At 32.4% G+C, this 57,671-nt stretch carries 63 protein-coding genes and 3 tRNA genes (2 of these 66 cut by a window edge); 26 read left to right on the top strand and 40 right to left on the bottom strand.

The window, feature by feature from the left end; genetic code table 11:
* The 8 genes from EG242_RS04970 to EG242_RS04935 all read left to right on the top strand — a co-directional run.
* On the top strand, positions 1-245 hold the 3' end of the coding sequence (locus EG242_RS04970) for a T9SS type A sorting domain-containing protein (RefSeq protein WP_124898799.1). The gene continues 1,060 nt to the left of window position 1, outside the view; the window shows 245 of its 1,305 coding nt (coding positions 1,061-1,305); its start codon lies beyond the left edge, outside the window; its stop codon occupies positions 243-245.
* A gap of 97 nt (positions 246-342) precedes the next feature.
* Positions 343-870 (top strand): isopentenyl-diphosphate Delta-isomerase, encoded by a 528-nt coding sequence (gene idi / locus EG242_RS04965; protein WP_124898828.1) that lies wholly within the window; start codon positions 343-345, stop codon positions 868-870.
* Between the two features lie 3 nt (positions 871-873).
* Positions 874-1,284, top strand: coding sequence for a 6-pyruvoyl trahydropterin synthase family protein (locus tag EG242_RS04960; RefSeq protein WP_124898798.1), 411 nt, complete (start codon positions 874-876; stop codon positions 1,282-1,284).
* 69 nt (positions 1,285-1,353) lie between these two features.
* Positions 1,354-2,367, top strand: a complete 1,014-nt coding sequence (locus EG242_RS04955; RefSeq protein ID WP_235831870.1) for a type I phosphomannose isomerase catalytic subunit — start codon at positions 1,354-1,356, stop codon at positions 2,365-2,367.
* A gap of 10 nt (positions 2,368-2,377) precedes the next feature.
* Positions 2,378-2,644 (top strand): hypothetical protein, encoded by a 267-nt coding sequence (locus tag EG242_RS04950; protein WP_124898797.1) that lies wholly within the window; start codon positions 2,378-2,380, stop codon positions 2,642-2,644.
* Between the two features lie 80 nt (positions 2,645-2,724).
* Positions 2,725-2,798, top strand: a tRNA-Thr gene (locus EG242_RS04945).
* A gap of 33 nt (positions 2,799-2,831) precedes the next feature.
* Positions 2,832-2,905, top strand: a tRNA-Thr gene (locus EG242_RS04940).
* Between the two features lie 45 nt (positions 2,906-2,950).
* Positions 2,951-3,024, top strand: a tRNA-Thr gene (locus EG242_RS04935).
* Between the two features lie 47 nt (positions 3,025-3,071).
* On the opposite strand, the gene prfB is transcribed toward EG242_RS04935, so the two are convergent.
* Positions 3,072-4,170, bottom strand: a protein-coding gene (gene prfB, locus EG242_RS04930) for a peptide chain release factor 2 (protein ID WP_124898796.1) whose coding sequence is annotated in 2 segments (ribosomal slippage) — positions 3,072-4,106 and positions 4,108-4,170 — 1,098 coding nt in all. Because the reading frame shifts where the segments join, the coding sequence is not laid out codon by codon here.
* Positions 4,171-4,225: 55 nt separating this feature from the next.
* On the opposite strand from prfB, the gene EG242_RS04925 reads away from it, so the two are divergent.
* From EG242_RS04925 to EG242_RS04915, 3 genes are read left to right on the top strand one after another with little or no spacing between them, the layout of a single operon-like run.
* Entirely contained in the window at positions 4,226-4,630 is a 405-nt protein-coding gene (locus EG242_RS04925; RefSeq protein WP_124898795.1) for a DUF6146 family protein, read from the top strand.
* Between the two features lie 35 nt (positions 4,631-4,665).
* A complete protein-coding gene (locus EG242_RS04920; RefSeq protein WP_124898794.1) occupies positions 4,666-4,983 on the top strand; it encodes a DUF6787 family protein in 318 nt (105 codons plus the stop codon).
* 60 nt (positions 4,984-5,043) lie between these two features.
* A complete protein-coding gene (locus EG242_RS04915; protein WP_124898793.1) occupies positions 5,044-5,448 on the top strand; it encodes a DUF5004 domain-containing protein in 405 nt (134 codons plus the stop codon).
* Positions 5,449-5,511: 63 nt separating this feature from the next.
* Here EG242_RS04915 and EG242_RS04910 read toward each other — a convergent pair whose 3' ends face one another.
* The 4 genes from EG242_RS04910 to dnaA are packed head-to-tail and all read right to left on the bottom strand — an operon-like array spanning position 5,512 to position 8,821.
* Positions 5,512-6,228 carry an SAM-dependent methyltransferase gene (locus tag EG242_RS04910; RefSeq protein ID WP_124898792.1) on the bottom strand — a complete coding sequence of 239 codons (717 nt, stop codon included), beginning with the start codon at positions 6,226-6,228 and terminating at the stop codon, positions 5,512-5,514.
* Positions 6,229-6,237: 9 nt separating this feature from the next.
* Complete coding sequence (locus tag EG242_RS04905) at positions 6,238-6,879, bottom strand: hypothetical protein (protein WP_124898791.1); 642 nt, start codon at positions 6,877-6,879, stop codon at positions 6,238-6,240.
* A gap of 44 nt (positions 6,880-6,923) precedes the next feature.
* Positions 6,924-7,382 carry a low molecular weight protein-tyrosine-phosphatase gene (locus tag EG242_RS04900; protein WP_124898790.1) on the bottom strand — a complete coding sequence of 153 codons (459 nt, stop codon included), beginning with the start codon at positions 7,380-7,382 and terminating at the stop codon, positions 6,924-6,926.
* Positions 7,382-8,821 (bottom strand): chromosomal replication initiator protein DnaA, encoded by a 1,440-nt coding sequence (dnaA, locus tag EG242_RS04895; protein WP_124898789.1) that lies wholly within the window; start codon positions 8,819-8,821, stop codon positions 7,382-7,384. Before dnaA ends, EG242_RS04900 begins: the two co-directional genes overlap by 1 nt.
* 179 nt (positions 8,822-9,000) lie before the next feature.
* On the opposite strand from dnaA, the gene EG242_RS04890 reads away from it, so the two are divergent.
* Together EG242_RS04890 and EG242_RS04885 are read left to right on the top strand one after the other, a co-directional pair.
* Positions 9,001-9,399 (top strand): acyl-CoA thioesterase, encoded by a 399-nt coding sequence (locus tag EG242_RS04890; RefSeq protein ID WP_124898788.1) that lies wholly within the window; start codon positions 9,001-9,003, stop codon positions 9,397-9,399.
* Positions 9,400-9,470: 71 nt separating this feature from the next.
* On the top strand, positions 9,471-10,175 hold the full coding sequence (locus EG242_RS04885) for a hypothetical protein (RefSeq protein ID WP_124898787.1): 705 nt from the start codon (positions 9,471-9,473) through the stop codon (positions 10,173-10,175).
* A 109-nt stretch (positions 10,176-10,284) separates the two neighbouring features.
* On the opposite strand, the gene EG242_RS04880 is transcribed toward EG242_RS04885, so the two are convergent.
* Positions 10,285-10,893 (bottom strand): IMPACT family protein, encoded by a 609-nt coding sequence (locus EG242_RS04880; RefSeq protein ID WP_124898786.1) that lies wholly within the window; start codon positions 10,891-10,893, stop codon positions 10,285-10,287.
* Positions 10,893-11,936 (bottom strand): bifunctional diaminohydroxyphosphoribosylaminopyrimidine deaminase/5-amino-6-(5-phosphoribosylamino)uracil reductase RibD, encoded by a 1,044-nt coding sequence (ribD, locus tag EG242_RS04875; RefSeq protein ID WP_124898785.1) that lies wholly within the window; start codon positions 11,934-11,936, stop codon positions 10,893-10,895. The genes EG242_RS04880 and ribD overlap by 1 nt, the downstream gene beginning before the upstream one ends.
* A 28-nt stretch (positions 11,937-11,964) precedes the next feature.
* Here ribD and prmC point away from each other — a divergent pair, with 28 nt between their 5' ends.
* A complete protein-coding gene (gene prmC, locus EG242_RS04870; RefSeq protein ID WP_124898784.1) occupies positions 11,965-12,816 on the top strand; it encodes a peptide chain release factor N(5)-glutamine methyltransferase in 852 nt (283 codons plus the stop codon).
* A gap of 261 nt (positions 12,817-13,077) precedes the next feature.
* The gene (gene hisS, locus EG242_RS04865; protein ID WP_124898783.1) at positions 13,078-14,448 is read left to right on the top strand and encodes a histidine--tRNA ligase; all 1,371 of its coding nucleotides are present in this window, start codon (positions 13,078-13,080) and stop codon (positions 14,446-14,448) included.
* Positions 14,449-14,485: 37 nt separating this feature from the next.
* Here hisS and EG242_RS04860 read toward each other — a convergent pair whose 3' ends face one another.
* From EG242_RS04860 to recF, 5 genes are all read right to left on the bottom strand, one after another.
* Entirely contained in the window at positions 14,486-14,893 is a 408-nt protein-coding gene (locus EG242_RS04860) for a hypothetical protein (RefSeq protein ID WP_124898782.1), read from the bottom strand.
* A 129-nt stretch (positions 14,894-15,022) separates the two neighbouring features.
* Positions 15,023-15,592: an RNA polymerase sigma factor gene (locus EG242_RS04855; protein WP_235831869.1), complete on the bottom strand. Its 570-nt coding sequence runs from the start codon at positions 15,590-15,592 to the stop codon at positions 15,023-15,025.
* 1 nt (position 15,593) lies between these two features.
* Entirely contained in the window at positions 15,594-16,688 is a 1,095-nt protein-coding gene (locus EG242_RS04850; protein WP_124898781.1) for a glycosyltransferase, read from the bottom strand.
* A gap of 238 nt (positions 16,689-16,926) precedes the next feature.
* The gene (murB, locus tag EG242_RS04845; protein ID WP_124898780.1) at positions 16,927-17,937 is read right to left on the bottom strand and encodes a UDP-N-acetylmuramate dehydrogenase; all 1,011 of its coding nucleotides are present in this window, start codon (positions 17,935-17,937) and stop codon (positions 16,927-16,929) included.
* Positions 17,938-17,977: 40 nt separating this feature from the next.
* A complete protein-coding gene (gene recF, locus EG242_RS04840; RefSeq protein WP_124898779.1) occupies positions 17,978-19,063 on the bottom strand; it encodes a DNA replication/repair protein RecF in 1,086 nt (361 codons plus the stop codon).
* A 116-nt stretch (positions 19,064-19,179) separates the two neighbouring features.
* Here recF and EG242_RS04835 point away from each other — a divergent pair, with 116 nt between their 5' ends.
* The 7 genes from EG242_RS04835 (at position 19,180) to EG242_RS04805 (ending at position 26,262) form a co-directional block, all read left to right on the top strand.
* Positions 19,180-19,953, top strand: a complete 774-nt coding sequence (locus EG242_RS04835; protein WP_124898778.1) for a tetratricopeptide repeat protein — start codon at positions 19,180-19,182, stop codon at positions 19,951-19,953.
* 2 nt (positions 19,954-19,955) lie between these two features.
* Positions 19,956-20,438, top strand: a complete 483-nt coding sequence (gene ribH / locus EG242_RS04830; protein ID WP_124898777.1) for a 6,7-dimethyl-8-ribityllumazine synthase — start codon at positions 19,956-19,958, stop codon at positions 20,436-20,438.
* Between the two features lie 106 nt (positions 20,439-20,544).
* Entirely contained in the window at positions 20,545-21,510 is a 966-nt protein-coding gene (locus EG242_RS04825) for a hypothetical protein (RefSeq protein WP_124898776.1), read from the top strand.
* A 219-nt stretch (positions 21,511-21,729) separates the two neighbouring features.
* The gene (mutL, locus tag EG242_RS04820; protein WP_124898775.1) at positions 21,730-23,661 is read left to right on the top strand and encodes a DNA mismatch repair endonuclease MutL; all 1,932 of its coding nucleotides are present in this window, start codon (positions 21,730-21,732) and stop codon (positions 23,659-23,661) included.
* Complete coding sequence (locus EG242_RS04815) at positions 23,661-24,416, top strand: rhomboid family intramembrane serine protease (RefSeq protein WP_124898774.1); 756 nt, start codon at positions 23,661-23,663, stop codon at positions 24,414-24,416. The genes mutL and EG242_RS04815 overlap by 1 nt, the downstream gene beginning before the upstream one ends.
* Before the next feature lie 6 nt (positions 24,417-24,422).
* Complete coding sequence (locus EG242_RS04810; protein WP_124898773.1) at positions 24,423-25,214, top strand: rhomboid family protein; 792 nt, start codon at positions 24,423-24,425, stop codon at positions 25,212-25,214.
* 4 nt (positions 25,215-25,218) lie between these two features.
* Positions 25,219-26,262 (top strand): endonuclease/exonuclease/phosphatase family protein, encoded by a 1,044-nt coding sequence (locus EG242_RS04805; RefSeq protein WP_124898772.1) that lies wholly within the window; start codon positions 25,219-25,221, stop codon positions 26,260-26,262.
* 22 nt (positions 26,263-26,284) lie between these two features.
* Here EG242_RS04805 and EG242_RS04800 read toward each other — a convergent pair whose 3' ends face one another.
* From EG242_RS04800 to EG242_RS04760, 10 genes are all read right to left on the bottom strand, one after another.
* Positions 26,285-26,743 (bottom strand): lipocalin family protein, encoded by a 459-nt coding sequence (locus tag EG242_RS04800; protein ID WP_124898771.1) that lies wholly within the window; start codon positions 26,741-26,743, stop codon positions 26,285-26,287.
* A gap of 72 nt (positions 26,744-26,815) precedes the next feature.
* Positions 26,816-27,676: a tetratricopeptide repeat protein gene (locus tag EG242_RS04795; RefSeq protein ID WP_124898770.1), complete on the bottom strand. Its 861-nt coding sequence runs from the start codon at positions 27,674-27,676 to the stop codon at positions 26,816-26,818.
* A complete protein-coding gene (locus EG242_RS14815; protein WP_158608844.1) occupies positions 27,667-27,843 on the bottom strand; it encodes a hypothetical protein in 177 nt (58 codons plus the stop codon). The genes EG242_RS04795 and EG242_RS14815 overlap by 10 nt, the downstream gene beginning before the upstream one ends.
* Positions 27,844-28,195: 352 nt before the next feature.
* Positions 28,196-28,741 (bottom strand): hypothetical protein, encoded by a 546-nt coding sequence (locus EG242_RS04790; RefSeq protein WP_124898769.1) that lies wholly within the window; start codon positions 28,739-28,741, stop codon positions 28,196-28,198.
* A 122-nt stretch (positions 28,742-28,863) separates the two neighbouring features.
* Positions 28,864-29,478, bottom strand: a complete 615-nt coding sequence (locus EG242_RS04785) for a WbqC family protein (protein WP_124898768.1) — start codon at positions 29,476-29,478, stop codon at positions 28,864-28,866.
* Complete coding sequence (gene lepB / locus EG242_RS04780; protein WP_124898767.1) at positions 29,478-31,055, bottom strand: signal peptidase I; 1,578 nt, start codon at positions 31,053-31,055, stop codon at positions 29,478-29,480. Before lepB ends, EG242_RS04785 begins: the two co-directional genes overlap by 1 nt.
* Positions 31,056-31,269: 214 nt before the next feature.
* Positions 31,270-31,971, bottom strand: a complete 702-nt coding sequence (gene dapB / locus EG242_RS04775) for a 4-hydroxy-tetrahydrodipicolinate reductase (protein WP_124898766.1) — start codon at positions 31,969-31,971, stop codon at positions 31,270-31,272.
* A gap of 2 nt (positions 31,972-31,973) precedes the next feature.
* Positions 31,974-32,540: a DUF5683 domain-containing protein gene (locus EG242_RS04770; RefSeq protein ID WP_235831868.1), complete on the bottom strand. Its 567-nt coding sequence runs from the start codon at positions 32,538-32,540 to the stop codon at positions 31,974-31,976.
* The gene (locus tag EG242_RS04765) at positions 32,540-33,442 is read right to left on the bottom strand and encodes a ParB/RepB/Spo0J family partition protein (protein WP_124898765.1); all 903 of its coding nucleotides are present in this window, start codon (positions 33,440-33,442) and stop codon (positions 32,540-32,542) included. Before EG242_RS04765 ends, EG242_RS04770 begins: the two co-directional genes overlap by 1 nt.
* Positions 33,442-34,212, bottom strand: coding sequence for a ParA family protein (locus tag EG242_RS04760; RefSeq protein WP_124898764.1), 771 nt, complete (start codon positions 34,210-34,212; stop codon positions 33,442-33,444). Before EG242_RS04760 ends, EG242_RS04765 begins: the two co-directional genes overlap by 1 nt.
* A 241-nt stretch (positions 34,213-34,453) precedes the next feature.
* Between EG242_RS04760 and EG242_RS04755 the strand changes: the two genes are divergently transcribed.
* Complete coding sequence (locus EG242_RS04755; protein ID WP_124898763.1) at positions 34,454-35,368, top strand: phosphatase PAP2 family protein; 915 nt, start codon at positions 34,454-34,456, stop codon at positions 35,366-35,368.
* A gap of 32 nt (positions 35,369-35,400) precedes the next feature.
* Here EG242_RS04755 and EG242_RS04750 read toward each other — a convergent pair whose 3' ends face one another.
* From EG242_RS04750 to bshC, 4 genes are all read right to left on the bottom strand, one after another.
* Complete coding sequence (locus tag EG242_RS04750; protein WP_235831867.1) at positions 35,401-35,991, bottom strand: hypothetical protein; 591 nt, start codon at positions 35,989-35,991, stop codon at positions 35,401-35,403.
* A 23-nt stretch (positions 35,992-36,014) separates the two neighbouring features.
* Positions 36,015-36,896: an SDR family oxidoreductase gene (locus EG242_RS04745; RefSeq protein WP_162497622.1), complete on the bottom strand. Its 882-nt coding sequence runs from the start codon at positions 36,894-36,896 to the stop codon at positions 36,015-36,017.
* An 89-nt stretch (positions 36,897-36,985) separates the two neighbouring features.
* Entirely contained in the window at positions 36,986-37,795 is an 810-nt protein-coding gene (locus tag EG242_RS04740; RefSeq protein WP_124898762.1) for a hypothetical protein, read from the bottom strand.
* Positions 37,796-37,816: 21 nt separating this feature from the next.
* Positions 37,817-39,403 (bottom strand): bacillithiol biosynthesis cysteine-adding enzyme BshC, encoded by a 1,587-nt coding sequence (gene bshC / locus EG242_RS04735; RefSeq protein WP_124898761.1) that lies wholly within the window; start codon positions 39,401-39,403, stop codon positions 37,817-37,819.
* A 314-nt stretch (positions 39,404-39,717) separates the two neighbouring features.
* Between bshC and EG242_RS04730 the strand changes: the two genes are divergently transcribed.
* The gene (locus EG242_RS04730; RefSeq protein WP_124898760.1) at positions 39,718-41,916 is read left to right on the top strand and encodes a B12-binding domain-containing radical SAM protein; all 2,199 of its coding nucleotides are present in this window, start codon (positions 39,718-39,720) and stop codon (positions 41,914-41,916) included.
* 140 nt (positions 41,917-42,056) lie between these two features.
* Here EG242_RS04730 and EG242_RS04725 read toward each other — a convergent pair whose 3' ends face one another.
* The 9 genes from EG242_RS04725 to arsC all read right to left on the bottom strand — a co-directional run bounded on the left by EG242_RS04725 (position 42,057) and on the right by arsC (position 49,569).
* A complete protein-coding gene (locus tag EG242_RS04725) occupies positions 42,057-42,401 on the bottom strand; it encodes an SdpI family protein (RefSeq protein ID WP_124898759.1) in 345 nt (114 codons plus the stop codon).
* A 4-nt stretch (positions 42,402-42,405) separates the two neighbouring features.
* Positions 42,406-42,828: a DUF3784 domain-containing protein gene (locus tag EG242_RS04720; RefSeq protein ID WP_124898758.1), complete on the bottom strand. Its 423-nt coding sequence runs from the start codon at positions 42,826-42,828 to the stop codon at positions 42,406-42,408.
* Entirely contained in the window at positions 42,828-43,310 is a 483-nt protein-coding gene (locus EG242_RS04715) for a hypothetical protein (protein WP_124898757.1), read from the bottom strand. The genes EG242_RS04720 and EG242_RS04715 overlap by 1 nt, the downstream gene beginning before the upstream one ends.
* Positions 43,307-44,542 (bottom strand): alpha/beta hydrolase family protein, encoded by a 1,236-nt coding sequence (locus EG242_RS04710; protein ID WP_124898756.1) that lies wholly within the window; start codon positions 44,540-44,542, stop codon positions 43,307-43,309. The genes EG242_RS04715 and EG242_RS04710 overlap by 4 nt, the downstream gene beginning before the upstream one ends.
* A gap of 12 nt (positions 44,543-44,554) precedes the next feature.
* The gene (locus EG242_RS04705) at positions 44,555-45,130 is read right to left on the bottom strand and encodes a hypothetical protein (RefSeq protein WP_124898755.1); all 576 of its coding nucleotides are present in this window, start codon (positions 45,128-45,130) and stop codon (positions 44,555-44,557) included.
* A 3-nt stretch (positions 45,131-45,133) separates the two neighbouring features.
* Complete coding sequence (locus EG242_RS04700) at positions 45,134-45,406, bottom strand: DUF2089 family protein (protein ID WP_124898754.1); 273 nt, start codon at positions 45,404-45,406, stop codon at positions 45,134-45,136.
* 276 nt (positions 45,407-45,682) lie between these two features.
* Complete coding sequence (locus EG242_RS04695) at positions 45,683-46,609, bottom strand: EamA family transporter (protein WP_397257961.1); 927 nt, start codon at positions 46,607-46,609, stop codon at positions 45,683-45,685.
* A gap of 66 nt (positions 46,610-46,675) precedes the next feature.
* Positions 46,676-49,138: an outer membrane beta-barrel family protein gene (locus EG242_RS04690; protein WP_124898752.1), complete on the bottom strand. Its 2,463-nt coding sequence runs from the start codon at positions 49,136-49,138 to the stop codon at positions 46,676-46,678.
* A gap of 89 nt (positions 49,139-49,227) precedes the next feature.
* Positions 49,228-49,569: an arsenate reductase (glutaredoxin) gene (gene arsC, locus EG242_RS04685; RefSeq protein WP_124898751.1), complete on the bottom strand. Its 342-nt coding sequence runs from the start codon at positions 49,567-49,569 to the stop codon at positions 49,228-49,230.
* Between the two features lie 61 nt (positions 49,570-49,630).
* Between arsC and EG242_RS04680 the strand changes: the two genes are divergently transcribed.
* Together EG242_RS04680 and EG242_RS04675 are read left to right on the top strand one after the other, a co-directional pair.
* Complete coding sequence (locus tag EG242_RS04680) at positions 49,631-50,515, top strand: CPBP family intramembrane glutamic endopeptidase (RefSeq protein ID WP_124898750.1); 885 nt, start codon at positions 49,631-49,633, stop codon at positions 50,513-50,515.
* A 2-nt stretch (positions 50,516-50,517) separates the two neighbouring features.
* Positions 50,518-51,567, top strand: a complete 1,050-nt coding sequence (locus EG242_RS04675; protein ID WP_124898749.1) for an AMP-binding protein — start codon at positions 50,518-50,520, stop codon at positions 51,565-51,567.
* A 118-nt stretch (positions 51,568-51,685) separates the two neighbouring features.
* On the opposite strand, the gene EG242_RS04670 is transcribed toward EG242_RS04675, so the two are convergent.
* From EG242_RS04670 to EG242_RS04650, 5 genes are all read right to left on the bottom strand, one after another.
* Positions 51,686-54,238: a M56 family metallopeptidase gene (locus EG242_RS04670; protein WP_124898748.1), complete on the bottom strand. Its 2,553-nt coding sequence runs from the start codon at positions 54,236-54,238 to the stop codon at positions 51,686-51,688.
* A 3-nt stretch (positions 54,239-54,241) separates the two neighbouring features.
* Complete coding sequence (locus EG242_RS04665; protein ID WP_124898747.1) at positions 54,242-54,607, bottom strand: BlaI/MecI/CopY family transcriptional regulator; 366 nt, start codon at positions 54,605-54,607, stop codon at positions 54,242-54,244.
* Positions 54,608-54,739: 132 nt separating this feature from the next.
* Positions 54,740-56,758, bottom strand: coding sequence for a M43 family zinc metalloprotease (locus EG242_RS04660; protein WP_124898746.1), 2,019 nt, complete (start codon positions 56,756-56,758; stop codon positions 54,740-54,742).
* A gap of 141 nt (positions 56,759-56,899) precedes the next feature.
* Positions 56,900-57,577 (bottom strand): response regulator transcription factor, encoded by a 678-nt coding sequence (locus EG242_RS04655; protein WP_124898745.1) that lies wholly within the window; start codon positions 57,575-57,577, stop codon positions 56,900-56,902.
* Positions 57,578-57,580: 3 nt separating this feature from the next.
* On the bottom strand, positions 57,581-57,671 hold the 3' end of the coding sequence (locus tag EG242_RS04650) for a sensor histidine kinase (RefSeq protein ID WP_124898744.1). It continues 1,166 nt past the right edge of the window; only the last 91 of its 1,257 coding nucleotides appear in the window; its start codon lies beyond the right edge, outside the window; it ends in the stop codon at positions 57,581-57,583.

Raw genomic sequence — 57,671 nt, 5'->3', positions numbered from 1 at the left:
CTAAAGTCAATGCGTATCCAAACCCAGCAAACCTAAACGAAACAGTGAATGTGGCGTATACCTTTGATAAACCTACAAATTTAAACATCCATGTATTTACGTTAGAAGGTAGATTAATAGAAAAGCAAGAAGTTAACAACACAAACAGTTATATGTTTAATACAAAATTTGCTACAACAGGTGTATATTTAATAGTTTCAACTTATGGTGGCGAAGTTAACACAAGTCGTATTATAGTAAAATAACATAAAATTTCATAAAGCTAAAGCACCCTTTACACAAAGGGTGTTTTTTATTCGTATTAATTGTAGTAAATTTGATATTTGCTTATAATACGATATGATAACCGAAGAACAAGTAATTTTAGTAAACCAAAACGACGAACAAATTGGTTTAATGCCCAAATTACAAGCCCATAAAGAAGCTTTGTTACACCGGGCTTTTTCTGTTTTTATTTTAAACGATAAAAATGAAGTGATGTTACAACAACGTGCGGCAGATAAATACCATTCGCCTTTATTGTGGACAAACACTTGTTGCAGTCACCAGCGTAACGGCGAAAATAACATCAGTGCAGGGAAACGTCGTTTACAAGAAGAAATGGGTTTTGTAGTTGAATTAAAAGAACTGTTTTCGTTTATTTATAAAGCTCCGTTTGATAATGGTTTAACAGAACATGAATTTGATCATGTTATGGTTGGTTATTTTAACGATGATCCTGCAATAAACAAAGAAGAAGTTGAAAGCTGGAAATGGATGAGTATTGAAGCCATAAAAACCGATATGCAGAAACAACCCGAAGTATATACCGAATGGTTTAAAATTATTTTCGATAAGTTTTATCATCATCTAGAAGCACAGAAAATTTAGTTTATGAGAGTTACCGTTTGTAGAAAAGCACATTTTAATGCCGCACATCGCTTATATCGAAAAGATTGGTCTGATGAAAAAAACCAAAAGATTTTTGGTAAATGCAACAACCCAAATTTTCACGGTCATAACTACGAATTAATTGTAGAAGTTACTGGAACGGTAAATCCAGAAACAGGTTATGTAATTGATATAAAAGATTTAAGCGATATAATTTACGAAGAAGTAGAAGTGCCTTTTGATCATAAAAATTTAAATTTAGATGTGCCCGAATTTAAAGAATTGAACCCAACTGCAGAACATATTGCGTATGTAATTTGGAACAAACTACGTAAACGCCTTCCGTTAAAATTAGATCTGGATATTACTTTGTACGAAACGCCAAGAAATTTCGTTAAGTATGGTGGTTTATGATAATTTTAGAAAAATCATTTTAATAAAATTTGTACCTTGCCAACTTAATTTAAGTGAACGCATTTAAAATTGAATCCTATTAAAGAACATATAAATAATCAGTCAAATACTACCGCTTTTAAAAGTTATCCAATTCATTTTAAGCCTATTTTAAAAGAGCGAATTTGGGGTGGTAACAAATTGCAGTCGTTAGGAAAAGAACTTTCTAAAGATAATATTGGTGAAAGCTGGGAGATTTCTATGATTGATACCGATATAAATATTGTTACTAACGGTATTTATAAAGAAAAATCGTTAGCAGAATTGATTGATTTGTATCCAAACGAAATATTGGGAACAAAAGTTTATCAAAAATACGGTAAACAATTTCCCTTATTATTTAAATTTTTAGATGCAAAAACAGATTTGTCTATTCAATTACATCCTAACGATGAATTAGCAAAAAAACGTCACAATTCTTTTGGAAAAACCGAAATGTGGTATGTAATGCAAGCCGATGATAATGCTCGAATTATTTTAGGATTTAAAAAAGATAGTTCTCCCGAAGAATATTTAGACCATTTAAAGAATAAAACCTTACCAAGCGTTTTACAAGAATATTATGTAAAAAAAGGAGATGTGTTTTTTATAGAAACCGGAACCATTCATGCAATTGGTGGCGGAATTTTACTTGCAGAAATTCAACAAACATCAGATATTACTTATCGTGTGTACGATTGGGATAGGGTAGACGACAACGGGAACGAACGTGAGCTTCACGTAGATTTAGCGTTAGATGCAATAGATTACAATAAAAAAGATCCAAAAATAGAATATGTAAAGCAAGAAAATCAATCTGTTAAATTAGTAGATTGTCCCTATTTTACAACAAATATTATTTCGTTAGCATCCACTTATCAAATATCTAAAAACAGTGATTGTTTTTTGGTGTATATTTGCACAGAAGGAAATGCACAGTTAATTGTAGATAGTACAAGTTTTGAAATAAAACAAGGCGAAACAATTTTAATACCCGCACAATTAACCACATTTACATTAAGTGGAAATGCAACCTTATTAGAAGTATTTATTAATAAATTATAATTATTACATTATGGCAAACGTTAGAACTTTAAAAAAAGATATCAATTTTGTATTAGGAGATATAATTGAAGCAGTTTACATTTGGGAGCTTTCTACAGCAGGAAAACCAACAGATGAGTCGCAAGCAATTATTGATGAGGCAATTAAGCAATTTGATACTTTAATTGAGCGTGTAAACGATAAAAAAGCAGAAAATAAAAAAGCACACTTCAAAGCAATCTATACAGATTTAGAAGGAACTGCAAATCAGCTGGTTGAAAAAATCAACAATTTATAGTCAAAAAAAACTGACAAAAAAGTTACGGTAGCCCTTGCAGAATCAAAAAACAGCTGTATATTTGCAACCGTAAATGAGTCGCCTCTGTAGCTCAGCTGGCTAGAGCAGCTGATTTGTAATCAGCAGGTCGTGGGTTCGAGTCCCTCCAGAGGCTCAAGTTCTTAATCAAATTGAAAATTATTATTTTGCCTCTGTAGCTCAGCTGGCTAGAGCAGCTGATTTGTAATCAGCAGGTCGTGGGTTCGAGTCCCTCTAGAGGCTCAAAATTTTCAATTTGATTTTTTACTGAATTTACAATATTATTTTGCCTCTGTAGCTCAGCTGGCTAGAGCAGCTGATTTGTAATCAGCAGGTCGTGGGTTCGAGTCCCTCTAGAGGCTCAATAAAACAAAAACTCCTAAAGAAATTTAGGAGTTTTTTATTGGATCTAATTTTCTTCTTTCTGCCCCATCATCATTAAATAAGCCTTAAGAAACGGATCAATACCGCCGTTCATTACACTGTCAACATCGCTGGTTTCAAATTGCGTGCGAACGTCTTTTACTAATTTGTAAGGATGCATTACATAATTTCTAATTTGCGATCCCCATTCAATTTTCATTTTGTTGGCTTCAATTTCATCGCGTTTAGCCTGACGTTTCTTTAACTCAATTTCGTACAATTGCGATTTAAGCAACTGCATGGCTTTGGTTTTATTATCGAGCTGTGAACGTGTTTCAGAGTTTTCAATGATAATTCCGGTAGGGTGGTGGCGTAAACGCACGGCAGTTTCCACTTTATTTACGTTTTGCCCACCTGCACCCGATGATCGCATGGTTTCCCACGAAATATCAGACGGGTTGATTTCAATCTCAATGGTGTCATCTGCCAACGGATAAACATATACCGACGCAAATGAGGTATGACGTTTTGCATTGCTATCAAACGGAGAAATTCGAACCAAACGATGCACACCGTTTTCGCCTTTTAAATATCCGAACGAAAATTCGCCTTCAAACTCTAAAGTAACCGTTTTTATTCCGGCAACATCTCCCGCCTGAAAGTTCAATTCTTTAATTTTGTAGCCGTTTTTTTCGCCCCACATTAAATACATACGCATTAACATGGCAGCCCAATCGCAACTTTCTGTTCCGCCGGCACCGGCTGTAATTTGTACAACAGCGCTTAAACTGTCGCCTTCGTCCGAAAGCATGTTTCTAAACTCTAAATCTTCAACAATTTCTACTGTTGCGTCATATTGGTTTTGAACTTCTTCTTCCGATGCGTCTCCTTCTGCAAAAAACTCCATTAAAACCTGCAGTTCTTCGGCATTGCTTTGCGCACTTTGGTAACCTTCTACCCATTTCTTTTTAGAACGAATGTTTCGAACCAAAATTTCGGCTTCTTTGGCATTGTTCCAAAAATCGGGAGCAAATGTTTTTTCTTCATCGTTTTGTATTTCAATTAATTTCTGATCGATGTCAAAGATACCTCCTTAACGCACCAAGGCGATCCATAAGACCCTTTATTTGATCTGTAGTAACCATTTTTGTATGATTTTTGTTAGATAACAAATGTACATTTATCTTAAAGAATAAAAAAATGAAAACAGTGAATCTATTTTTAGGAATTTTAGGATTGAGTTTTATGAGTTGTGTTGCACAGACCAAAACCGATGCTGTTGATAAAGGAACCACTAAAATTGAAAACGGAAAAGTAACACTATCAAACCCCGATTTGGAATATGAAGTTATTATTATGGATAATGGTTTTGAGCGTTGGTTTAGCACAAACAGAAAACCAAAAGATCATTATTCTATTACTTTTTTAGAGAATAAAAACCGAAGATGGGTTCAGGAATGGAATGCACGTGCCGGTAGAATGAATAGTGTTATTGAATACAGAATAGATTATAATTCGCAAACCCATTACGGATACGAAGTTAATTACATGTTGTATCACTATTTATTGTATTTTCAGCAAGTTAATAATTTACGATTAGATTAAATTATTTGTAAATTTGCATCGACAAAAAATGAAATATGGCTTCGTTAAAACAAAAGTGGGGAATTACATCTAATTTTCAGTTTATCGTAATTTTAGTGGTGTTTGCTATTACTGGCAGTACATCGGCGTATATTACACGTCCGGTTTTAGAATTGATCGGTATCACAAAAGAGAGTATGCATCCGTTGATTTACTGGCCATTGTCGTTAATTTTAATTTTGCCTGTTTACAAGGTTTTACTGATTATTATAGGTACGATATTTTTACAGCACACATTTTTCTGGAATTTTGTTAAGAAGATGCTGATCCGAATGCGATTAGGATTTTTATATGGAATAAAAGTAGGTAAATAATTTGTGTTTTAATTAAGGTTATTGGAGAAATAATAGCTAAGATTGGTAAAACTTATTAATATGAAAAAACTTATTACATTAATATTCCTAACATTAATTTGCAACGCTGTAAATGCTCAAGAAATTAATATGGTAGGACAATGGAAGGTAAAAGAGATTATTAGTCCTAAAGCCGTAGAAAATGATAATATCCGTAACATGATGAACGGATTAAGCGAAAGTACCTTCCATTTAGAACAAGATAATTCAATTAAAATAACGTCTTTAAATCCAACAGAAGGTTTTAGGTATTTCACAATGATGGCAAATGATGCTATTTGGAATTTTAAAGACAATAAACTTACTTTGGCTGACAAAAAATCTAAAAGACTAATTATGAAAGTCTCTGTTTCAATAAAAGATGGAAAAACAATTTTTACTTTTGATGAAACTAATTTAGTTGTTGAAGTTGCCAAAACGGAATAGATTATTTGCACCACAATTTCCACAGATAGTATCGATCTTTTTGTAGGCAGTACAAAAATGAACTTATTTTTTATGAATAATAAAGATACACGGACGTTTATGTAAATCTATTTTATGTTTTTTCCAGAAACTTACGGGTTTTGTCAGCATAATTTCGGTAGGTAAGGTTAAATCGCAGGCAACGCATAATAACGTATTTGGCTGTAACACCTGAACCATTTCGTCTATCAGCTGATTGTTTCTGTATGGTGTTTCAATAAAAATCTGAGATTGATTGCGTTCAAAAGACCATTTTTCCAGATTCTTCAACATGGTCTTTTTTTCTGATTTATCAATAGGAAGGTATCCGTTAAAAGTAAACGATTGTCCGTTCATGCCAGATCCCATCAAAGAAAGTAAAATAGATGACGGACCGGTAAGAGGAATAACTTTAATTCCTTTTTCGTGCGCCATTGCTACAATTACCGCACCCGGATCTGCAACGCCAGGACAACCGGCATCACTCATTAATCCCATGTTTTTACCTTCTAATAAAGGTTGAATAAACGTTTTTAATTCTTTGGCATCGGTATGTTTATTCAATTCGAACAAATTTAAAGTAGCCTGAACTTTAGTCGGATCAATAGCTTTAATAAACTTGCGGGCAACTTTGCTGTTTTCCACAACATAATCGTTAATAAGCGAAACCGTGCGCATTACACTTGCAGGTAAAACATCTGGAGCAGGAGTTTCGTCTCCTAACATTACCGGAATTAAATATAAGGTGCCTAATGTTGTCATAAAATATAATTAAGGAAGTATAAATTTTCCAAATAAAATCAACCAGAAATAAAAACCTAAAATTCCTCCGATTAGTCCTGAAAGAATAAATGTAAATCTTTGGTTGTATGGAATGTATTTAAAAATAATATAAAACGCTACTAATAATCCGATGAATGCAGTTGGTATTAAAATACTAAAATCATGTATATCTAAATTACGAGCAAGTTTTATCTCGTCCATTTGTTTTGAGTAGCGTCCTTTTATGAAGTACTTTGTTATTAAAGTAATAAAGTTAAATGTTTGTCTTAACCAAAATAAAGAAAGAAAAATATAAAACCAGTGAATAATTTTCAGTTTTTTTAAGGATATAATTTTTTTTCGATTGTAAAGTAAAAGTAATAATCCAAGCGTTCCTGTAAAAATAGTTTGTAAAGGACCACCTAAAGTGACTAAAAGAAGCTCTGATTTGGTAATGATATCATCAAAATCATCAGGAATAATTATGCTTGTTGAACCATAATGTACAATGGCGTCTAAGCCTACAATTTTTGCTACTAAGTAATGACCAGTTTCGTGTGAAACTGTTCCTATAATTGTGAATAAAACAAAGGTTATTATTAGGGAAAATAATAATTTAAAATCTATTGTAAAAGAAAAATATTTTTTCATAATAAATAACCATGAATTGTCATAGAAATATAAAAAAAACGCCTTTAAGCGTTTTCTAATTTTATCTTTATCTTTTCGCAAGCTTCGTTCAACATATTGTAAACATCATCAAAACCATTGTCGCCACCGTAATAAGGATCGGGAACTTCCATGTTTTTATCCGGATGATACTCGTTTAAAATCAGCTGTACTTTTTTCTTCGCTTCATCGTTTGGTGCCAGTCTGCAAACGTTTTCGTAATTGCTTTTATCCATAACATAAATATAGTCAAAAGCAGAAAAATCGTCTAAACAAAACTGTCTTGCGCGTTGGGTTGTTAAATCAATACCGTACTTTTTTGCAACAGCAATAGATCTTTTATCGGGTAATTCGCCAGCGTGCCAAGCACCGGTTCCGGCAGAATCTACAAAAAACACTTCAGATTTTAATTTAGATTTTAAAATGCCTTCTGCCAACGGCGATCTGCAAATATTACCCAAACAAACCATTAATATTTTTGCCATTACATAGATAGTTTTTTATTGATGTCTTCGAAATGCGCTTTAAACTCCTTGTCGGTTTCCAATAAATTGTCAACCGTTTTGCAAGCGTGTAAAACCGTAGCGTGATCGCGATCGCCAATTTGTGAACCAATATTTGCTAACGACGATTTGGTATATTTCTTTGCGAAAAACATAGCTAATTGGCGGGCTTGCACAATGTTTCGTTTACGCGATTTTGAGCAAAGCGTTTCAATATCCAACTCAAAATAATCAGAAACTATTTTTTGAATGTAATCTATAGAAATGTCTTTACGAATGTTCTTTACGAATTTTTCAATGACGTTTTTAGCTAAATCAACCGTAATTTCTTTTTTGTTGAAAGACGATTGTGCAATTAACGAAATAATAGCTCCTTCCAATTCGCGAACGTTAGTTTTTACGTGCTTTGCAACGTATTCAATAACATCGTTAGACATTTCAACACCATCGCGATACAAAATATTCTTTACGATATTTACTCTGGTTTCAAAATCAGGGTGCATGATTTCAGCCGAAAGTCCCCATTTAAAACGAGATAACAAACGCTGTTCAATATCCTGCATATCAACCGGAGCTTTATCTGAAGTTAAAATAACCTGTTTTCCGTTCTGGTGCAGATAGTTGAAAATATGGAAGAATACATCTTGCGTACCCGATTTTCCTGATAAAAACTGAATATCATCAACAATTAATACATCGATCAACTGATAGAAATAAATAAAATCGTTACGGGTTTGTTTTCTAACAGAATCAACATATTGCTGTGTAAAAACTTCTGCCGAAATATATAATACGGTTTTCTCCGGATGTTTATCTTTAATTTCCACACCAATAGCGTGTGCCAAATGCGTTTTTCCCAAACCAACGCCACCGTAAATTAATAACGGATTAAAAGCGGTTCCGCCCGGTTTGTTGGCAACTGCCATACCGGCACTACGAGCCAAACGGTTCGATTCGCCTTCCAGGAAATTATCAAAACTGTAATTAGAATTTAACTGTGATTCTATCTTAACATTTCTGATTCCGGGAATTACAAACGGGTTTTTTAATTCGGGATTTTTTGTTTGTACAGGAACATCTAATTCCTGGGTTTTAACAGGTTCTCTCTGGGTACTAGGTAATTGTTCGGTAAACGGCTGTTTTGCTCCCGAAGTATTTTCCATTTTAATTTTATACAGTAACTTTGCTTTAGGACCAAGTTCCTTTTGTAATGCAGATTTTAATACCTTTACATAATGCTCTTCTAGCCATTCGTAGAAGAATTTACTAGGAACCTGAATATACAAAGCGTTTTCTGTTAACTCAATAGCCTCAATTGGTTCAAACCAAGTTTTGAACGCCTGATCGCCAATGTTGTCTTTTATGAATTGCAGACAACGATTCCAAACAGATATTGCGGTTTCTTGTGTATAATCAAGCATTTTTATTAGAGATAATAGTGTTTAATAATGGTGTTTTAGAGAGTTACATAAAACACGTTTACATTTACAAATATGTGAATAAAAATCATCAAAAAAAATGATTTTACTATTTGATTTTTAGAAATAATATTGTAAGTACTTTTTTATTTGAATTATAAAATTTTTGAAACTTATTTTTTATGCAGGAACATAAAATTAGCATACGTGTGCGATACGCAGAGACCGACCAAATGGGTGTGGTGTACCATGGGAATTATGCCCAATATTTTGAGATGGGGCGCGTGGAATGGCTTAGAAACAAAGGGGTTTCGTACAAAGAACTCGAAAATAGCGGTGTAATGCTTCCTGTTGTTTCTTTAAGTATGAACTACAAGAAACCTGCGTATTATGACGATGAATTAACAGTAATTACACGTATGTATTATTTAGGTGGTGTTAAGATAGAATTTACCTATGAAATTGTTAACCAAAAGGGCGACTTATTAACAACTGCGCATACAACTTTGGTGTTTGTTGACATGAAAACTAAAAGACAAATTTCGGTACCTGATTATCTTGAAAAATTTATTAACGGCTAAATAGTGTTAAAAGAAAAAAAACGTTTTTAAGGACAAACAAAAAATCGTAAATTCTAAAAAAAATTACTACTATGAAAAAGTTTATTTTAATACTATTTTTGTTTTGTTCGGGTTTTTTAATGGCGCAAACTCCAATTGTTTTAAAAGCACGTGTGTATAAACCTACGAACGATTTAAAAATTTCGGTAAAACATAATGATAATGCTGTTGTAGAAATAGGTCAAAATATTTATAAGACCATTTCGTTAAACGTTAACGACAAATTATCGTTCTATATAAATGAAACGCTTGTTGAAACTATTGATGTTACGCAAAAGATAATAGATAGAAAAAAATTAGATGTTCTTTTGACCGATTCTACTGTTCTTGATGAATTGGAAATTGAATATACCAACATGAACAGTAAATTAGGCTTGGAAACTGCGCCAAACCTGACTAAAGCAGAGCGTGCTGTAAAAAAAGATAATCAAATAACCTATAAAGATAATTATTCTGCTACAGGAAATATTAAGTTAGATGGTTTTGTGAACAAACTTACCGGAAAGGCAAAAATGAATAAAAAAGCTCTTTCGGTAGAGCGTGAAATACAGGTTATGGAACGATTTTTAAAGGTTTATTCTGCTGATTTTCTGTATGAAAATTATAAGCTTCCAAAAGTGAAAGCACCTTATTTTGCTTTACACATGATGGATTTTATTAACGATGGAACTAAATTAGAATCCGACGGATTTAGAATGTTGGTTGAAGAACAACTATTGAATTTTAAATATGATTAAAATTGAATTGCCACAGATTCACAGATGACAAATCACACAATTTATTAGATTAAAATTTTTATTGTTGATATAACTTAATAAATCCGTGCATCTGTGGTAAATGGAAAAATTAATCTTCTTTTTCTGTAATAGAAACTTCAAAAATATGATTGAAAGTATTAAAGATTTCTTCTTTTTGAGTTAGTCTGCATGATATTTCAATCAAACAATCTAATTCTAAAACCTGATTTACAACATTCAGATTTTTTTCTTTAATAACGCGCATTACTTTATTCATGTTTTTATAATCAAACCGAATAAGATAGTGCGTGTTTATTGTTTTTTCTATAATTTCAACCGTTTCCAAAGCCATTTGCGCAGTAGTTCTGTAAGCTGTAACCAAACCGCCAACGCCTAATTTTACACCGCCAAAATATCGAACTACAATTACTAAAACGTTTGTCACATCAAACGATTGTATTTGTCCGTAAATAGGCATTCCCGCACTGTTGTTAGGTTCGCCGTCGTCATTAGCGCGATAAATTTTTGTTTTTGTACCAATTTGATATGCATAACACCAATGTCTACCTGTGTAATGTTGCTTTTTAATCTGATCTAAAATTTCTTTCACTTCATTTTCTGACTGAACTGGAAAAGCATAGCCGAAAAACTTGCTGTTTTTTTCTTTAAACAACACTTCATCGCTTGGTTTTTCTATTGTTTTGTAAGTATCAGTCATTATTTTTGATTTTTATAATACGTTAAAATGTTGTTCTGAATTTTTTGTGAGGAAAACTGAACAGCATTTTTTAGTTCAACCGCTTTTATACCTTCTTTTAAAATTGCATCGCTTTTAAAAACTCGTGCTTCATCCCACAATTCAGTATCCATAAACTGCTGTAAAGTTTGTGATCCACCTTCAATAATTATCGATTGAATATTTTCTTCCACACAAATTCTATTTACTTCGGCAGGTAAATCATTAAAATCAATCTTTTTATAAATGATTTGATCAATTGGATTCAGAGGAAATTCCGCACACAAACAAATGGTTTTACTTTCTGAATTTGTAATTGCAAACGATGTGTCAATTTTATGATTCGCATCCAAATAAATTCTAACCGGATTTTTTCCAACAAAATCTCGAGTTGTTAGGGAAGGATTATCGTCTAAAACGGTTTTTGTTCCAACCAAAATACCCATTTCTTCACTTCTCCATTTGTGCGTCAATTGTCGGGAATAGTTGTTCGAAATCCAAACGGGTTTTTGATCATTTTTTTCTGTCGGAGCAATAAATCCATCTGCCGATTCTGCCCATTTTAAAATAATATAAGGTCTTTTTTTCTGGATAAACGTAAAAAATCGTTTGTTACTGTTGATACATTCCTTCTCTAAAATTCCGACAATCACATTTACACCTGCATTTTTCAGTTTCTCAATTCCTTTTCCAGCAACTTCGGCATAAGAATCCACACAGCCAATCACGACATTCGGAATCTGCATTTTCACGATTAAATCGGCACAAGGCGGCGTTTTTCCGTAGTGGCTGCAAGGTTCCAGTGTAACATAAATAGTACTTTCTTTTAGCAGTTCTTTGTTTTTTACCGAATTTATTGCGTTTATTTCGGCATGCGATCCGCCAAAAGCACTCGTTGAACCTTCGCCAATAATTGTATCTTTGTGAAAAATTACCGCACCAACCGACGGATTTGGCATGGCAGCGGGCAAACCTTTCTGTGCAATAAACAAAGCGCGGTACATAAATTGTTCGTGTGTGTGCATAGCGAATTTTTTACAAAATTAAAAAAAGATGACGGTAAACGATTATAAAAAACGATTTCTAAACCAACTTCCTGCTTTTTATGATGAAACAGAGCGTTTAAATTTGTTTTATATGGCAATGGAATTTGTGTTGAATTACAGTAAAGCCGATGTTGTTTTGAATGGAAATGAGTCGGTTTTAGTTGAAAATCAGCAGGAAATAGACGAAGTTTTCAATCGTTTACAAGATAATGAACCTATACAATATATTACGCAACAGGCTAATTTTTTTGGATATGATTTTAAGGTTTCGCCTGCAACATTGATTCCGCGACCAGAAACCGAAGAATTGGTAGATTGGGTTTTAAACGAAATGAAAAAACAGCCGCAAAAAAACTGGCGTGTGCTGGATATTGGCACAGGAACGGGCTGTATTCCTATAACAATTAAAAAGGAATTTCCGTTGGCAGAAGTTTTTGCGATGGATATTTCAACCGAAGCTTTGAATATCGCCAAGCAAAATGCAGAAAACCTAAACGCTTCGGTTACTTTTATCGAACAAAATATTTTATCGACCAAACAATTAGATTCGTACGATATTATTATTTCCAATCCGCCTTATGTGCGAAATTTAGAAAAAGCAGAAATAAGCGAAAACGTTTTGCAGCACGAACCACATTTGGCGTTGTTTGTAGATGATAACGACCCGTTGATTTTCTACCGAAAAATCACACAATTAGCTCAGAAAAGTTTAACTGAAAACGGACTGTTGTTTTTTGAAATCAATCAATATCTAGGAAACGAAATGCATGAAATGGTTTCGGAATATTTTAAAACCATCGAACTAAAAAAAGATTTTATACAAAACGACCGAATGATGAAGTGTTCGGTAATTAGGTAACAGTAATCAGTTTTTGACTTTAAAACTTTACAACTTTCAAACTATAAACTATTATCTTTGCAAAGAAAAATTGTCTTGCAAAGTCTTTTAGACCTTGTAGGTATATAATTTTAAGAACATATTTTTCACACAAATTTGCTTTTAAACTGCGTCACTTCGAGTATTTTTTTGGAGAGAATCGGAAAAAAATGTATCGAGAAGTTCTCGACAAGCTCGAACTGACGAAATCTTAAAAAGCTGATTCTTAAACAATAAATTAAAATGGCACAAAAACCAAGTATTCCTAAAGGAACCCGCGATTTTTCTCCGCTTGAAGTAGCCAAGCGTCAATATATTATTTCTGTTATAAAAAAGCATTTTGAACGCAGCGGTTTTCAACCAATTGAAACACCATCGTTTGAAAACTCTGAAACCTTAATGGGAAAATATGGCGAAGAAGGCGATCGTTTAATTTTTAAGATTTTAAATTCGGGCGATTTTTTAGCGAAAACGAAGGAGGAATTTTTGCAAACTAAAAACAGTTTAAAAATTACTCCACAAATATCCGAAAAAGCGTTGCGTTACGATTTAACTGTTCCGTTTGCGCGTTTCGTGGTACAACATCAAAACGAGTTAGAGTTTCCATTTAAGCGTTATCAGATTCAGCCGGTTTGGCGTGCCGATCGTCCGCAAAAAGGTCGTTTCCGCGAGTTTTACCAATGTGATGCCGATGTAGTTGGATCTACATCTTTGTGGCAAGAAGTGGAATTAGTACAATTATACGATGCTGTTTTTAGCGATTTAAAAGTAGAAGGAGTTACTATTAAAATCAACAACAGAAAAATATTATCGGGAATTGCCGAAGTTATTGGCGCAAGCGATAAACTGATTGATTTTACTGTTGCTTTAGACAAATTAGATAAAATTGGTGAAGACGGCGTTAAAACAGAAATGTTGGCTAAAGGAATTTCAGAAGAAGCAATAGATAAAGTACAAGTATTATTTAATTTTTCAGGTTCATTGTCGGATAAATTACAGCAATTACGTGAGTTATTGGCAACATCAGAAGAAGGAACAAAAGGAATAGAGGAGCTGACGTTTATCTGCGAAACCGTGGAAGAGTTAGGCTTAAAATCGGCACAACTGAATTTAGATGTTACGTTGGCGCGTGGATTAAACTATTACACCGGAGCTATTTTTGAAGTTGCCGCACCCGAAACCGTTAAGTTGGGATCAATAGGTGGTGGTGGTCGTTACGATGATTTAACTGGAATTTTTGGTTTGAAAAATATGAGCGGCGTTGGTATTTCGTTTGGTTTAGACAGAATTTATCTGGTTATTGAAGAATTGAATCTTTTCCCAGAAACGGTTTCAAACGCCTCTGATATTTTGTTTTTCAATTATGGAAATACCGAGGCGAAATATGCTTTAAAAGCAATTCAAAAGTTACGCGAAACCGGCATCAAAGCAGAATTGTATCCTGATAAGGTGAAAATGGATAAACAATTCAAGTATGCCGATAAAAAAGGAATTAAATATGCGGTGATTGTTGGGGAAACCGAAATGCAACAAAATATTTTTGGTTTGAAAAATCTTCATTCAGGCGAACAGCAAAATGTTACCTTACAAGAATTAATGAGTAAATTCCTATAAAGCAAAAAGAGTCGCTAATTTTAATTAGCGACTTTTTTTATTCTATGTAAATGTCTTGTATTTTTAAATCTTCTAAATTAATGATGTAAGATTTTTTTTCAACGGTATCAAGTAAGGTAATGTCGTAGTTTTTTGACCATATTGATATTTCAGTAATCTTTAATTGATCATTAAATGATGTATTGTCATCAATTTTAAAAATTTGTAACGCTTTAGTGATTTCTTTTTTTAAAGATTCTTCGTTTGCAAGAACATCCAAAAATATCTTTTTTAGTTCAGGATTTAATTTTTTTGCACCGCCTTGTATATATACTATTATAGGGCTATCAAAGAGTGTTGCTGTAAAAGACCACAAAATTCGGTCTTTGTTAGAGATGTGGTAAGTTAAATCTCCAAAATCTGGGTCGTTTATCTGTTTTTCATAAACCATTTTTTGTGTAGTCATGAATTATTTATAGTACTAATGAAATAATATAACGCCCAATAGGTTTCAAATTTAAACATTTTAAATAGAGTAGTCTAACAATATTTGCTTTTTTTAAGTAGGTTTTTAATAGCCTTTTCAATAAATTATTTATTGATTTTGCTTTTTAATTAATTCCGTAAGTAGCTTTTTAGCACGTAAAATCTTAATTTTCACATTGTTTAAAGGCTCGTTGATTATTTCGGCAATTTCGTTATAGGTTCGTTCCTGAAAGTAGCGCAACTGAATAATCTGCTGATAATGTGGTTTTAACTGTTTAATGCAAAGTTTTAATGTTGCCAAATTTTGTTCGTAAATCAGCTGATCTTCCAACGTATCTTCATCTGCAAGCGTATCAAAAAGATATTCCTCGTTTTCGTTTAAATTGACAATATCATTGGTTTTTCGTCTTCTTATTAAATCAATATGAACATTTTTTGCAATAGCAATCAGCCACGTGTTAAACGCAAATTCGGTTTTATATTGCGAAAGTTTATCAAACGCTTTGGCAAAAGTTTCAATGGTAATATCTTCGGCATCGGTTTCATTTTCTGTTCTTTTCAATATAAAATGATACACTTCTGTCCAATAAATATCTAACAGGGCAGTGTAAGCAGTCTGACTTCCAGTTTTTGCATTTTCTATTAATATTGCAATTTCATTTGCAGGTGTTTGTGCCACGTTACGTTGTTCGTTTTTTGAAAAGATTTCCTAGAAATAGTTGAATTTGCATAAAGATATAAAACAAATCGAACACAGGAAAGTATAAAGCAAGATCGTTATAACGGAATTTTTTGGCTGCCTTGGCAAATAATATCCAGATAATAAGGTAACGTAAAAACACAATTGCAAGTGTTACATACCAATATTCAAGAGTTATAAAAGATGCTATTGCTGTTACAAAAAACAAAAACTGAAATAAATTAAAAAGTTTGATTTTAAACGCTGCCGATCCTTTAAGGTTTGATAATAATTGAATTTGTTGATTTTTGAATATCTTGAAATCTGTTTTATTTAAAGCTTTGGTTTCAATCATGGCATCAGCATGTTCACAAATAGTTGTGTTTTTTGATGTTGAAGCATCGTTCACAAAATATTCGTCCATAAACAAAGGCTTCTGCATATGATTGATAAAACCATTTACGTTGTAAAAATCTTCTTTTTTAAAGGCGATTTGCTGTAGATTTAAACTGTAAGGCTGACTGATTTTTGTCCAGGCAACTGACTGAATTTGCTGCATGGTATGAAAAAATCGTTGATATTTGTTGAAGAAACCTTTTTGTTTGCTGTAAAAAAACGATCCTAAAATAATGGTTTTGTTTAATGTAAAATGCGATGTTAACTGAACCAACCAATTGTTTGAATGTATTTTTTTATCGGCATCAATACAAACCAAATATTCATATTTGCTGGCTTTAATTGCCAAGGTTACCGCGTATTTTTTGTTGCCCCAGAAAGTTTCATTGTTTACTACATCGACAATTCTAATGTTTGGGTACATTAACGCATATTCTTTAATTAAATGTAGGGTATCATCGGTCGAGGCATTATTAACCAGAACCAATTCAAACTGATGGTAATTCTGATTCAGTAGAACAGGTAATAAACTTCGCAATTCATCACTGTTGTTTTTAGCGTATACAATAACCGAAACGGGGATGCGCTTGGCGTTGGTTTCGTGCGGTTTGCTGAATATTGATCCTGCAAAAATGCCTAAATAATATATCAGTAAAACAATAAATAAGCCTGCTAAAATATAAAGTAGTGTTAATGCCATAGGGTGTTTTAAATAACTGCAAAAATACTTTAAATGTTAACGAACTACAACTTTAAAAATTAAATAAATTGTTTATTTTGATAATCTGAATTAATATAGATTAAACAATTATCTATACATAAGTCGTCGCTTCGAGTAACGTAACGAAGTGAAGTGTATCGAGAAGTTTAAAGAATTATTTTTCAACAAGCTCGAACTGACGGAATCTAAAAATATACTAAATTTTCATATAATTTTTTTAAATAATGTTTACTTCGGGGTTAATTTCAATTCCGAATTTCTGCAAAACAGTTGCTTGCACGTATTTAGCCAGATTAATTAGTTCTTCGCCGGTTGCGTTGCCATAATTAACCAATACCAATGCTTGTTTTGTGTGTACACCGGCATCGCCTTTGCGATAACCTTTTAAACCAGCTTGTTCAATTAACCAGCCCGCCGGAACTTTTACTTGAGAATTGTTCACAGGATAATGCGGAATATCTGGATTTTTTTCTAATAAAGATTGATAAAAGTTTTTATCGATTACCGGGTTTTTAAAGAAACTGCCGCTGTTACCAATTTCTTTTGGATCGGGTAATTTTGATTGACGGATTGCGATTACCGCATTGCTCACATCTTTAATTGTTGGGTTTGATACATTCATAGCATCCAATTCCTGTTGAATGGCTCCGTAAGATGTATGCAAAGTATGTGGTACTTTTTTCAGTTTAAAAGTAACCGATGTGATAATGTATTTGTTTTTTAGTTTGTTTTTAAAAACACTTTCGCGGTAACCGAATTCGCATTCGGTATTTGAAAACGTTTCCATTTGCAAGTTTTCTAAATTTAAAGCAGTTAGACTGTGAAAAGTGTCTTTAATTTCTACGCCATAAGCACCGATGTTTTGAATAGGAGAGGACCCTACTTTCCCGGGAATAAGCGATAAATTTTCCAACCCGCCTAAATTTCTATTAACCGTGTTCAAAACAAAGTCGTGCCAAATTTCGCCTGCTTGTGCTTGTATCCAAACAAAATCATCTTCTTCGTTTACAACTTCAATTCCTTTGGTATTTAAATGTAAAACCAATGCATCAACATCTTTTGTAAGCAACATATTGCTTCCGCCACTTAAAATAAACAAAGGTAATTTGTTATTTTTTTGCTGAATAACCTGTTTTAGCTGATCTACCGAAGTAATATCAACAAAAGCGGTGGCATTTACACTGATCCCAAACGTATTGTAATTTTTTAATGACTGATTGAACTGCATAGCTGAAAATTTGTACAAATAAACGAAAAACCCTTTTTGTTTAGTTAGATATTTTAAAAATTTCGTAATCTAAATTGGTTTGCTTTACAATAAGCTCTGTGCGGTCTTCGTGCGTATCGGTTATAAACAATTGACCAAAAGTAGCGTTGTTTACCATTTCGATTATCTGCTGCACCCTATCGGCATCTAACTTATCAAAAATATCATCGAACAATAAAATAGGCAGCACGCCGCTTTGTTTCTTTATAAAATCGAACTGCGCCAGTTTTAAAGCGATCAATAAAGATTTTTGCTGACCTTGCGATCCGTATTTTTTAATGGAATGTCCGTTAATTTCAAACAATAAATCGTCTTTATGAATTCCTACCGATGTATATTGCAGCACGCGGTCTTTCTGTAAAAAATCAGTAAAAAGATCCAACAAAAGTTTTTCATGCAGCTGACTTTCGTACTTTATTTCTACCGATTCGCTGTTGCCGGTAATCTGTTGGTGGTATTTTTGAAAGATCGGATTAAATTCTTCGATAAATTCGCTGCGTTTCTTATGAATTTCAGTTCCTAAATTATGCAGTTGTTCGTTGTAAATTGTTAAAGTGTCGGTATCGAAAACTCGATTTAAAGCAAAATATTTCAGTAAAGCGTTGCGTTGCAACAATACTTTTTGGTATTGAATAAGATGCTGTAAATACTGACTATTTTGCTGTGAAATTACCAGATCAATAAACTTTCTTCGGGTTTCACTTCCTTCCGAAATCAAATCCTGATCGCTTGGTGAAATCATTACCAACGGAATCAAACCCACATGATCGGCAAACTTATCGTATATTTTTCCGTTGCGTTTTAAAACCTTTTTTTGTCCTTTCTTTAAACTGCACACAATTTGTTCGCGCTTGTCGGCTTTGTTAAAAACACCTTCAATCACAAAAAAATCTTCGTTGTGTTTAATATTTTGCAAAGCCACCGGATTAAAATAACTTTTGCCGAATGCCAGATAATAAATAGCATCGAGCAGGTTGGTTTTTCCCTGACCGTTTTTTCCTACAAAACAGTTGATTTTCTTGGTGAAATGCAGTGTTTTTTCGGGAATGTTTTTAAAATTAAGGATATGTATTTGCTCTAAATTCACAAAAGCAGTTTTATTAATTGAATTAAAAAGCAAATTTCTGAAAAATATATAACAAATAGACTTTTAAATTTGGATAAAAATCCTATTTTTGCCCAGATTAAAATTATTACATCGTTATGGCAACATATAATAAAAGAGGTTATAAACCAGAAAAACCAGAGGTAGAAAAAGAAGAAAACGTACACCAAGCGGTATTAAACGACAAAAGTGATACAGCAGAAGTGTTCAATACTTTAGATTCGTCTGCAAATAAAATAGGAAATTGGTTTACATTAAACCAGTCAAAAGTATTTTATGCAATTGGCGCATTGGCTGTTGTAGCAGTTGGTTATTTGGGATATAATAATTTTATTATGGAACCAAAAGAAGACGAAGCGGCTAACGAAATGTTTCAGGCACAGCAATTTTATGATCAAGCAATTAATGGTGAAGCTACAGATTCTTTATACAATTTGGCTTTAAATGGTGGTGAAGGTAAAATGGGCTTTTTAGGAATTGCCGATACATACAGCGGAACAAATGCAGCTAATTTGGCACATTACTACGCAGGAACATCATACCTTAATATGGGTAAATTTAAAGAAGCAATTACGCATTTAGAGCAGTTTAACTCTAAAGATTTGTTCTTAAAAGCAATGTCGTTAGGTGCAATTGGTGATGCTTTTTCTGAATTAAACCAACCAAACGAAGCTTTTGAATTTTACAAAAAAGCATCAGAACATACTCCAAACGAATTTTCTACGCCACGTTATGCTTACAAAGCAGGTTTAATGGCTATTGAATTAGGTAAGAAAGACGAAGCTTTGAAATTGTTTACCAATATTAAAGACAATTACAAAAGCTCGGTAGAAGCGGCAAATATTGATGTTTATTTAGGAATGGCTCAATAATTATGGCTACAGCTAATAAAAATTTATCAGAATACAACAAAGCCGATTTAATTGATGCAACAGAGTTGAAAATTGGTTTGGTTGTTTCGGAATGGAACGATAAAGTTACCAACGGTTTGTTTCAAGGTGCTTACGATGTATTGATTGATTGCGGAGCGAAACCTGAAAACATTGTACGTTGGAATGTTCCCGGAAGTTTTGAATTGATTTTTGGAAGCAAAAAAATGCACCAGTTAGAAGAGTTTGATGCTGTAATAGCCATTGGTTGTGTGATACAAGGCGAAACAAAACATTTTGATTTTGTTTGCGAAGGTGTTACCCAAGGCATTAAAGATTTAAACTTAATTTACGATGTACCAACTATTTTTTGTGTACTCACCGATAACAACGAACAACAATCGATTGACAGAAGTGGAGGAATCCACGGAAACAAAGGCACCGAAGCTGCGGTTGCCGCATTAAAAATGATCGCATTAAATAAATAATACTAAAGCTCTGAATTTTCAGAGCTTTTTTTATGCAGTTTCCTTTTATAGTTTGATTTGTTAAAAAAATAATTATATTTAATAAAATTTAGAAATTTATATAATTATGAAAAAAAATGTTTATTTATTATTTTTGATTATTGGTATAGTATCTTGTGATAAAGAGTGTTTTCAAAAACTTACTTTTAAAGAGGTTTCTGAAATAATGCCTAATAATTATATGTTTTTTACTAATAAGTTTAGTTCCTTCGTTAGTGGAAGTTATGGATTGTCTCCCTATATCTCAATGAAGATTCAAAAGAAGGAAGAAAAAACATCTGAACCCATAATTAATTATTTCTTTGATCCTGTACATAACAATGAAACCTATTCGTTTGTTACTAGTACCTTTTTAAAACAAGGAGATTATTTGGAAAAGTTTGTTGTCACTATTGAAGATGGGGAAAGAAAGGTTGGGTATTTAAGGTATTATCCTACAGTCGATTTTTCTTCTGAATTTTTTTCTGGAAAAGTAGAATTACTAAGTCTAAATGGAAAACAGATTTATGAAGCTTACATTGAAAAGGATGTAGTTATAAAAGATTCAATAATATATAGTCAATTGGATTGTGTTTTGAAGTTTTGGTCTGGATCTAAAACTTGTATTGGTAGAGATAAGCATAGACATGAAATAAATTGTAATGACTTCGAAGTTGTAAATAATTTGAAGAAATATTTTAATTTTAATTTATTTTGTAAGGATTTAATAATTAATACCCAAGAGATTTCTACACCGTTTCCTACAATTCTCATAGATTATAATCCTACAATAAAAAATCTAAAAAAAGTAAATAAATTTCACAGTAAAGAGATTCTCTTTATTGATTCTTTAACCGATAATTGTAAATTTTTTTTGGATCAGAATAAGAATATAAAAGGTTTTATATTAGCTTATTTGTGTAGTAGTAAATATTCAAGCGATAGTGTAACTACCGCAAAAAAGTTGATTGATTTTATAGTAAATGATGAAGTATTAGGTACACCAGATAATTTATTAACAGAATTCATTATTAAACAAACATTATTTCAATAATTATTATTTATATGGGTATTCTTTTTTCATTTTTGCTCTAAACAATGATAAATGAGAAAAGATTTATGAGGATGTTAATATTGTTTTTTAATCTAATACAAAAGCTCTGAAATTTTCAGGGCTTTTTTGTTTTCTTTAACTTTCTGCAAAGGGCATTGGTAAGTATAATCCCACATAAAATTGTATTTTTGTAAATCATTAAAAAAAGTACAACAATACATGTCAAGCGTTATACGTTTATTGCCCGATCACGTTGCCAACCAGATTGCCGCCGGCGAAGTGGTGCAAAGACCCGCATCGGTAGTTAAAGAATTACTCGAAAATGCCGTAGATGCAGGTGCAACAGCCATTAAACTGGTAATTAAAGATGCAGGTAAAACGCTGATTCAGGTAATTGATGACGGTAAAGGAATGAACGAAATTGATGCGCGTATGTGTTTTGAACGTCATGCAACATCAAAAATATCAATAGCCGAAGATTTATTCCAATTACAAACAAAAGGTTTTCGTGGCGAAGCATTGGCTTCTATTGCCGCAATTGCCCACGTTGAACTAAAATCTAAAGAACATATTTCCGAATTAGGAACGCATGTAATTATTGAAGGTAGTAAAATTGTATCTCAAGAAATTGCTGTTGTACCTAGCGGAACATCGTTTTCAGTTAAAAATCTATTTTTTAATATTCCTGCTCGACGAAATTTCTTGAAATCAGATCAGGTAGAATTACGCCACGTGATTGATGAGTTTGAGCGTGTTGCTTTGGCACATAACAACATTCAGTTTACTTTTATAAACAACGGTGCAGAACTATTCAATTTGCCGTCATCTAATTTCCGTCAGCGTATTGTTAATGTTTTTGGCGGAAAAACCAATGAAAAATTAGTTCCAGTTCAGGAAACCACAGAGATTGTAGAAGTTCATGGTTTTGTTGCAAAACCCGAATTTGCTAAAAAGAGCAGGGGAGAGCAATTCTTTTTTGTGAACGATCGATTTATAAAAAGTGGATATCTGCACCATGCCGTTACAGCTGCTTTTGAAGGTTTGTTGAAAGACGGAACGCACCCGAGTTACTTTTTGTATTTATCGTTGCCGCCAAACAGTATCGATATAAACATTCACCCAACAAAAACAGAAATTAAGTTTGACGACGAACAAGCTTTGTACGCTATTTTACGTGCAACAATAAAACACAGTTTGGGTCAGTTTAATGTTTCGCCGGTTTTGGATTTTCAGAAAGATGGTGATTTAGAAGTTCCTTATAGTTATGAAGGAACAAAATCTAACGAACCAACGGTTGCCATTGACACCTTTTTCAATCCGTTTGAAAGCATGAAATCGGCGAGTAACCTTGCAGGACAAATGGGTTCTAGCTTTAATCCGTTCGAAAGTGTCAAGCCAAAGACGTCGGGAAGTTCCTTTCAAAGCAATGCATCGTTTCAAGATCGTAAACATAAATCGGGCGGTTGGGAAACGTTGTACGAAGGTATTTCAGACGCAAAAGAAATCATTCTAACATCGGCAAATCATCAGTTTGATGAAGAAGTAATCACCGGATCGTTGTTTGATGACGATGCTTCGCAGCCAACCAATCATCAGCAATCGTATCAGTTTCAAAAAAAATACATCATTAGTCCGATAAAATCGGGCATGATTATTATAGACCAACGCAGGGCACATCAGCGAATTTTGTACGAACATTACATGCGTTCGTTCACGGTAAAGCAAAATGCAAGTCAGCAGCTATTGTTTCCTTTGTCTTTGTATTACGGTGTTTATGAAATGGAACTGCTTAAAAATCTACAGGACGAATTAATTCAAATGGGATTTTTATTCGATGAAATTTCTAACGAAAAAATTGTAATTTTAGGTATTCCGGTTTCGATTACTGAAAGCGAGGTTTCTATTGTTTTAGAAGATCTTTTAAACGATTTACAAGACGATACACCAACAAATGTTGATGTTTTACACGATAGAATTGCAAAATCGCTGGCACAGAGTTTGGCGGTAAAAACCGGCACGTATTTAAGCGATAAAGAACAAGAAAATATTGTAAACAGTTTGTTTGGATGCGAAGATCCGCAAACATCGCCCTTTGGCAAAACTACTTTTATTACCATGAAGGTAGAAGATATTGATAAAAAATTTATGTAATGAATCAGATTACTCCAGTAGTAAAACAATTATTAATTGTAAACGCAATATTATTTATAGCGGCTAATTTTTTTATGCCGATATTGAATGATTATTTCCCACTATACTATTTCCAAAATCCTGCATTTCAATTCTGGCAACCAATAACGCACATGTTTATGCATGGCGGTTTTTCGCATATTTTATTTAATATGTTTGCCTTATATTCATTTGGTTCGGTTTTGGAACAAATATGGGGTGGTAAAAAGTTTATACTTTTCTATATTTTATGTGGGTTAGGAGCAGCCGTTTTACATACAGCCGTTAATTTTTGGCAAATACATGATGTTGTAAGTACATTAACCTTAAATGGTTTTAATGAAAACGAAATATTTGCATTATTAAATAGCGGACAAATTGATACGCGTTGGCAAGAATATGTTACGCAAGATGGTATTCAAGCTTTAGGATCATCGTATTTATCAGTAGCGGTAGGCGCTTCGGGAGCTATTTACGGTTTATTAGTAGCGTTTGCTTTTATGTTTCCAAATGCAGGTTTAGGTTTACTTTTTATACCTGTACCAATTAAAGCTAAATATTTTGTACCAGGAGTTTTACTTTTAGATTTAGTTTTAGGATTTAAAGGTGCAGCTATTTTTGGATCAGGTGGAACAGGAATTGCTCATTTTGCACACATTGGTGGCGCTGTAGTAGGCTTTTTATTGATGTGGTTTTGGAAGAAAAAACAGTTCGATCAATTCCGTTGGGATAAATAATAAATTATGCAAAAGTTCGATATTAAGAATCTATCGGTTGAAGTAAAACTTATTATTGTAGTAAGCATAATAAGCGTTATTGTTATGCTTATGAAATTTGCCGATGCAGGTTTTTACAAAACAATTATCGAACAATTGGCGTTGTTTAGCAACTTTAAAATATTTAATTACCGTATTTGGCAGTTTGTTAGCTACAGTTTTTTGCATGCCGATGTTATGCATTTGCTGTTTAATATGTTAATGCTGTATCTTTTCAGCATGCTGTTTTTTACGTTTTTTAATAACAAGCAATTTCTTAAAGCCTATTTTTTAGGCGGTATTGCAGCCGGATTTTTCTATTTTTTAGTAGCGAATATTATAGGTCTGCAAAGTTATGTTGTAGGAGCATCGGGTGCTGTAATGGCTGTTTTTTTTACGGTTGTTGGATATAAACCTGATATGCGTGTAAATGTTATTATAACAACCATTCCAATATATTATATCGCTCTGTTATCTTTAGGATTAGATCTGTTTCAACTATTTTTTGATAATGCAGGCGGACATCTAGCTCACATTGGCGGAAGCATTTTTGGATTTTGCTACGGCAAATACTTGGGTGGATTTTCTGTAAGCAGTCTTAAAAAATCAAAAGTAAAAACCAATTTACGAACGGTTCATAATAAAATCAATCAAACTAAAAATAATTCTGCCGATAATAGCGTTCAAAAACAAATAGATGTTATCTTAGACAAAATTAGCAAATCGGGGTACGACAGTCTTACCAAAGAAGAAAAAGAATTTTTGTTTAAGCAAAAATAAGTTCATGAAACAATTAAAATGGTTTAATAAAATAGCTTATGCTTTAAACATAATGTTGGTGGTACTAACATTAATGGGTTATTTATTGCCATCAATGGCGCCTAAATTATTTCCGTTTTTATCTGTTCTTACCTTAATATTACCAACACTTTTAATACTAAATTTAGTATTTGTGGTGTATTGGGCAATTCAATTTAAAAAACAAGTTTTTTTATCAGTTGTTGTTTTTTTAATAGGATATACTTTCTTTACCAAATTCTATAAGTTCACATCGAAAAACGAAGAAGTAATAGAATCAGATTTTACCGTTTTAAGTTATAATGTTCGGTTGTTTAATTTGTTTAATTGGATGCCGAACGAAAACGTTGCCGAAAACATTAAACGTTTTATTGAAGAACAAAATCCGGATATCATTTGTTTTCAAGAATATTCCAAATCGGCAGATTATGAATTAGACGATTATAAGTTCCGACATATTATTATGCACGGAAACAAAATTAAAACGGGTCAGGCAATTTTTTCTAAATTCCGAATTATTGATGAAGGTGAAATTGCTTTACCAAATTCAGACAACAATGTAGTTTATGCCGATATCGTAAAAAATAAGGATACCATTCGCGTGTACAGTATTCATTTGCAATCGGTAAATATCAGTCCGGATATCAATGAGATTAACGAAAGTAAATCAAAACGAATTTTTAATCGATTAAGCGAAGCGTTTAAAGTTCAGCAATTACAGTCGGAATTGATCCAAGCACACATGGAAGATTTTAAAGGACATAAAATTATCTGTGGCGATATGAACAATACGGCGTTTTCATACGTTTATAAAAACATTATCGGCGATATGAATGATGCGTTTGTTGAAGCGGGCAAAGGTTTCGGAAAAACCTATAACTACAAATATTATCCTGCCCGAATTGATTATATTCTGGTTGATGAGGTGTTTGAAGTGAAAGAATTTAAAACTTTTAAAGATTTTAAAAATTCTGATCATTTTCCAATAATGGCACGATTGAATATGAAAGATAAAAAAAAGGATAACTAAAATGTTATCCTTTTTTATTGAATTATTTTTTTAAGTAAGTGAATACTTCTATACCTTCAGGTAATGGTTCGCCTTCTTCACTAATTAATTTAATTTTTAAATCACTAGCAGTTACAGAAATTACCTCTACTACCATAGTATAACCATCTTCTTCATCGACTAAAGTAACTTGTTTTGCAGCTGAATTGTACGCCCAAGTTCCATTATAATTGTATTGTGCACAATCAGTATCTTCATCATGATAAACTTCGTCCTTTACTCCACCAGTTTTTAATTCATAAAAATCATAATTGCAATCACCAGGTTTTAAATATTCTTCCAGAACTAAATTACCATTTTGATAAAATTCTCCTTTAACCATATTCCATTTACCAACTAAAGGGTCTTGAACAATTGGAGTTTGATCTTGTGGTTTGTCGTCATCACCACAACTAACTAAAGATAAAGACAATAATGCTGAGAAAAATACTATTTTTTTCATAAGTAAATATTATTAAATTTTCAGCAAAGATAGTTTTATAAATGAATAAAAAAAACATTTCCTGTTTTATAACTATAATTTACTGATTTCTAAATTAATATCATTCATGAAAATTTCATCGAAACGTTCAATATAAGGTTCGTTCATCTTATCGTTTTGCAGATATAATTCCTTTGCCTTTAAAAAATGTTGTTTTGCTTTTTCGGTATCATTTTTTAAAATATAAATCTGTCCGGCATAAAAGTTCAATTCGGCTTTTACACTATAGGGCATACTTAATTGTTCTTGTAAATAAAAAAGCGATTTGTCTAAATCATTCAATTTAAAATAACTCCGCGCCATATAGAAATTCGCTAGAAAGTCATCTTTTGGATTTACACCTTGCTCTTTAAGAAGGGTAAATAAATAATCAAACGTTTCAATGGCTTTTTTATATTCACCTAATTGATAGTACGCTTGCGCCTTTAAAAGCAAACACGATTCTCCATGACAGCTTTTATTAGGAATTTTACTTATTTCAATAATTTTGTCCACATCTTTAATGGTACTTTTGTAATCATGGTAAAAATACAACATGCTCCATGCTTTATATTCCAATGCAGCTGTTTTTCCGTTAGTAGTATCTATTGCTACAGCTTTATTTAGCATTTCCATAGCTTTTATGTGTTCGCCCGCTTTTTTATAGGAGTAAGATGCCCGCTGCATATATTCCACATGATCAGGAACAGCCAGTAAAGCACTGTCTTTATAAATTCGATGTAATTTTCCCGTTTGAAACCATGGATTAAATTTCATAGATTCTTCATGATAATAATCTGCCAATTTTGCGCGTTCTTCGGTTGAAAGATGTGCAAATGGATTTTCGCTTTTTGTTGATTTACAAGAAATAAAAATAATTGCGAGAAATATAAGTGTTAGGTTTTTTATGGACATAAATCTACAATTTTACCATCTTTAATTTTAAACATTAAAAACGCGTGAATATCATATTGATGGGAATTTATTACAAAATCGGGCCAGTCTTTTAAAAGAGCGATCTCATTTATTAAATGTTTTATAAGATCAGGGTTATAATTTGCAGGCTGATAAGATGTATCCATTTGTTTAACACCAAAACGCCCAATTTCTTTATTACAATTAATGGTAAAATGTATGGTTATGTATCCATTTCCTTTAGCTGAAGGTGCATTTTTGCCAATTTTTGATAAAATATAATTATTGCCTTTTGTGTAGGTGTAATCTCCGTTATAATACTCTTTGGGATGGGTATCTAAACAAACACTAAACTCTTTTTTGGCAATATGTTTCGAAGTTGATTTTTTAAATGTTTCGGTAATTTTTTCTAGTTGGTCGTAATGAACTAATGTAATAGTGTTTTTGTTTAATTTGATAATTTGATATAGTCTTTTGGTATCATTTTCTTTTGAGTGTCTAATTTCAAAAAAATGAAGGTTATTTTTTTTCTATCAATTTGTATGGAACACGCTCTTTTTCTACATACATTAATTTATTCTGTAAAAAATAATTATGTACAATTAAAAGTGAATCTTTTGAAAAGGTATATGATTTTTTTATTTTTAAATCGCTATTAGGACTGCTGAATGTTTTGTCTATTTGTGTTTCAAAGGTATTGTTTGATAGTGTTTCCAATATATCTTTAGAAATAGAAACATCTTTTACGGTTTTAAAAAAAGTGTAGTCTAAAACGGAACCATCATCATATATAAAATTAAGAATTAGCGATTCTCTATTTTTCTTAATGACTATATTTCCAATAGAATCTTTTGAAACTTTATTGTCTCTTAAAACTACATGTATTTCTTTTTTAGAATTAATCAGATAAATTGAATCATTTTTAAACTCAAGAAAGAAATTGGTAGGATAATTAATATTTTCAATAGCATATCCAGATACATACAAATCAGTTTCAGTCTTGTTTTGTGCCCAGCAAAAAGTAGCTGAAAAAAGAGAGAAAAATAGTACTAGTGTTTTTGTCATTTTGTTTTTATAAGTGTTTTCACGAAAATAGGAAGTAAATTTTTATAACAACTGCTTTTAACAAATATATAAGTGTTTTGTATATAAGTAAAAAGGAGATTTCAATCTGAAATCTCCTTTTCTTATTTTATTAAAGTTTGTTTTTTTAGATAGTCAACAGCGTGTCTGCCTTCGTTAAAAAGCAAATCTAAAATGCTTAAATTATTTAAAAAACCGTGCTTGTCGTTAAAAACCTGAATGTACTCATCAAAAACGTTTTCGTCTTTTTTACCGTTTGCAAGGTATCTGAAATCGGTTTGAGAAGGTTCTTTAAAATATTCGTCGGTTTTGGTGTACGGAATTTTTATACCTAAACAATCTGTTACAATTTCATGGGTTTCTAAATTTAGATCCATTAAAAAAGAGTGTTTTTTTTCAAAAAGCGGACGAATATCATCCTCAAAAAATTCAAAATAAGGTGATGTCCTGTAACCGGCTTCCAACGATTTAAAGTGTTGTTTTTGCCAGTTAAAATCGTTCTCTATTTTAACGTCGCGGTATTTTTGATTCGGTTCTGTACTGTGTTTAACCGGTATGTTTAACAATTGCAAACCGTTTGCACTGTAAATGTACATACGGTTGCGGTTTGTTTGTTTCTGGAAATTATCATCTGCCTCAAATACCACAGCATCAGCTTGAAGCATCGCTACAAAATGACTGACCGATGGAAAATAGGTGGGATGTACTAAAATACTCATTAATATTTATACTTTTTTGCCTTGCGTTTTTTAATGAAGCTGTAACCTGTCCAACCCACTAAAATAATTACGAAATAGATGAAGAAAGAGTGTGGTTTGCCTGTGCCGTGAACGGTTGTAAATAAACGCTCCCAACGAATTTTATCGAACAATTTACCCATTGGAACGTTAGGATCCATGCTCATCCAGATGAAAACCGGTTTTCCTACTATATGATCGGCAGGAACAAAGCCCCAATAACGGCTGTCTTCAGAATTATGACGGTTGTCTCCCATCATATAGTAATAATCTTGCTGAATGGTGTAGGTTGTTGCAGGTTGATCGTTAATAAAAATCGATCCGTTTTTAACTTCTAACTTGTTGTGTTCGTAATCGGTAATAATTCCTTTATATAAAGGCAATGTTTCGGTTGTTAACTGAACAACTTCACCTTTTGCAGGAATATGTATCGGACCTAAATTGTCGCGTGTCCAAGGTTTGTTATGAGGGAAAATAGCTAAAGTACTTGTTTTAAAAGGATGAAATTCAGATCCTTTCTCTACATTTCTTTTTACTTCGGTTATAGATGAAAGTTGTTTTAAACGTTCGGCGCCTTCTTCAGATAAAGCAAAAATTCTATAAGTATTTGTTGATAACTGCATTGCACCATCGGTAACTTTTAAATCATTAATTAAAAAATTAACATCTAAAGGAGCACCATTTGTTGTTACATCATAAGAATACTGAATCTTCGCACGATCGCCTAATTCCAATACTTTATTGTTTATGTATAAAACCCCGTCTTTAATCTCTAAATTATCACCAGGTAAACCAACGGTTCTTTTAACGTAGTTCGATTTTTTATCCATCGGCTTGTCAAAACGCTCCGATCCTCTGTATCCAAAATAAGGAATAGTATCAACAGGCCAGTTAAAAACCATAATGTCGTTGTGCTCTGGTTTTTCAAAACCAGGGAAACGCATTTCAGGTATCTGTGGAAATTTACTGTACGATTTTACTTTTGCCAACGGAATGGTATCATGTACCATTGGAAAAGCAATGGCTGTTTGCGGCACGCGTGCACCATAGTTCACTTTACTTACAAATAAGAAATCGCCTACAAGCAAGGTTTTTTCTAACGATGAAGTCGGAATAGTAAACGGCTGTATAAAAAACGTATGAATAATGGTTGCTACTATTACTGCAAATAATACAGAACTTACGGTTTCGCCAGCTTCGGTTTTTGGTTTTATACTTCGATTTTGTATGTAGGTAACGTTTTCAAAATAGTTAACATAATACACGTAAAAACCTAACGTTACTACGGCTAAAATGGTGTCTACAGTAGAGTTTTTACCAAAACTGCGTAAGGTTTCAACCCAAACAACCGGAAACATGATTAAGTTTACAATAGGAATAAACAGTAAAACAACCCACCATTTTGGTCGGTTAATTATCTGCATTAAAACAACTGCATTGTAAACAGGTACTGCTGCTTCCCATGCTTTTCTGCCTGCTTTTACATATAATTTCCAAGTGCCCAGAAAATGAATTACCTGAACTGCAAGGAAAAATAAAAACCATTCTGTAAATGTCATAACCTAAATATTTTTAACGAATATACTTTTTTTTATAAAATTACTTTTGCTCTGCAACAAAAATAACGAATGTTTTTTTACCACATAGTTTTTTATTGCTATTAGCTTTATTAATAAGGATACATAGATTTGTCTTTGACAAAATAAAACATAGTATTGATTAAGTTATTTTTTGTTTAGAAATTTCAATAATCTATGTGTTATATTTTTTGTCTTAACCTAAATTCAAAACATCTTTCATGGTAAAGATCCCTTTTTTGCCTAAAATCCATTCGGCTGCAATCACAGCGCCTAAGGCAAAGCCCTGACGTGAAAATGCGGTATGTTTTATTTCTATTTCATCAACGGCTGATTTATAAAAAACACTATGTGTTCCCGGGACATCTTCAATACGTTTGGCATCGATGTAGATTTCGTTGTCGTTTGCGTTATCCATTGTCCACTGCTTATAATCTGTTTCGGCAATGATTCCTTGCGCTAATGTAATGGCTGTTCCACTTGGGGCATCTAATTTTTGGGTATGATGAATTTCTTCCATCGATACATTATATTCTTTAATATTCGCCATTAGTTTTGCCAAATACGAATTCAGTTCAAAAAACAAATTGACACCTACGCTAAAGTTCGATCCGTATAAAAAAGCGCCGTTTTTTTCTTGACATAAATCCGTCATATCATTATAATGTTCCAACCAACCTGTTGTGCCCGAAACTACCGGAATATTGTGGTTAAAACACGTGCTGATATTTTCTGTTGCAGCTGTTGGAATACTGAAATCAATCGCCACATCGGCATATTCCAATCCGCTATAATCGTTTTCTTCTGTTTTTCTTAAAACTATTTCGTGTCCACGTTCTAAGGCAATTTTTTCAATTTCTTTGCCCATTCTTCCGTAGCCTAATAATGCTATTTTCATAATTAAAATCTGTAACTTACATTAACGTTAAAATGGTGTTGGTTAATTACGGGATTGTATTCTAAGTTTGGCTTAAAACTTAAATCTTCATCTACGTTAAACTGTTGTAAATGCGCATCTACATTGGCATCAACAATATTTAAAATATAAATTCCAATGGTAATAAATAGTGATAAATCGCGGTTTCGTTGTGCGTTTCGCTGAACAGTAGCTAATTGATCTTGTGTGTACGAACCTACTTTTGGATTGTCTGTTCTGTCAATACCGCGCAAGCGTAATTTGTATTCGTCGCGGGCACGTGTATATTTTTTTTGGTTATCAATATAAAAATACGTGCTTGCACCCATTCCGCCGTAAACCAAAGGAATTTTCCAATAACTTTTGTTGTAATACTGACCCAAACCCGGTAAAATTGCCGAATAAAAAGCCGCTTTAGCTGGCGCCAAAGGGTTTAACGCCTGTGCAGTTAATTTAGGTAATTGGGGCTGAACCACTTTTAAGGTGTCATTTTGTGCCCAAACAGTTCCAAAAAACAAACCGAAAGCAATTATATAGAACTTAGAAAACACTATTTGTTTAAAAGTTTAATGATACGTTCTAAATCTTCTGCTGAATGAAAAGGTACATTGATGGCACCTTTACCGTTTGCTGCAATTTTTACATCTACTTTAGCTCCGAAAAACTCTGTAAATATTTTACGTTGCGAATCTGAAATTGTGTATGTGATTTTTTTCTTTACAGGAACACTTCCATTATTCAGCAAACCTTCCTGATAAGCTTTTACCAAGGCTTCGGTTTCGCGAACAGATAAATTTTCTTTGATGATTTTGTGGTAGATATCTGTCTGTGCATCGTGATCTTCAATATTGATAATTGCTCTACCGTGCCCCATAGAGATAAATCCGTCGCGGATACCGCTTTGAATAATCGGATCTAAACGCAACAAACGTAGATAATTGGTAATAGTCGATCTTTTTTTACCAACACGGTCGCTCATTTGTTCCTGTGTTAGCTGAATTTCGTCGATCAATCGTTGGTACGACATTGCAATTTCAATAGGATCCAAATCATGGCGCTGAATATTTTCAACCAATGCCATTACAAGCGATTCGTTATCATTTGCAATACGAATGTACGCCGGAATAGTCTGTAAACCAGCTAGTTTTGAAGCACGTAAACGACGTTCACCCGAAATTAATTCGTATTTATTAAAATCGATTTTACGAACCGTAATAGGCTGTATAACACCTAGTTCTTTAATAGATGTTGCAAGTTCTTTTAAGGTTTCTTCGTTAAAATTTGTTCTTGGCTGAAAAGGATTTACTTTGATAAAATCTAATTCCAATTCAATGATATTTCCAACAACTTTATCGGCGTTTGTATCTTCTATTGATTTGATATCGTTAGAAGGATCTTTTAAAAGTGCCGATAAACCGCGACCTAACGCTTGTTTTTTAACTGCTTTTGCCATTAGTTGTTAGGGTTTTTCTTAATAATTTCCTGTGCCAAACTTAAATAGTTGCTTGCGCCTTTACTTGCCGCATCGTAATTAATGATGCTTTCGCCGAACGACGGAGCCTCGCTTAATTTTACGTTACGCTGAATAACGGTTTCAAAAACCATGTCGTTAAAGTGTTTCTGAACTTCATCTACCACTTGGTTTGATAAACGTAAACGAGAATCGTACATGGTTAAAAGCAATCCTTCGATATCTAAATTCGGGTTGTGAATTTTTTGAACGCTTTTAATGGTATTCAGCAATTTTCCCAAACCTTCTAAAGCAAAATATTCGCATTGAATTGGGATCACAACAGAATCTGCAGCTGTTAAAGCATTCAGTGTTAGCAATCCTAACGATGGTGCACAGTCGATAATAATATAATCGTATTTATCTTTAATCGAAGCCAGTGCCTGTTTCAGCATGTACTCGCGATTTTCTTTATCTACTAATTCAATTTCAATGGCTACCAGGTCAATATGCGCCGGAATGATATCGACATTCGGAGCCGAACATTCTATTGCAGCATCCTTTGGTAGTACACTGTGTTCTAAAATTTGATAGGTTCCTGCTTCAACCGATTCAACATCAATACCTAAACCAGAAGTAGCATTTGCTTGCGGATCGGCATCAATCAATAATACTTTTTTTTCTAAAGCACCCAAAGATGCTGCTAAATTAACAGAAGTGGTAGTTTTTCCGACACCACCTTTTTGATTCGCTATAGCAATGATTTTACCCATTCTTTCTTTACAAAAATTTGAAGTGTAAAAATACAATTAATTATCTTAACTAAAAATGCTAATGATATTTTATGCTGCCTTTTTAAGACGATTTTGGCTAATAACCGTGTATTGTGTTTAAATTCAATTTGTAATAACATACTAAACATTTAGGCTTCACGTTAAATTAACATTAATACGTTGCGGCTGATTCTTACAACAACGGTTTCAATTTATATATTTGCACCTTTAAAAAATAAAAATGTATTTTAAAAGATTGATTTTTATTGTGTTATTTGTTTGTGGAATAGGTTGTTATTCACAAACAGATTCATTGACTTTTGAACGAAATTCTTTTGAAATTGATGATCTACCGAAAGATAGTTTAACGGAAACTGAAGTTTTTGCCGATTCGCTATATACAATGCCCAAGAAAACACCGGATATTATTCGAATTACCGATGCTTTTTTATACACGCTTTCGTCGCCTGTTCGCTGGCAGAAAGATGATCTGCTGACTTTTGGAGCAACTTTGGGCGGAACGGCATTATTGTCGCTTGCCGATAAACCTGTGAACGAATTTATGAACAGAGATCAGGGGAAATTTGTCAATAAATTAGGCGATTTTGGATACCGAAACGGAAAACCTTACGCGGCAGTTATTGTTGCAGGTGGATTTTATGCAACCGGTTGGATTATTAATGATGAATGGACAAAGGAAACGGCTGCGATACTAACATCGGCTTACGCAACATCGGGTGTTTTGCAAACTGCCATGAAAAAAATTGTGGGTAGAGCCCGACCAACAGAAGGGTTTGGGAATTACGAATTCAGACCTTTTAGAAACGATCCTGGATTTAGTTCTTTTCCATCGGGACATTCGCAAATTGCTTTTGTTACCGCATTTGTTTTGGCAGAAAGGGTAGAGCAACCTTGGTTAAAAGGACTTTTTTATACGGGTGCTGCGGTAACTATGGCTAGCCGAATGTATGCAAATGCCCATTGGGTAAGCGATGTAGCTTTTGGTGGAATTCTGGCATATTTTTGTACCAAAACGGTTATTAAACGTTTTGAACAAACGAAATACCAAAATCCGTGGGAAAAATACCAGAAGAAACACATTACGTGGAATTTTTCTGTTACAGGTAACGGAATTGGTTTAATTGGAACTTTTTAGGATAAATTTATTTAACTCTTTTGATATGGTGACTATTTCTCACGTCCGATTTTAAGGTGACGCCAAACTGCTATTACGTTTGTGTCTGCGTGATGTTCTTCTGGATTGTTTTCAAATAGTCTTTTTTGAATATCTTTTGATTTATCTAAACTATTCAATAACCCTTTATTATTCAATTCGCTTGGTAGAAAAGTTTCATCAAATCCTCCACAGTTAGTTAAAGCACTTATTGAAAAATCTTGATCTAATAAATCATATCCAATGAATTCATATTCTTCAAGTATTATATAAGAGCATTCATATTCAGGTTCAACTAAAACAGCTAATAAATTGAACTTTTCTTTTTTAGATGATTTACTGATTACGTAATCAATATTATTATAAAATCCGGTTTGAACTAAATCGACAATATGAATAGATTTCCAGTCTTCTTCATTATCATAATTTGGTTCCACTAAATCTTCATTTAACATTGCATCAAGCGAAACTAGTTCGTCAAGTTGGAAAATTTTAGACCAATTTTTATATTTTTCCCAAGAGAATTTTTCATAATTATTTTCATCATATTTTCCTCTTGCTGCGAAAAGTAGATTCATTTGTAATTTGCTTTTATATTTTTTCAAAACAGCTCATTTGAGCTGTTTTATTATTTACTCCCTTTAGCTTTTATCATTTGTTCCAGCATATCCCATAATTCTTTCGGGATATTTTCCAACATATTAAATTCGCCGGCACCTTGCAGCCATTCACCACCATCGATAGTAACAACTTCACCGTTTATGTATTGCGAAAAATCGGAAACTAAATATGCAGCTAAATTCGCTAATTCCTGATGATCGCCTACACGTCGTAATGGAACTTGTTTTGTAATATCAAACTGATCTTTTAACTCGCCTGGCAATAATCTGTCCCAAGCACCTTTTGTAGGGAAAGGTCCCGGAGCAATGGCATTCATGCGAATTCCGTATTTTGCCCATTCAACCGCCAAACTGCGCGTCATTGCCAATACACCCGCTTTTGCTGTTGCACTTGGCACTACATAGCCCGATCCTGTCCAAGCATACGTTGTAACAATATTTAAAACCACTTTGTTTTTCTCGCCTTTTTCAATCCAATGTTTTCCTAAAGCAAGCGTACAGTTTTTGCTGCCTTTCAAGACAATATCAATAATGGTATCAAAAGCATTGGCAGATAAACGTTCGGTAGGAGAGATGAAGTTACCGGCCGCATTGTTTAGTAAAACATCTACTTTTCCAAATGCCAACAAAACTTGTTGCAACATATTTTCTACCTGATCGTAATGACGAACATCACAGGCAATTGGCAAGCATGTTCCGCCGGTTTTTTCTTCTAATTCTTTTGCGGTATTTTGTAGTTTTTCTATATCGCGAGATGTAATCGCTACTTTAGCTCCTAATTCTAAAAAGTAGGTTGTCATGGCTTTGCCTAAACCACTGCCGCCACCTGTTACAATAATAACTTTATCGTTTAATGCGTCGTCGCGCAACATTTTCTGAGAATAATCCATACTTTACTATTTGGTTGATAGGTAAATATACAAAAAAGTATGCGTGCATACTTTTTATTTTACAAAATATGTATTCCTTAAATATTTTATTAGATAAAATCGTAACTGTAATAAATACATTCGTAAATAGCTAAGATCATTGCCCATTTGTGCTCCTCGGAATCCAATCGGATAGGTTCATTAATAATAGAGTATGCTTGATATTTTTCTCTACTCAATACAGGAACTTTTTGGTGTGAGGCTTTGAAACCTCGAGGTTTATAGAATGGATTTTTTTCAAAAGGTTTTTTGTTAAAACTTTTATTTAAAACGACCTTTTTGCCTGAAGGAAAATGAAGCTCATAACTTCTTTGTTCTTTTTGATTACCGAACGGAATTAAGTTTCCATTACTTATAAATTCAAATCTAAAAGCGGGATCTATTCTGTCTAAAAGTGCAATTATTTCACCATTGGAATTTAATATATGTTTAAAATTTACAATTTTACCTATATATGAATCATTGTATTCAATACTTATTTCAAAATTTTTTAATTGATAGAAAATTCTAAAATCGGTAGATTGAGCAACTATTTGAACATCAGAACCACTTACTTTTTCTATTCTTTGAAAAGCAATAATGTGTTCATTATTAAAGGTCATCAGATAACCTTTAAGTTTACTAAAAATAATGCGAGAGCTAATATAATTAAGATGATTAATGATTTCTGAAAGTTCCCGATTGTTCCATGGGCTTAGATTTTTGACCATACCTTGAACTTTCTGAATCATTTGTTCTTTTTCTGTTTTTAATTCATGGTTGTTTCTGCTCTTTAAACCTTTGGTAATTACCAAAATAATGAGAATGATGGGAACAACAAACATTAAAACAATAAATATTGTAAAAAAAATCACAAACATAAGCATCACATATTTATTTGTTTACAAAGTAATTATCGAATAATTCTGATCTAACGGATGTAAATTTTCTAATAAAGTATCAATCATTTTTTGACCATAATCAACATATAATGTCGAAAAGTTACCTATGCGTTCTTGCAAACTATTGTTTGGAAACAAAGCAATTTTTAAATCGAGCATTCGGTCTAATTGTTCTTTGTTTTTCAATCGTTCGGCTTTAAAATAACGCTTTTCAAGATTTTCTAAACCTTTAATTTGTTTGGTTTCTTGTGCATTTACCGCACCAATAAACGATTTGTTGGTTTGCAGTGTAACTTCTTTTAAAGCAGTAAACTGATCTTTTAAAAATTGTTTTTGCTGTTCAAAATCAAATACATGTTGAGCAAAATCTTTTGTTTTCTTCTGAATGAAATCATCAGTCTTTAAAAATAATTCTTCCCACGAAAGGTTTAATTTTTCTCGTTTTTGATTTTGTTTTTCGGTTGCCAGTAAAACAGAATTTCTCAACAAAAGCATGGGGAATGGTGTGTTATGCAGTGTGAAAACTTCTTTCAGTTCTAACCAATAAGCCAATTCGCCGCCGCCGCCAATGTAACACAAATTAGGTAAAATAACTTCCTGATACAATGGACGTAAAATAACATTTGGACTGAATTTCTCAGGATTTGTATCAACCAAATGCAACAATTCGTCTTTTGTAAACTGCAAATCGGTATTTAAAACTTTGAATGTATCTTCTTCAAAAACAATACGTTCTCTCAATCCGTGTTCAATAAAAAACAAATTAATTTCACGTGGATTTACCTGAATAATGTAATCCTTTAAAATATCATAACTTTTCTCGACTTCCTTAAAAGACGACTGATTTTGTAACTCTTCTTTCATAGACGGAATAAAAAGTTGTTTCAATTCCGTATCATCACCATCAACAATAACCAAACCTTGATTTTTGAACAGTTCATTCGCTAAATAACGCGTGGCATCGGCTAAGTTATCGTGTTTTAAATAAGCGTTTTCAAACAAAAGGGTAAGTTCGTTTGCATTGTTTCCTAAAGGTAAATGCTTTTTGAATTCATCAAAAACCGCTTGTAGTCCATCGGTATTCAATCTGCCAACCGGACCCGAAACTTCCTTGTTCCACTGACATTTCTTTCGGTTAAAATTAAAATAGTTGATCTCATCAAAATCATGATCTTCCGTCGCCATCCAGTAAACAGGCACAAAATCATATTCCGGATACGTCTTTTTTAATTCCTTACACAAATTGATTGTTGAAATAATTTTATATAAAAAATACAACGGACCCGTAAACAAATTCAATTGATGTCCCGTAACCACCGTAAACGTATTGGTGTTTCCTAACTGTTGAATATGTTGTAGCGTAGCAGAAGAAGTTTCTGAATTTGCATATTGTTTGCTTAGCTGTTGCACCAAAACCTTGCGATGATGTAAAGGAAATGCTTGCTGTTTCTCCTGAATTTGAAGTTTGAAATTTTCTAAAGTAGGAAAACGATTATATAAAGGAGATAATCGAGCATCTTGATTGAGATAATCGATCATTAATTTCGAAAAATAGCCCGTTTGTGAATAAGGGATTGAAAACATCATTTGTTTTTGATTTGTCCAAAGTTAACAAATATGTAATGATATTGTAAACTATTTTCGGGTTAAACAAATGATAAAGTATAGATTATTGTTTGTCAACACGAACTTTTTTTAGCATCTCATCTTGCGTTTCTACTTCGTTTATTAAATGAGTGAGACCCTGAATCAATTTCAGGGTGACAGTTTGCTATTCGTCATGCTGCACTTGATGCAACACCTCATACTGATTTTAGTGTTATTTAGTTCCAGGTTTACAGTAGTAAGTATTGTTTTATAGTTGCTTTTTTTAATCGTATTTTTGTACAAATTACAATTCGTTGGAAACACAAATTTTATTAATCACGCCGCCTTTTACACAATTAAACACGCCTTATCCGGGAACGGTTTATTTAAAAGGATTTTTGAATACAAAAAATACTTCTTCCTATCAAGCCGATTTAGGTATTGAAGTGATTTTGCAATTGTTTTCGAAAAAAGGTTTACAAGATTTGTTTTCGTTTATTGAGCAAAACCAAGGCGATTTAGGCGAAAATGCGAGACGAATTGTAGCTTTGAAAGACGATTATATTCAGTCGGTTGATGCTGTAATTTCCTTTCTTCAAGGAAAAAATCCTACATTGGCTAATGCCATTGTGCACGATGATTATTTACCGCAAGCTTCTCGCTTTTCTCAATTAGACGAGCTGGATTGGGCGTTTGGGTCCATGGGATTTCAAGACAAAGCCAAACATTATGCGACTTTGTATTTGGAGGATTTATCAGATTTAATTATTGAAACCGTTGACGAAAATTTTGGCTTTAGTCGGTATGCTGAACGTTTGGGAAGATCTGCCAATTCGTTCGACGAATTGTATCAAAAATTACATGAAGAACCAACTTATATTGATCAAATTACCCTTCAATTATTAGAAAGGTTGATACAAAAAACAAATCCTAAAATCGTTGGCTTTTCAGTTCCGTTTCCAGGAAATTTGTACAGTGCGTTTCGATCGGCTCAATACATCAAACAACAGCATCCGCACATAAAAATTGTTATGGGTGGTGGTTTTCCAAATACCGAATTGCGCAGTGTTTCTGATGTTCGAGTGTTTGAGTTTTTCGATTTTATTAATTTAGATGATGGAGAAGCGCCAACAGAGCAATTGATAAAATTTGTGAATAATGAAATTGATCAAAGTGAATTAAAGCGTACCTTTCTTTTAGAAAATAACGAAGTAAAATACATCAACAATCCGTTTATTAAAGATTACAAACAAAACGAAGTAGGTTGTCCTGATTATACCGATATCGACTTAAATCAATACATTTCTGTGATCGAAGTAGTCAATCCCATGCACAGATTATGGAGCGACGGAAGATGGAATAAATTAACGATGGCTCATGGTTGTTATTGGGGAAAATGTACGTTTTGTGATATTTCGTTAGATTACATTAAAGTGTACGAACCTATTGCGGCTAAAGAAATTGTTGATCGTATGGAACAACTCATTGCTTCAACCGGAACTTCAGGTTTTCATTTTGTTGATGAAGCTGCGCCACCGGCATTGATGCGCGAAGTAGCAATTGAAATCATTAAACGTAAACTAACGGTCTCTTGGTGGACAAACATTCGATTTGAAAAAAGTTTTACGTTAGATTTATGTCGATTATTGAAAGCATCGGGTTGTATTGCAGTTTCGGGCGGATTGGAAGTTGCATCAGATCGCTTATTACAATTAATTGACAAAGGAGTTACGGTTGAACAGGTGGCACGAGTGAATAGAAACTTTACTGAAGCCGGAATCATGGTTCATGCATATTTAATGTACGGTTTTCCTACACAAACGGCTCAAGAAACGATTGATTCGTTAGAAATGGTCCGACAAATGTTTGAAGTAGGTATTATGCAGTCGGGCTTTTGGCATCAGTTTGCAATGACGGCTCACAGTCCCGTTGGATTAAATCCTGAAGCGTTCAATGTTATCAATCATTCTACAAATTTAGGAACCTTTGCGAATAACGATATGGTGCACGAAGACAAATCAGGAGCGAATCACGACAAATTTTCGTTCGGATTAAAAAAATCACTCTTTAATTATATGCACGGATTGTGTTTTGATTTTCCGTTGCAAGAATGGTTCGATTTTAAAATTCCGCGTACAAAAGTAGCACCCGATTATATTGTTTCTGTTTTAGAAAATGAAGCTTTCCCTATTTTTAAATCAAACCAAAAAGTTGTCTGGTTAGGAACAAAACCTATGTTGGAACATTTTACCAAATCGAAAAAAGGCAGAATGTTTGAAAAAGCACGAATAAGTGTACATTCTAAAAACGATTTGCTACAGGTTGAGGTTGATAAGGAAGCAGGCGAGTGGTTTGTACAGTTTTATAATGATTTAAAAGTAAGTCCAAAAGGAACATTGTCTTTTCAGCAGATGAAAACCAGTTTTGAAGAACAAACAAACGAAGATTTTGAACCTTTTATCTTTTCAAAACAAGGCGAACAATTGCGTGATTTTGGGTTATTGATTGTTTAGTAATTTATTTAAAAAAACGTAGCATCCTTTTATTAAAAAGGAAGTTACGTTTTACCGAAAAGGAAGTTACGTTTTACCAAAAACGAAGTTACGTTTTACCAAAAACGAAGTTACGTTTTACTAAAAAGGAAGTTACGTTTTTAATTAACCTTCCTTAAAGCCTTTTCAACAACTAAAATCATTAACATACTTCCAATAATCATAACACCTACTGCTAAAATAGTATCGTTAGTTTCATTGGTTTTAAACAAGCCCTTTGTTGGTGAAAGAAAAGCAAAAATTAATCCTATAAGCATCATTATTTTGGCGCTGTATGTTTGAGCAAAATTCCATTTTTGCTGACTTTGCATTGATGACGCAGTTCTGTATCCGTAAAATGAATTAATTTTTTTTGGCGGAAAAACATACATAATTGTTCCGGCAAGTATAAAAACAATACCGACTAACAACAACATTTGGTTGCAATATTCTAAAATAGTATCCATAGTTTTATAGGTTTAATTCGTTTATGGGTGTCGTCCAAATTAGGTAGCTTAAAAGTAATCCGCCGAAAAACAATAAAGCTATTACAAATAGTTGAAACCATTTCTGCCAACTTTTATATTCGTTTTTATCGTGCTTTTTTCCGAAAATGAATAACGGAATCAATCCCCAACTTATAGTCAGTATTATAGAAATCGGGACTATTTTTTCGTTATCAATAAAAAAGATGGAAAGGTTAGAAACAGCTAAAATGGCAGCAATCGTGTAAAAAACAATGTGATGCAGTTTTACGATGGCTTTAAAATCAACGTTTTTCTTTTTATCTTCAGCCATTGTATTGTAGCCGGCAAGTAAACTACCGGCATTTTCTTCGTTCAAAAGACTGGCAATAAGCGCCATAATAAAAGCAATTATAAAACCTGCGTACATTATTTACAGTTTAAGAGTTCTACTACTTTTTCTAATTCTTGTGGTTTTTGTGTGCCGATAACCATTGTTTTACCGTTTTTAAGTTTAATAAATAATCCTTTAGTTCCTTTGGTATTATAAACTGTTCCATTTTTCATGGTAAATCGAATGCCCCAACCACCAACAAATCCGTAATTGATTACTTTATAGGTTTCTATTTCATCATAAGAATAGTTGCGTTTTACAAATGGAAAAAATTTAAACGAAATACCTTCTTTAGTGATTTTAGTTTCTAATCTCATCAATAAAAAAAGAACAATAATTGATAATGATACAACGGTAGCTAATATCAAAGAATTATTACTCATTAGATTGTTTCCAAATGGTTCACCGTTTATGAATTGTTTATAGATTCCTATAAATGGTACAAAGCATGTTGAAATGATCAGCAACCATATCCACCATTGGGTAAAGCGTTGTTTTTCTGTGAATAGGGGTTTCATAACTTGTTTTGTTTTAAGAAACTTACAATTGTTTTAATTAAATCTTTATGAATTGGTAATTCTGGATTATTGTATGATTCCATATTTTGCTGGTCGTTTTCGACTTCTTTAAATACATGATTCATTTTTTCTATGATAACCATTGAAGATTTTGGATTTGCTTTATGTAGTAATTCTGCTTCTTTTTGACCTACTTGCAGATCTTTTGTTCCATTAACAATTAAAATGGGAATGTTTAATTTTGCAATTTCAGTTTGTGGATTTCTACTAATCCAGTCAATTAAAAAAGGTTGGTTCTGTTCTGCAAATAATGCTTGAAGCATTGGGTTAACATCTTTCACTATTTTTCCTTCTTTTAATTGCGTTAAAATTTTATTGGTATCATCATTTAACATTGGAGCTTGCTTGTTTAATTGCTCTTTAAGAATAACATCAATTGAATTTCCTGCACCTGCAAGAGATATAAAAGCAGCAACATCTTTTTTAGATGCACTCATACCAACTAAAGAACCTTCGCTATGTCCGGCAACAATAATATTTTTATAACCCAAATTGTTTTTTAAATAGTGAATAATGGTTTGTGCATCATCTATTCCATGTTGAAAATCTAATGAAGGTATTTCTTGCTGACTTTTAACAGAATAAACAACACGTTTATCGTATGTAAAAACACTGTAGTTATTTTCGGCTAAACCTTCGGCTAAAAACTTATAAGAATTATTTACTGCCATTCCTAAAGTATTTCCGTTTCGATCTGTTGGTCCTGATCCTGCAATTAATAAAATAACAGTTTCTTTGTTGGATGTTTCGTACAGATTTCCCTGAAGTTCTTCTGAAACTTTTAGTTCTTTAACATTAGAATTTTTTGATTGCTCAGAAATATTCTTTTTAGCTTCTTTTTTTAAATTAAGTGTAAAAGAATACGTTCCTTGTTTAAAAGTTCCTTTAATATTTTGATTATCTGTTAATGTACCTTCATAGGTCATGTTCATTTGATCGTGAGATAAAAACAACGTATTGTTCTCAAAGCGAATTGAAGACATTGCTATGCCCTGAACACCTTGATTTGGACTGTCTGAAGTTGCTTTTAATTGACCGTTTTCTTTGCTTACATGCAATACAAAAGGTAGTTTTTGATTGGGAATTTCAATGTTTCCGCTCCATGTTCCTTCAATTTGGGCAAAAGAAGTAAAGCTGAAAAGTAAAATAAAAAGAGCGATAATTTGTTTCATAGTAAATAGGCGTTAAAAGTTTTTGGATAAAGTGTATGATAATATTATGGAAATAATAATAAGTACGATTAAAATTAGATAGTCTGTAACTTTCTTTGAATTTGTTATTGTTTTAAACCCAAAATAAACAATTGTTCCTATTATAACTAGAGCAACAAGAGCAAAAAATGAAAAACTTGACAAAACAAGAACATCAATTGTTGAAGAAGGTAGGGTAACTGATATCTTATTTTGATTATCAACAACAGGTTTCATTTTACTAAATGTTCCTAAAATATTCCACAAAGTAAGTACGTAATATGGAATTCTAATATAAAGAGCTAAATTTAAACAGTCAATAAGTCTTGTTTTACGATTTATAATTTTTCCTGCTATAAATAGAACCAACATCATAGTTAATACAGCCGTAATGTTTCCTAATACAGAATGCAATAAAACTATTTCCGATTCAAAATGTAAATCAATTGGCGACCCAAAAACACCTCTCAACAAAACGGCAAGTGCTGTACCAACTGCAAAAATAATAAGATTTACAATTAGTAATTTTCTATCATTATAAAATTCAATAGGGTTTAATAATTTTTTCATAGGTTATATATTTAGGTCTTTAATGTGTTGTATCATATCGTCTAACTGGTTGCGAACCGTTGGGTAGCTTATACCTAATTGTGCTGCCATTTCTTTTAAACTGCCACTTGCTAAAAAAAATTGTAGTATAAATTCCTGTTCTTTGGGTGATAATTGCAAAAACACAGGCAACGGATAATTTCCTTGTACCACCGTTTGGCAGGTTTCGCAACTTAATTGCGATACACTTAACAATGTTTCGCAACTGGGGCATAATGTAGGTAATTTTGATTTCATTTTAAATAAAATTAAACGATTTTTTAATTTTGTTGATTCAAATGTAAATAAAATTTAGTTTTTGTGCAATAAAAAATCCATCAAAATGAAATTGATGGATTTTAGTTTGATATTGTAATTACCCACAGATGCACGGATTTGTAAAATAATAGGTTTATATCTAATATGTGAATATAAATTTAATTGACTAAAATTTATTTAGTATATAAAAGAATTTATCAGTTTATATATAAAAAATATCTGTGTATCTGTGGTAAAAAGACAGGTTAATGACTTTTACTTTCTGCTGATTAAATTCCAATTAATTAATAAAACGGCACCAAGAATTATTACAATTCCAATCCATTGAGAAAACAGTACTTGTTCTTGCAGAAATAGAAAGGCAAAAGCCACCGAAACGGGTAGTTCTACTGCCGAAACAATACTTCCTAAACCAACACCAATTAGCGGGAAACCTTTGTTTAAGAGGATAGGAGGTAAGATCGTTCCAAATACCGAAAGCAAAATTCCCCAAGTGTATAAAATAGATGTATCAAAAGGTTTTACAGCTATAAATTCACTGCCAACTAAATTAAAATTAAAATAGGTTGGTAATAGTTGGGTTAACATGGCAAAAATAAAAACGATACACGCACCACCTAAAAGCATAAAAAAACTTCTTTTAAAAGGATTCAAATATTTTGCAACGCTGTTTGTACTGTATAAGGTAATAGAAAACGAAACTGCGGCAAGGAATCCGAATAAAAATCCTTTAAAATCGTAGGTTATAACATCACTGAATATATTTGTTGCCAATAAAGTTCCCAATAAAACAAAACCAACTGCAACTAGTTTTGCAAACGATGGAACTTTTTTATTGATAAAAGCTTCAATTAAAACCCCAATCCAAACCGATTGCATTAATAAAACAACCGCAATAGATGCATTAATGTATTTAACACATAAATAATACAGCACACTGGTAAACCCCATTGATGTGCCACTTATTACCAATTTAAGAATGTTTTTCTTAGTTGCAATTTGCGTGTTTTTAATGAATAAATTTATTACAAACAAGCAAATAATTGCAAAAACATATTGAGAAACTGTAACTTCGGCAGTGGTAAAACCTTGTTGGTACGCCATTTTTACGAACGATGCTAACATACCGTAACTACTGGCGCCTAATGCTACAAACAATGTTCCTTTTATAGTTGAATTCAAAATAAATAATTTAAATAAAACAAAAAAGTCTGAAGAAAACTTCAGACTCATTTATAATGATTAATCTTACATCATTTCATCCATATCATCAGATGGTGATTGTTTTCTTTGATCTTTTTGTCGGTCTGCTTTGGTTTGATTAAAACGATACGTAAACGACAGGTTTATGGTACGTTCTCTCCACTGCATTTCAGAATAAGAAGTTAATTGTGCAATATTGGTTTCCATAATACGCTTTCTAGAATTAAATAAATCTTGAACGTTTAACGCAATGGTTCCTTTATCATTTAACACATCTTTACTTAGTGCCATATTTACAGAACCTACACCTAAAATTTTACCTTGAGCCGTTTTTTGACCTCCACTGTACATAAAGTTGGTTTGCCAGTTAATTTTTGCAGGTAATGTAATAGTAGAATTAATTCTACCGTTCCATGTAAAGGCATTGTTATCAAAATTCTGGGTTTGTGTAGTTCCTTCAAAATCAACATACGAATAATCGCCACGTGTTGAAACTTGGAACAGATTGGTATTTGCATTAATACGCCACCAACGCAACGGACTGTAATTTGCATTCAACTCTAAACCATAACGATATTCGGTAGCTAAATTTATAGGACTACTAATTGTAACCGGAATTCCTTCTTCGTTTACACCGTCAACTCTGCGTACAAACTGTGTAGCATCGGTAGTATGGTTAAAATATAACGAGGTATTTAATGTAAGGCGACCAATACGTTTCATGTATCCCAAATCAATCGCGTTTGTAAACGAAGGATCTAAATCTGGATTACCCATGAAGAAATTGATCGAACTTGAATAATTTGAAATTGGATTTAACATGCGTCCGCGCGGTCTGCGTACACGTCTGCTGTAACTTGCAGTAACGTTTTCGGTATCGCTGAATTCGTAATTAACAAAAGCACTCGGGAAAAAGTTGTTGTACTTTTTCTTATTGAAATCCATTGTAGTCATTTGGTTTACATCAATTTCGGTGTATTCCCAACGCAAGCCCAACATGTAGCTAAATTTGTTTATTTTATCACCAAACTGGGTGTATAACGCATGAACTTGTTCTTTGTACTGTAAATCGTTTCTAAACAAATCGTTCGGTTCTAAATCACCGTTGCTGTTTAAAGTATTTATGTTGAATTTGGTATTTAAATCGTTGAAATTTCCTAAATAACCAGCTTCAAACTGACTGTTTTCGTTAAACGGTAAAACGTAATCTACACGTGCAATGTGGCGTAATTCGTTTTCGGTTGCTTTGGTAACATCTTGTGCCAATACGGTATTTACATCGTTGGTTGTTGTGATAGCCGAATCTTCGATATCTCTGTTTTTGTTGATGCTTCCCGAAACAAATAATTGATGTCCGCTTTCGTTAAACTTATAAGTAAAATCTGTAGTATATTCTACGGTTTCTTTAAAATCATCTTCTTCGGTTTGACGTATATTCTGATAGATTAAATTTCTACCTGCATCATAATTAGAATAATTTAAAGTACGTGGATTATCACCGGTACTTTTTCTGTATGTTAAATTATTTGTCCACGTAAGTTTATTGGTTAAATCATAATCAATACCAATGTTTCCGTTGATGCTTTCACGTTCACGTTTATTTTTAGAATACTCGTCTACAAAGCTTGATGTATTTCCATTATCATCAAAATACTGCGATTCGTTTAACGAGTTTCCAAAGGTTTTGTTTTTAGCATAACCAAGGCTTGAATATAAATTGAATTTATCTTCGCGGTAGTTAACCGTTGCATTTGCACCGTAACTTGTAGGATCGCCCACATTTGCTGTTACGCTTCCGTTGATACCTGCATTGCTTCCTTTTTTAAGGATGATATTAATGATACCCGCACCACCTTCGGCTTCATATCGTGCCGATGGATTAGTGATAACCTCTACACGGTCTAAAGATTCTGATGGAATCATCTTTAAAGCATCGCCAATATTAGCTGCCATTCCCGATGGTTTTCCATCAATTAAAACTTTAACCGATTCATTACCACGTAAACTTACATTTCCTTCAGAATCAACTTCAACAGACGGAATATTATCTAATACATCACTTGCATTACCACCTTTTACAACAGCGTTATCGCCTACATTATAAATACGTTTGTCTAATTTTAATTCTACAGCAGCTCTTTGAGCTTGTATAACAACACCTTCTAGAATTTCAGAATCGCCTTCAACTTTTATAATACCTAAATTTACCGATGAGGTAATTTCTTTAGCATCAATAACAAAAGTTTTATAGCCTAAATATTCAATACGTATTTGGTACGTATCAGGCGTAACTGGAATATTAAAGTTTCCTGAATCATCAGACACATCGCCGGTAATGTTGTTAGAATTGGTAGTACTTTCAATAGTAATACTTGCGTACTCTAAAGGAGTGTTTGTAGTTTTTTCTACAATTGTTCCGGTAACAAACACCTGATCTTTTTCTTGTGAAAAAGCAGCGGTAGTAGCTAAAGCAAAAACGGTACAATAAACGTAATTTATTGCCTTCATATAGTTCGTATTTATTTTTTTACAAAATTACTCTGCCCGTTCTGAATTTTTCTAAATTTAATGTTAAATGGTCTTGAAAAATAAGAGAATTATAAGATTTCATTAATTTTTTCAAGTGGTCTTGCAATTACTGCTTTATTTCCGTTAACCACAATTGGTCGTTCAATTAATTTGGGGTTAGCCACCATTGCTTCAATTAGTTGATCGTCGGTTAAAACTTTATCTTTATAATTATCTTTCCAAATACTTTCCTTCACTCGTACCAAATCTATTGGTTTAATTTTTAAAAGCGCAATAATGTTTTTTAGTTCGTTTATTGTTAATGGATTATCTATATAATTTATAATTTCAACCTCATTGTTTTGATCTTTTAAAAAACACAAACCTTCTCGCGATTTGCTACAACGGGGATTATGGTATATTTTAATCATGGTGTTTTACTTTATTTACTTTTACAAATTTAGTTAACTTCGTAGACAAATATTCTACTTTATGTATTTAAAACAATTTAATAAAGATTCTTCAAGCATTTTAAAATACATGCCTTACGTGTTTTGTTTTTTAGGTTTTATGGCGCTAAACATTATTGCATCTAAACTAATGGCAGTAAATTCTTCGGCAGTTATCGAAGATACAATTATTAAATTAGGAAAAAACGGTACGTTGTTAACATTGCTTATTCCATTTGCTTTTTTTCTACTATTGCTTTTTTTATGGTGGAAGTTTATACATGGATATTCTGTAAAACAATTAACAACTGCAAGAACAAAAGTAGATTGGAACCGAATCTTCTTTTCGTTTTCGTTATGGTTTTTCTTTAATTTGATTCTTTTAGCGATAAGTTATGCTTTAGAACCTGAGAGTTATCAGTTTCAGTTTAACATCACCGCATTTATACCATTGCTTATAATTGCATTAATTTTTATACCGATACAAACCAGCTTTGAAGAATATTTTTTTAGAGGATATTTTATGCAGTTTATGGCATTTATATCTAAAAATAGGGCAGTAGCTTTGTTTTCTACATCTATAATTTTTGGATTGATGCATTTTAGTAATCCAGAAGTTTCAAGCATGGGTTTTTCTATAATGATATTTTATATTGGTTGTGGTTTGGCATTAGCAATTATGACGCTTATGGATGACGGTTTAGAGCTTGCCTTAGGTTTTCATGCAGCAAATAATCTTTTCGGAGCCCTTTTTATAACTACAGAATCGGCTGTTTTTCAAACAGATGCACTTTTTGTTTTTGATGGCGAATCAAATATTTATGAAATTTTTATACAGGTCTTTATTATTTTTCCTATCTTGTTATATATATTTTCAAAAAAGTACAATTGGGCAAATTGGCAACAAAAATTATTTAAAGCTATTTAATTATGGAAAAGAAAATTTGCATACACCCCGATTTTAAGCTTAATGGACACACTTACAATAAAGAAAGCATAAGCGAATTAGCAATTACTTTAATTCGCGATGGTGAAGCACATGAAAAAGATTTAGGTAATTTAATTTTAGAATGGTTTGATGATAATGATTATATAAGTTTAACCACCTCTGGTACCACAGGAAAACCTAAAGAAGTAAAATTAAGCAAAGAAGCCATGGAAGCATCTGCCTTGGCAACAGGTGAGTTTTTTAGGCTTCAGCCCAAAGACAAAGCCTTACTTTGTTTACCTACACATTATATTGCAGGTAAAATGATGTTTATTCGTGCAGTTGTACTTGGTTTAGAACTCGATTTTGTGAACCCAACCAAAGAACCTTTAAAAAACAATGACAAAATTTACGATTTTGTTGCAATGGTGCCCTTACAAGTACATAATTCTATAACACAAATAGAACAATGTAAAACCTTGATTGTTGGCGGAGCAAAATTAAACGAGAATACCAAGAGCATTTTAAACGAAATGATGGTAAATGTTTACGAAACATACGGAATGACCGAAACAATTACCCATATTGCTGCTAAACGTATTAATGAAAATTATTTTACAGTGTTACCACACGCTAATATTTCGCAAGATGAAAGAGGTTGTTTGGTTATTGAAGCTCCTTTGGTTTCTGATAATTTAATTGTAACCAATGACTTGGTTGAAATGCCCAATGATATCCAGTTTGCATGGATTGGCAGATACGACAATTTGGTTAATAGCGGTGGCGTAAAATTGGTACCCGAAATTATTGAACAAAAACTGGCAGACTATATTCCGTACCGTTTTTATGTAATTGGAAAAGAAGATGTAGAGTTAGGTCAAAAATTGGTTTTAGTTATAGAACATGCTCCTTACACATTAGTACCCGAAGCATTTTCTAGTTTAGAAAAATTTGAAAAACCCAAAGAAACTATTTTCGTAAACAAGTTTAAAGAAACTCCTACCGGAAAAGTTTTAAGAAGAGAAACAATTAATGAATCAGTTCAAGTTTAACAAAGTTTACATTTTTAGAAAATAGTTTAGGGTAACTATTTTCATTCTTTTAAAAAGTATTCACGTTAAATCGTTTTAAATAAAACAGGAAATCCTCTTAATATAAGAGGATTTTTGTTTAATAAACTTCAGATAATTCCACTTTAGTTCCATCTTCCCGAGTTATAGAAGCTTTAACCGATGTAATTTTAAAGTTCTCATCTTCGATATCTTTCACCGATTTATTAACATCCTTAAAGATATCAGTTAAAGTTTTATAATCGTTGTTTAATAACTCTTTATCCGATTTTTTGTTTGAAACAACAATAGTTTCCTTTCTTTTAGCTAAAAGTTCTTGACGTTGATTTTCTCGTTCTTTTCTACGCTGTTGTGTTTTTTCTGAAATTTCGTTTCTTTTCTTTAAAAGTTGCTGACGACTTTTTTCCCTTTCTTTTCTACTTTGTAAAACAATCTCTTTTCTCTCGGCAACTTCGTTTCTTTTCTTCATTGCTAATTCTCTTGCGTTTAAAGCTTGCGTTTTCTGTTTTAAAGAGGCAGCTCTGTTCATTTCTTGTTCTTCTTTTTTCTTTTGAGCTGCTTTTTTTAGTTTTTCGAAAAATTCTTTACCACTATTAGTATATACTGCAGCATCTTTTTTAGCTTTTGTTGTAATTAACAATACACCGTCTTTTGCTTTATCCCCGTATTTTTCAATTGCTTTTTTATCTTTTAAAACATCAATACGTTCAATATCACCGGGATAAATTTTCCTGAAATCGCTAGGATTTATTTCTTTACCATCAACAATATAAACTATCTTATCATTTGACGAACTACCTATGCCTTTTATAGTGACATGAGTGTCTTTATCATTTAGTTTTTGTACTTGTATTTTGTTTGAAGAGGAAAGACTGTCTTTTCTTTGCTGATTTATTTTATTAATGTGGTTTCTTAATTCTTCTTCAGTTGATTCTTTACCATTGATAAGGATTTTATTAGAAGGTTTATCTGTATTATCATCTGCAATTTTAAATAAGAATGTTTCAGTTTCGCTAGTTCTTGTTGTTAATTTAATTTCGGTCACATTTTCATCAACAGACATTGATCTTATTGTTTTAGTATCAAAATCCTTTAATTGCTTTTTAGTCAAAAGCACATCATCTACATAAATAGGATATTTTGATGCAATTCTGTCAAAAGCTTTCCTGTCAGAAAGTAATAGTTCTAAATCTTTCTCTAAATTCGTTATATCTTTTATCTTTTTAGTTTTGATTATTACAAGATTATCAACAGCTTCATTAAATTTATCTTTTGTTTTTTGATCTCTATGAACGCTAATAGATAAAATATCTTTTGGATTTAAAGTATAAGCGGCTCCTTTTGAACTTTTTTTACCATCAATTAAAAAAGTTACTGTTTGATTCTCACTTATTTTTTTTGTCCAACTTCCATCTTTCCATTCATCATCTGTAATTATAAAATTGGGTTCAAATTGGTTGTCAACTGTATAAGAGTATGTAGGTTTAGCAGAATATTTTTCAACTTTAAATGGTTCGGCTTTGTTTAAATTTACAACTATTAAAAACGGTTCAATGTTTTTATCTAATGATCTTTCCGATGAGGATATTTTATAATCATTATTTCTAATGGTATAATCTAAAGATTTAATTTTGTTGTTATCATACTTAATGTTTCGTACACTAAACTCAATATTAAAATCTTCTTTAAGGGTTTGGGATAGTTTTTCAAAATCATCTTTTGTAAAGTTTTCTCTTACTAAAAAAGAAGTTTCTTCGATTTCCTGCACTTCAATATTTTCTTTAATTTGTGCTACTGTTTCAATCTGAAACAAGGCAAAGAAAGCCACCAAAGCCGGTGTTGCTAATAAAAATTTAAGTTTTTTCATATTTGTTGATTTTTTAGAGTTTATTTGTAAAATGCGGTTTTTAATTTCGCTTGCATTGTACGAATTCACAAATTGAATTGTGTGTTGCGTTTGAAACTGCAACAGATTTTTTTGATACAGCACACTTTCTGTTGTTTCAATCATTTTTTGATCCACAATAAATTCCAGATTGGTGTTTATAGCCCGCTGCATTACTTTTACCAACGGATTGAACCAGAAAACCGCAGCAACTAATTCAACTAAAATAAGATCAAATGTGTGTTTTTGCTTTAAGTGGATGCTTTCATGGTCTAAAATCAGTTGGTGATTTTGCCATTGAAAAAAGTTCTCCGGAACAACAATCCATTGATAAAAAGAGTAAACAGTTTTACTATCTGCAGAAATCTTAATGTTTGAGACTCCTAAACTTGGCAGTTTTTTTATAGAACGATACAGTTTTGTAACAGCATATATTTTTCGAATTATTAAAATGAAACTTATAAAAAGAATCAAGTAAACTGCCATTTGTTGCAAATCGATGGTTTCTAAAAACGATGGTTCTTCAACAACTTCCTTAATAACAGTAGTTTCGTAATCAGTCACAAAATATTCAACAGGAATTGGATCAACCAAAACCGTTTTTGTAAAAGTTACCAGCGGAGCCGTGATTGCAACGATAATTGATCCTATAAAATACCAACGGTTTAACTGATAAAAAGTTTCTCTTTTTAAAAAGATCAGATAAAAAAGTCCGAAAAAGATCAGCAGTAAATTTGCTTTTAAAATATAATCAAGAAACGGATGCATAAGCTATTTTTTTTGATTGATTTCAATGATTTTCATCAGCTCGTCAATTTCAGTCTGTGATAATTCTTCTTCTTTAACAAAATAATTGACCAAATTTGAAACCGAATTACCAAAATATTTTTTAATAGAATCTTTCACAAAAACACCGCGATAAGCTTCTAAACTGATTATTGGGTAATATTGATGCGATTTACCGTAGCTTTTATGTGCAAGAAATCCTTTTTCTTCCAACAAACGCACAATGGTAGAAAGTGTGTTGTAATGTGGTTTAGGTTCTGGCATCTCTTCTAAAATATCGTTTACAAATACTTTTTTCAGTTGCCATATAACCTGCATTATTTCTTCTTCTTTATTCGTCAGCTTTTCCATACTTCTGTTTTGATATCACAAATGTAAACTAAAATTTTAGTTATACAACTATTTATTTAGTTTTTAAACTATTTTTTTAGTTGATTGTTTTTGAATATAAAAAAAAGCCCTAAAATCTTTAGGGCTTTCTGCTTATTTTTTTATAAACTTATAAGGAACGTTATTTATATTTAAAATATATGTTCCGGAAGAAAGTTGAGAAACATCGATTGATAAATTTTCATCGGTAGTTTTTAAATTTTTTATTAACTGACCTGAAGTTGTATATATAGTTATTGATTTTTCGTCAGAATTATCCGAATTAATATTTAACGTATTTTCTACCGGGTTTGGATAAATGTTATATTTCTGTTTTTCTAATTCATCTATTGAAAGACTCGTTGCAAAAATAACTCCATAATCTTCTATATCCCCAATGTTATACTGTGTTGTACAATTTAATTTTGCATTTGTAATACTTGTACGTTCACTAATAATTCTCATTCTTAACACTTCCCCTTTTTTAACATTTGTTGGTGGTAAAAAATTATAAGAATATACTTTATTGTCAGTCAACGGTGGTATTGTTTCTTGCAATATTAATTCGCTTGATTCAAATGTTCCATTATCATTATAATCTATATAACCTTGAAGAATTAAGTTGTCATTAACAGAACTATGATTGTTAGATACTGTAATGTCCAATTTATTAGGCTTGTCAAACGCAGCTTGTGTTATATTTGTACAGCTAAAATCTGTATAGCCTTGATTAATTCCAATAGGCGTGCTGTTATTTATATAATGCAGTTTTACATTATTAATTGAATACCTAAAATTACCAAGATTAAAAGAAGTTGGTGCACAGTAACTTTTAGTGCTACTTGGAAGAATTTCAATAATATTATTTTTTGTAATACTATTTGATCCTATATTATTTGTTGCAGTTAAGGTAATACTGTAAGTTCCTGTTTGGTTTAGCGTAATTGTAGGGTTAGGTTCTGTTAAGGTAAGTATTGTTTGACCATTTTTAGTAACAACCCATTTACTACTATAATTAGCTAAAGTGGTATTATTAAACGTATTCAAGAAACAAGTGGAGGTATTTCTTAAAGTAATTGGCGCACCAATACAAAAAAACTGTTTGTAATACGAAATACTATTGTTTATCAAAAACTGAGCTTGTGGTGCTTGAGTCATTTTAAAAACACTATTAGTAGCTGGCAAATACGATGATCTATAAAAAGTAATTGCACTTTGCATTCTGGCAATTTGTAAAGGTGTAAAGACTTTTTGAAACTCATTATTGGCATAAGACATATAATTGTGCTTATAAGTAGAATTGTTGTTTCCAGAACAACTATTTGCGGCAGTTAAAACTAAATCGTTTGCATGCGTTTTTGTATGTGGTGGAGTATCTGCAACACAATCACCGTCTGCACCGCAACCATTAACTTGTGCCGGACAGTTTGTACCTGTTGATCCTTCGAAAGTATGCATTAAATTTAAACTGTGCCCCAATTCATGTGTAAGTATTTCGCTGGGAGTACTATTAACATATTGTGAAGCAATAAATGTTCCATCATGTGTTTTGCCATGTGCAGTTGGGTAATAAGCATAGGCAGCAACGTTTGATGATGATGTTATTTTATTTACAACCCAAATATTATAATATTGATTAGAATTCCAATTAGATAATGATCTTATTGCAGTTGCATCAACACCATTGTTTGCGGTTGTATATGCATTTCCGTATTGTACATAGCTTTGGTTATTACCAAAATTAACACGATTAATACCTGTAGAGCAAGATCCATTTGGTGCTTTGGTAGCTAGTACAAATTGTATACTAGTATTACCATTGCTAGGATGATTGTGGTTATTTTTAAAATGATTATTCAATCCTTCTAATACATTATAAATATTTACATCAGGAATGTTTGATCCAATTCCAAGAGGTTCGCCGGCATGTATAATATGAAAAACTACAGGAATATAATAAGTAACTGGATTTTTAGATTTTAATTCAATCTGTTTTTGGTAAAATTTCTCAAATTGGCTGTCATAATCTTCTGCAAGTATATATTCTGTACCACAAGTGTTTTCAAGACGTTCTGTTTGGGCATTTAGTAATAAGGCAAAAAAGAGAAAAGTAATAGTAAATAGGTGTTTCATATATTGTTATTTTTTGTCAAAAATAAATAAAAATTAACATGTTTGATTCGTTTAATAAATAAAGTTGTTATTTTTTTGATTAAATTTAAAATCAAACTTATATCTACTTACTATTAAATAACAGATTGTGAAATTACTATACTACCTTTCAAAAAACTTAAAGCCTATTCCATGCAAATTTTCAATTGAAACAGAATCATCATCTGCAAAAATTTTACGAAGCCTTGATATAAAAACATCTAAACTTCTTCCCATGAAATAATCATCGTCACCCCAAAGTGCTTTCAATATTTCTTCGCGTTTTACAACTGTATTTTTATGGTTAATGAAATAATTCAGCAGTTCCGATTCACGTTGAGTGAGTGTAACAGTTTCATTTTCAAAAATAAGTTTATAATTTTTTGTGTCAAAAGTATATTTCCCGACTTTTGGTAGATAAGTTTCGGAGTTATTTTTCTGTGTTCTTTTTAGGAAAATTTCAATTTTCAGGATTAATTCTTCAATGCTGAAAGGTTTTACAAGATAATCATCTGCGCCAATTTTCAAACCTTTAATTTTATCTTCTTTTAATGTTTTGGCTGAAATAAAGATGATAGGGATTTCAGAATCAAGATTTCTTATTTCCTGCGCCAATTCAAATCCGTCTAATTTTGGCATCATAATGTCAAACAAACAAATATCAAATAAATCAGATTTGAACTTTTCCAAAGCCGATTTTCCGTCCGTACAATGGACCACCTCATAGTTTGGTTGCAAACTATCTTGCGTTAAAAATGCAATAGTTTCATCGTCTTCAGCGTATAAAATTCTATATTTCATTGTTTAAGAATTAGGAAAAGTGATTGAAATCGTTAAACCTTTATTAGGATTGTTTCTTGCAGAAATCTTCCAATGATGCTGTTGTACAATCTTT

This window comes from Paenimyroides viscosum (assembly GCF_003858535.1).
GTDB lineage: Bacteria > Bacteroidota > Bacteroidia > Flavobacteriales > Flavobacteriaceae > Flavobacterium > Flavobacterium viscosum.
Note: the sequence above shows the minus strand (reverse complement) of the source record. Positions and strands in the feature narration are given on the sequence as shown.

Excerpts from the sequence above, each read along its gene's own strand:
- EG242_RS04675 (WP_124898749.1), top strand. The coding sequence starts at position 50,518 with ATGGAAAAGAAAATTTGCATACACCCCGATTTTAAGCTTAATGGACAC.
- prmC (WP_124898784.1), top strand. The coding sequence starts at position 11,965 with ATGACGGTAAACGATTATAAAAAACGATTTCTAAACCAACTTCCTGCT.
- arsC (WP_124898751.1), bottom strand. The coding sequence starts at position 49,569 with ATGATTAAAATATACCATAATCCCCGTTGTAGCAAATCGCGAGAAGGT.
- EG242_RS04705 (WP_124898755.1), bottom strand. The coding sequence starts at position 45,130 with ATGAAAAAATTATTAAACCCTATTGAATTTTATAATGATAGAAAATTA.
- EG242_RS04665 (WP_124898747.1), bottom strand. The coding sequence starts at position 54,607 with ATGGAAAAGCTGACGAATAAAGAAGAAGAAATAATGCAGGTTATATGG.
- EG242_RS04680 (WP_124898750.1), top strand. The coding sequence starts at position 49,631 with ATGTATTTAAAACAATTTAATAAAGATTCTTCAAGCATTTTAAAATAC.
- EG242_RS04860 (WP_124898782.1), bottom strand. The coding sequence starts at position 14,893 with ATGACTACACAAAAAATGGTTTATGAAAAACAGATAAACGACCCAGAT.
- ribH (WP_124898777.1), top strand. The coding sequence starts at position 19,956 with ATGGCTACAGCTAATAAAAATTTATCAGAATACAACAAAGCCGATTTA.
- EG242_RS04835 (WP_124898778.1), top strand. The coding sequence starts at position 19,180 with ATGGCAACATATAATAAAAGAGGTTATAAACCAGAAAAACCAGAGGTA.
- EG242_RS04885 (WP_124898787.1), top strand. The coding sequence starts at position 9,471 with ATGAAAAAGTTTATTTTAATACTATTTTTGTTTTGTTCGGGTTTTTTA.
- EG242_RS04915 (WP_124898793.1), top strand. The coding sequence starts at position 5,044 with ATGAAAAAACTTATTACATTAATATTCCTAACATTAATTTGCAACGCT.
- EG242_RS04900 (WP_124898790.1), bottom strand. The coding sequence starts at position 7,382 with ATGGCAAAAATATTAATGGTTTGTTTGGGTAATATTTGCAGATCGCCG.
- EG242_RS04920 (WP_124898794.1), top strand. The coding sequence starts at position 4,666 with ATGGCTTCGTTAAAACAAAAGTGGGGAATTACATCTAATTTTCAGTTT.
- EG242_RS04950 (WP_124898797.1), top strand. The coding sequence starts at position 2,378 with ATGGCAAACGTTAGAACTTTAAAAAAAGATATCAATTTTGTATTAGGA.
- EG242_RS04655 (WP_124898745.1), bottom strand. The coding sequence starts at position 57,577 with ATGAAATATAGAATTTTATACGCTGAAGACGATGAAACTATTGCATTT.
- EG242_RS04925 (WP_124898795.1), top strand. The coding sequence starts at position 4,226 with ATGAAAACAGTGAATCTATTTTTAGGAATTTTAGGATTGAGTTTTATG.
- EG242_RS14815 (WP_158608844.1), bottom strand. The coding sequence starts at position 27,843 with ATGGATACATCTTATCAGCCTGCAAATTATAACCCTGATCTTATAAAA.
- murB (WP_124898780.1), bottom strand. The coding sequence starts at position 17,937 with ATGCAGTTCAATCAGTCATTAAAAAATTACAATACGTTTGGGATCAGT.
- EG242_RS04765 (WP_124898765.1), bottom strand. The coding sequence starts at position 33,442 with ATGGCAAAAGCAGTTAAAAAACAAGCGTTAGGTCGCGGTTTATCGGCA.
- EG242_RS04795 (WP_124898770.1), bottom strand. The coding sequence starts at position 27,676 with ATGTCCATAAAAAACCTAACACTTATATTTCTCGCAATTATTTTTATT.
- EG242_RS04960 (WP_124898798.1), top strand. The coding sequence starts at position 874 with ATGAGAGTTACCGTTTGTAGAAAAGCACATTTTAATGCCGCACATCGC.
- hisS (WP_124898783.1), top strand. The coding sequence starts at position 13,078 with ATGGCACAAAAACCAAGTATTCCTAAAGGAACCCGCGATTTTTCTCCG.
- EG242_RS04910 (WP_124898792.1), bottom strand. The coding sequence starts at position 6,228 with ATGACAACATTAGGCACCTTATATTTAATTCCGGTAATGTTAGGAGAC.
- EG242_RS04805 (WP_124898772.1), top strand. The coding sequence starts at position 25,219 with ATGAAACAATTAAAATGGTTTAATAAAATAGCTTATGCTTTAAACATA.
- bshC (WP_124898761.1), bottom strand. The coding sequence starts at position 39,403 with ATGATGTTTTCAATCCCTTATTCACAAACGGGCTATTTTTCGAAATTA.
- EG242_RS04710 (WP_124898756.1), bottom strand. The coding sequence starts at position 44,542 with ATGAAACAAATTATCGCTCTTTTTATTTTACTTTTCAGCTTTACTTCT.
- EG242_RS04905 (WP_124898791.1), bottom strand. The coding sequence starts at position 6,879 with ATGAAAAAATATTTTTCTTTTACAATAGATTTTAAATTATTATTTTCC.
- EG242_RS04790 (WP_124898769.1), bottom strand. The coding sequence starts at position 28,741 with ATGACAAAAACACTAGTACTATTTTTCTCTCTTTTTTCAGCTACTTTT.
- EG242_RS04815 (WP_124898774.1), top strand. The coding sequence starts at position 23,661 with ATGAATCAGATTACTCCAGTAGTAAAACAATTATTAATTGTAAACGCA.
- EG242_RS04725 (WP_124898759.1), bottom strand. The coding sequence starts at position 42,401 with ATGGATACTATTTTAGAATATTGCAACCAAATGTTGTTGTTAGTCGGT.
- mutL (WP_124898775.1), top strand. The coding sequence starts at position 21,730 with ATGTCAAGCGTTATACGTTTATTGCCCGATCACGTTGCCAACCAGATT.
- EG242_RS04740 (WP_124898762.1), bottom strand. The coding sequence starts at position 37,795 with ATGTTTGTGATTTTTTTTACAATATTTATTGTTTTAATGTTTGTTGTT.
- lepB (WP_124898767.1), bottom strand. The coding sequence starts at position 31,055 with ATGACATTTACAGAATGGTTTTTATTTTTCCTTGCAGTTCAGGTAATT.
- EG242_RS04660 (WP_124898746.1), bottom strand. The coding sequence starts at position 56,758 with ATGAAACACCTATTTACTATTACTTTTCTCTTTTTTGCCTTATTACTA.
- EG242_RS04825 (WP_124898776.1), top strand. The coding sequence starts at position 20,545 with ATGAAAAAAAATGTTTATTTATTATTTTTGATTATTGGTATAGTATCT.
- EG242_RS04670 (WP_124898748.1), bottom strand. The coding sequence starts at position 54,238 with ATGCATCCGTTTCTTGATTATATTTTAAAAGCAAATTTACTGCTGATC.
- EG242_RS04715 (WP_124898757.1), bottom strand. The coding sequence starts at position 43,310 with ATGAAACCCCTATTCACAGAAAAACAACGCTTTACCCAATGGTGGATA.
- EG242_RS04850 (WP_124898781.1), bottom strand. The coding sequence starts at position 16,688 with ATGGCATTAACACTACTTTATATTTTAGCAGGCTTATTTATTGTTTTA.
- EG242_RS04800 (WP_124898771.1), bottom strand. The coding sequence starts at position 26,743 with ATGAAAAAAATAGTATTTTTCTCAGCATTATTGTCTTTATCTTTAGTT.
- EG242_RS04760 (WP_124898764.1), bottom strand. The coding sequence starts at position 34,212 with ATGGGTAAAATCATTGCTATAGCGAATCAAAAAGGTGGTGTCGGAAAA.
- dnaA (WP_124898789.1), bottom strand. The coding sequence starts at position 8,821 with ATGCTTGATTATACACAAGAAACCGCAATATCTGTTTGGAATCGTTGT.
- EG242_RS04700 (WP_124898754.1), bottom strand. The coding sequence starts at position 45,406 with ATGAAATCAAAATTACCTACATTATGCCCCAGTTGCGAAACATTGTTA.
- EG242_RS04720 (WP_124898758.1), bottom strand. The coding sequence starts at position 42,828 with ATGTACGCAGGTTTTATAATTGCTTTTATTATGGCGCTTATTGCCAGT.
- EG242_RS04785 (WP_124898768.1), bottom strand. The coding sequence starts at position 29,478 with ATGAGTATTTTAGTACATCCCACCTATTTTCCATCGGTCAGTCATTTT.
- ribD (WP_124898785.1), bottom strand. The coding sequence starts at position 11,936 with ATGCACACACACGAACAATTTATGTACCGCGCTTTGTTTATTGCACAG.
- EG242_RS04745 (WP_162497622.1), bottom strand. The coding sequence starts at position 36,896 with ATGGATTATTCTCAGAAAATGTTGCGCGACGACGCATTAAACGATAAA.
- EG242_RS04755 (WP_124898763.1), top strand. The coding sequence starts at position 34,454 with ATGTATTTTAAAAGATTGATTTTTATTGTGTTATTTGTTTGTGGAATA.
- dapB (WP_124898766.1), bottom strand. The coding sequence starts at position 31,971 with ATGAAAATAGCATTATTAGGCTACGGAAGAATGGGCAAAGAAATTGAA.
- EG242_RS04880 (WP_124898786.1), bottom strand. The coding sequence starts at position 10,893 with ATGACTGATACTTACAAAACAATAGAAAAACCAAGCGATGAAGTGTTG.
- EG242_RS04690 (WP_124898752.1), bottom strand. The coding sequence starts at position 49,138 with ATGAAGGCAATAAATTACGTTTATTGTACCGTTTTTGCTTTAGCTACT.
- EG242_RS04890 (WP_124898788.1), top strand. The coding sequence starts at position 9,001 with ATGCAGGAACATAAAATTAGCATACGTGTGCGATACGCAGAGACCGAC.
- EG242_RS04810 (WP_124898773.1), top strand. The coding sequence starts at position 24,423 with ATGCAAAAGTTCGATATTAAGAATCTATCGGTTGAAGTAAAACTTATT.